Origin of the sequence: Xanthomonas bonasiae (assembly GCF_014836395.1) — a bacterium.
Classification (GTDB): Bacteria; Pseudomonadota; Gammaproteobacteria; order Xanthomonadales; family Xanthomonadaceae; genus Xanthomonas_A; species Xanthomonas_A bonasiae.
The window spans coordinates 71,181-128,123 of the sequence record NZ_JACSQX010000006.1 but is presented as its reverse complement, the minus strand read 5'-3'; the positions used below and the strand labels follow the sequence as shown (position 1 = coordinate 128,123).

The 56,943-nt window shown below is 67.2% G+C and carries 51 protein-coding genes and 3 pseudogenes (1 of these 54 cut by a window edge); 28 read left to right on the top strand and 26 right to left on the bottom strand.

All coding sequences use genetic code 11. From position 1 onward, the window contains the following. From H9658_RS11230 to H9658_RS11220, 3 genes are all read left to right on the top strand, one after another. A protein-coding gene (locus H9658_RS11230) for a sugar ABC transporter (RefSeq protein ID WP_191825410.1) crosses the window boundary here: on the top strand, window positions 1-104 show its final stretch. Its footprint begins 442 nt before the window's first position; only the last 104 of its 546 coding nucleotides appear in the window; its start codon lies off the left edge, out of view; the stop codon is at window positions 102-104. Between the two features lie 8 nt (window positions 105-112). Continuing rightward, window positions 113-439, top strand: coding sequence for a hypothetical protein (locus H9658_RS11225; RefSeq protein ID WP_191825409.1), 327 nt, complete (start codon window positions 113-115; stop codon window positions 437-439). Between the two features lie 120 nt (window positions 440-559). Beyond that, window positions 560-1,300 (top strand): MBL fold metallo-hydrolase, encoded by a 741-nt coding sequence (locus H9658_RS11220; RefSeq protein WP_318241315.1) that lies wholly within the window; start codon window positions 560-562, stop codon window positions 1,298-1,300. Between the two features lie 150 nt (window positions 1,301-1,450). On the opposite strand, the gene gph is transcribed toward H9658_RS11220, so the two are convergent. Together gph and H9658_RS11210 are read right to left on the bottom strand one after the other, a co-directional pair. Continuing rightward, a complete protein-coding gene (gph, locus tag H9658_RS11215; protein ID WP_191825407.1) occupies window positions 1,451-2,104 on the bottom strand; it encodes a phosphoglycolate phosphatase in 654 nt (217 codons plus the stop codon). A gap of 44 nt (window positions 2,105-2,148) precedes the next feature. Next, on the bottom strand, window positions 2,149-3,051 hold the full coding sequence (locus H9658_RS11210) for a LysR family transcriptional regulator (RefSeq protein ID WP_191825406.1): 903 nt from the start codon (window positions 3,049-3,051) through the stop codon (window positions 2,149-2,151). 103 nt (window positions 3,052-3,154) lie between these two features. Here H9658_RS11210 and H9658_RS11205 point away from each other — a divergent pair, with 103 nt between their 5' ends. Beyond that, complete coding sequence (locus tag H9658_RS11205; RefSeq protein ID WP_191825405.1) at window positions 3,155-3,790, top strand: NAD(P)-dependent oxidoreductase; 636 nt, start codon at window positions 3,155-3,157, stop codon at window positions 3,788-3,790. Window positions 3,791-3,934: 144 nt separating this feature from the next. Then, window positions 3,935-4,882, top strand: coding sequence for an MBL fold metallo-hydrolase (locus tag H9658_RS11200; protein ID WP_191825404.1), 948 nt, complete (start codon window positions 3,935-3,937; stop codon window positions 4,880-4,882). Between the two features lie 52 nt (window positions 4,883-4,934). Here H9658_RS11200 and dinB read toward each other — a convergent pair whose 3' ends face one another. Further along, window positions 4,935-5,996, bottom strand: a complete 1,062-nt coding sequence (dinB, locus tag H9658_RS11195) for a DNA polymerase IV (RefSeq protein ID WP_179568696.1) — start codon at window positions 5,994-5,996, stop codon at window positions 4,935-4,937. A 206-nt stretch (window positions 5,997-6,202) separates the two neighbouring features. Between dinB and fabA the strand changes: the two genes are divergently transcribed. Both fabA and fabB read left to right on the top strand, forming a co-directional pair. After that, the gene (fabA, locus tag H9658_RS11190; protein WP_191825403.1) at window positions 6,203-6,718 is read left to right on the top strand and encodes a 3-hydroxyacyl-[acyl-carrier-protein] dehydratase FabA; all 516 of its coding nucleotides are present in this window, start codon (window positions 6,203-6,205) and stop codon (window positions 6,716-6,718) included. Further along, window positions 6,718-7,926, top strand: a complete 1,209-nt coding sequence (gene fabB / locus H9658_RS11185; protein ID WP_179568700.1) for a beta-ketoacyl-ACP synthase I — start codon at window positions 6,718-6,720, stop codon at window positions 7,924-7,926. The genes fabA and fabB overlap by 1 nt, the downstream gene beginning before the upstream one ends. A 45-nt stretch (window positions 7,927-7,971) precedes the next feature. On the opposite strand, the gene H9658_RS11180 is transcribed toward fabB, so the two are convergent. From H9658_RS11180 to H9658_RS11155, 6 genes are all read right to left on the bottom strand, one after another. Further along, on the bottom strand, window positions 7,972-8,844 hold the full coding sequence (locus H9658_RS11180) for an SH3 domain-containing protein (RefSeq protein ID WP_225209899.1): 873 nt from the start codon (window positions 8,842-8,844) through the stop codon (window positions 7,972-7,974). A 315-nt stretch (window positions 8,845-9,159) separates the two neighbouring features. After that, window positions 9,160-11,184, bottom strand: coding sequence for a M3 family metallopeptidase (locus tag H9658_RS11175; RefSeq protein WP_191825402.1), 2,025 nt, complete (start codon window positions 11,182-11,184; stop codon window positions 9,160-9,162). A gap of 61 nt (window positions 11,185-11,245) precedes the next feature. Further along, entirely contained in the window at window positions 11,246-12,349 is a 1,104-nt protein-coding gene (locus H9658_RS11170; RefSeq protein WP_191825401.1) for a PLP-dependent cysteine synthase family protein, read from the bottom strand. 132 nt (window positions 12,350-12,481) lie between these two features. Continuing rightward, window positions 12,482-12,694, bottom strand: coding sequence for a heavy-metal-associated domain-containing protein (locus H9658_RS11165; protein ID WP_191825400.1), 213 nt, complete (start codon window positions 12,692-12,694; stop codon window positions 12,482-12,484). A gap of 43 nt (window positions 12,695-12,737) precedes the next feature. Then, on the bottom strand, window positions 12,738-15,137 hold the full coding sequence (locus H9658_RS11160) for a heavy metal translocating P-type ATPase (RefSeq protein ID WP_191825538.1): 2,400 nt from the start codon (window positions 15,135-15,137) through the stop codon (window positions 12,738-12,740). A 47-nt stretch (window positions 15,138-15,184) separates the two neighbouring features. Further along, window positions 15,185-15,628: a heavy metal-responsive transcriptional regulator gene (locus H9658_RS11155; RefSeq protein WP_191825399.1), complete on the bottom strand. Its 444-nt coding sequence runs from the start codon at window positions 15,626-15,628 to the stop codon at window positions 15,185-15,187. A gap of 246 nt (window positions 15,629-15,874) precedes the next feature. On the opposite strand from H9658_RS11155, the gene H9658_RS11150 reads away from it, so the two are divergent. From H9658_RS11150 to H9658_RS11140, 3 genes are all read left to right on the top strand, one after another. After that, a complete protein-coding gene (locus H9658_RS11150; protein WP_191825398.1) occupies window positions 15,875-16,333 on the top strand; it encodes a CopL family metal-binding regulatory protein in 459 nt (152 codons plus the stop codon). Window positions 16,334-16,448: 115 nt separating this feature from the next. Continuing rightward, a complete protein-coding gene (locus H9658_RS11145) occupies window positions 16,449-18,278 on the top strand; it encodes a copper resistance system multicopper oxidase (protein ID WP_191825397.1) in 1,830 nt (609 codons plus the stop codon). Window positions 18,279-18,469: 191 nt separating this feature from the next. Then, window positions 18,470-19,603 carry a copper resistance protein B gene (locus H9658_RS11140; protein WP_406848120.1) on the top strand — a complete coding sequence of 378 codons (1,134 nt, stop codon included), beginning with the start codon at window positions 18,470-18,472 and terminating at the stop codon, window positions 19,601-19,603. Window positions 19,604-19,779: 176 nt separating this feature from the next. Here the strand turns inward: H9658_RS11140 and H9658_RS11135 are convergent, their stop codons facing one another. Beyond that, a complete protein-coding gene (locus H9658_RS11135; RefSeq protein WP_191825396.1) occupies window positions 19,780-20,253 on the bottom strand; it encodes a hypothetical protein in 474 nt (157 codons plus the stop codon). Window positions 20,254-20,575: 322 nt separating this feature from the next. Then, window positions 20,576-21,304, bottom strand: coding sequence for a TetR/AcrR family transcriptional regulator (locus H9658_RS11130; RefSeq protein WP_191825395.1), 729 nt, complete (start codon window positions 21,302-21,304; stop codon window positions 20,576-20,578). A 100-nt stretch (window positions 21,305-21,404) separates the two neighbouring features. On the opposite strand from H9658_RS11130, the gene H9658_RS11125 reads away from it, so the two are divergent. After that, window positions 21,405-22,535 (top strand): FAD-dependent oxidoreductase, encoded by a 1,131-nt coding sequence (locus H9658_RS11125; protein ID WP_191825394.1) that lies wholly within the window; start codon window positions 21,405-21,407, stop codon window positions 22,533-22,535. Window positions 22,536-22,705: 170 nt separating this feature from the next. On the opposite strand, the gene glmS is transcribed toward H9658_RS11125, so the two are convergent. After that, window positions 22,706-24,535, bottom strand: coding sequence for a glutamine--fructose-6-phosphate transaminase (isomerizing) (gene glmS, locus H9658_RS11120; protein ID WP_179568721.1), 1,830 nt, complete (start codon window positions 24,533-24,535; stop codon window positions 22,706-22,708). Between the two features lie 286 nt (window positions 24,536-24,821). On the opposite strand from glmS, the gene H9658_RS11115 reads away from it, so the two are divergent. The 15 genes and pseudogenes from H9658_RS11115 (at window position 24,822) to H9658_RS11055 (ending at window position 41,428) form a co-directional block, all read left to right on the top strand. Then, window positions 24,822-26,093: an efflux RND transporter periplasmic adaptor subunit gene (locus H9658_RS11115; protein ID WP_191825393.1), complete on the top strand. Its 1,272-nt coding sequence runs from the start codon at window positions 24,822-24,824 to the stop codon at window positions 26,091-26,093. 120 nt (window positions 26,094-26,213) lie between these two features. Continuing rightward, complete coding sequence (locus H9658_RS11110) at window positions 26,214-26,930, top strand: ABC transporter ATP-binding protein (RefSeq protein WP_191825392.1); 717 nt, start codon at window positions 26,214-26,216, stop codon at window positions 26,928-26,930. Window positions 26,931-26,958: 28 nt separating this feature from the next. Next, window positions 26,959-28,281, top strand: coding sequence for an ABC transporter permease (locus H9658_RS11105; protein WP_191825391.1), 1,323 nt, complete (start codon window positions 26,959-26,961; stop codon window positions 28,279-28,281). Window positions 28,282-28,297: 16 nt separating this feature from the next. Then, window positions 28,298-29,512: an ABC transporter permease gene (locus H9658_RS11100; RefSeq protein ID WP_191825390.1), complete on the top strand. Its 1,215-nt coding sequence runs from the start codon at window positions 28,298-28,300 to the stop codon at window positions 29,510-29,512. Window positions 29,513-29,524: 12 nt separating this feature from the next. Next, window positions 29,525-30,816 (top strand): annotated as a pseudogene (locus H9658_RS11095) (ABC transporter permease). Continuing rightward, on the top strand, window positions 30,813-31,532 hold the full coding sequence (locus H9658_RS22945) for an ABC transporter permease (protein WP_225209898.1): 720 nt from the start codon (window positions 30,813-30,815) through the stop codon (window positions 31,530-31,532). Before H9658_RS11095 ends, H9658_RS22945 begins: the two are co-directional and overlap by 4 nt. 53 nt (window positions 31,533-31,585) lie before the next feature. Beyond that, window positions 31,586-31,768, top strand: a pseudogene (locus H9658_RS23190) (ABC transporter permease); the annotation flags it as partial. 79 nt (window positions 31,769-31,847) lie between these two features. Further along, window positions 31,848-32,054, top strand: a complete 207-nt coding sequence (locus H9658_RS22940; protein WP_225209897.1) for a hypothetical protein — start codon at window positions 31,848-31,850, stop codon at window positions 32,052-32,054. Between the two features lie 382 nt (window positions 32,055-32,436). Continuing rightward, entirely contained in the window at window positions 32,437-32,583 is a 147-nt protein-coding gene (locus H9658_RS11085) for a hypothetical protein (protein WP_191825389.1), read from the top strand. Between the two features lie 59 nt (window positions 32,584-32,642). Further along, window positions 32,643-33,815, top strand: coding sequence for a radical SAM protein (locus H9658_RS11080; RefSeq protein WP_191825388.1), 1,173 nt, complete (start codon window positions 32,643-32,645; stop codon window positions 33,813-33,815). Beyond that, entirely contained in the window at window positions 33,812-34,987 is a 1,176-nt protein-coding gene (locus tag H9658_RS11075; protein ID WP_191825387.1) for an aKG-HExxH-type peptide beta-hydroxylase, read from the top strand. The genes H9658_RS11080 and H9658_RS11075 overlap by 4 nt, the downstream gene beginning before the upstream one ends. 88 nt (window positions 34,988-35,075) lie before the next feature. After that, window positions 35,076-37,271 carry a peptidase domain-containing ABC transporter gene (locus H9658_RS11070; protein WP_191825386.1) on the top strand — a complete coding sequence of 732 codons (2,196 nt, stop codon included), beginning with the start codon at window positions 35,076-35,078 and terminating at the stop codon, window positions 37,269-37,271. Between the two features lie 69 nt (window positions 37,272-37,340). Further along, window positions 37,341-38,500, top strand: a pseudogene (locus tag H9658_RS11065) (IS3 family transposase). A 241-nt stretch (window positions 38,501-38,741) separates the two neighbouring features. After that, the gene (locus tag H9658_RS11060) at window positions 38,742-40,079 is read left to right on the top strand and encodes a sigma-54-dependent transcriptional regulator (RefSeq protein ID WP_191825385.1); all 1,338 of its coding nucleotides are present in this window, start codon (window positions 38,742-38,744) and stop codon (window positions 40,077-40,079) included. Beyond that, the gene (locus H9658_RS11055) at window positions 40,076-41,428 is read left to right on the top strand and encodes a sensor histidine kinase (RefSeq protein ID WP_191825384.1); all 1,353 of its coding nucleotides are present in this window, start codon (window positions 40,076-40,078) and stop codon (window positions 41,426-41,428) included. The genes H9658_RS11060 and H9658_RS11055 overlap by 4 nt, the downstream gene beginning before the upstream one ends. Window positions 41,429-41,799: 371 nt before the next feature. Here H9658_RS11055 and H9658_RS11050 read toward each other — a convergent pair whose 3' ends face one another. Continuing rightward, window positions 41,800-42,756: a right-handed parallel beta-helix repeat-containing protein gene (locus tag H9658_RS11050; RefSeq protein ID WP_191825383.1), complete on the bottom strand. Its 957-nt coding sequence runs from the start codon at window positions 42,754-42,756 to the stop codon at window positions 41,800-41,802. Between the two features lie 120 nt (window positions 42,757-42,876). Beyond that, window positions 42,877-44,241 (bottom strand): bifunctional UDP-N-acetylglucosamine diphosphorylase/glucosamine-1-phosphate N-acetyltransferase GlmU, encoded by a 1,365-nt coding sequence (gene glmU, locus H9658_RS11045; protein WP_191825382.1) that lies wholly within the window; start codon window positions 44,239-44,241, stop codon window positions 42,877-42,879. Window positions 44,242-44,376: 135 nt separating this feature from the next. Here glmU and H9658_RS11040 point away from each other — a divergent pair, with 135 nt between their 5' ends. Beyond that, the gene (locus H9658_RS11040) at window positions 44,377-44,760 is read left to right on the top strand and encodes a GtrA family protein (RefSeq protein ID WP_191825381.1); all 384 of its coding nucleotides are present in this window, start codon (window positions 44,377-44,379) and stop codon (window positions 44,758-44,760) included. 144 nt (window positions 44,761-44,904) lie between these two features. On the opposite strand, the gene H9658_RS11035 is transcribed toward H9658_RS11040, so the two are convergent. The 10 genes from H9658_RS11035 to H9658_RS10990 all read right to left on the bottom strand — a co-directional run bounded on the left by H9658_RS11035 (window position 44,905) and on the right by H9658_RS10990 (window position 53,255). Continuing rightward, on the bottom strand, window positions 44,905-45,477 hold the full coding sequence (locus tag H9658_RS11035; RefSeq protein WP_191825380.1) for a chorismate mutase: 573 nt from the start codon (window positions 45,475-45,477) through the stop codon (window positions 44,905-44,907). Between the two features lie 321 nt (window positions 45,478-45,798). Beyond that, a complete protein-coding gene (locus H9658_RS11030; protein ID WP_179568760.1) occupies window positions 45,799-46,221 on the bottom strand; it encodes a F0F1 ATP synthase subunit epsilon in 423 nt (140 codons plus the stop codon). A gap of 146 nt (window positions 46,222-46,367) precedes the next feature. Further along, window positions 46,368-47,774 (bottom strand): F0F1 ATP synthase subunit beta, encoded by a 1,407-nt coding sequence (gene atpD, locus H9658_RS11025; RefSeq protein WP_179568762.1) that lies wholly within the window; start codon window positions 47,772-47,774, stop codon window positions 46,368-46,370. A gap of 122 nt (window positions 47,775-47,896) precedes the next feature. Then, complete coding sequence (gene atpG / locus H9658_RS11020; protein ID WP_145705144.1) at window positions 47,897-48,760, bottom strand: F0F1 ATP synthase subunit gamma; 864 nt, start codon at window positions 48,758-48,760, stop codon at window positions 47,897-47,899. Window positions 48,761-48,877: 117 nt separating this feature from the next. Next, complete coding sequence (gene atpA, locus H9658_RS11015) at window positions 48,878-50,425, bottom strand: F0F1 ATP synthase subunit alpha (RefSeq protein ID WP_179568766.1); 1,548 nt, start codon at window positions 50,423-50,425, stop codon at window positions 48,878-48,880. A 147-nt stretch (window positions 50,426-50,572) separates the two neighbouring features. Continuing rightward, window positions 50,573-51,100, bottom strand: a complete 528-nt coding sequence (locus H9658_RS11010) for a F0F1 ATP synthase subunit delta (protein WP_179568768.1) — start codon at window positions 51,098-51,100, stop codon at window positions 50,573-50,575. 1 nt (window position 51,101) lies between these two features. Continuing rightward, complete coding sequence (locus H9658_RS11005; protein WP_179568770.1) at window positions 51,102-51,572, bottom strand: F0F1 ATP synthase subunit B; 471 nt, start codon at window positions 51,570-51,572, stop codon at window positions 51,102-51,104. A gap of 117 nt (window positions 51,573-51,689) precedes the next feature. Further along, complete coding sequence (gene atpE / locus H9658_RS11000; RefSeq protein WP_046978353.1) at window positions 51,690-51,989, bottom strand: F0F1 ATP synthase subunit C; 300 nt, start codon at window positions 51,987-51,989, stop codon at window positions 51,690-51,692. A 78-nt stretch (window positions 51,990-52,067) separates the two neighbouring features. Beyond that, window positions 52,068-52,862 (bottom strand): F0F1 ATP synthase subunit A, encoded by a 795-nt coding sequence (gene atpB, locus H9658_RS10995; RefSeq protein WP_179568772.1) that lies wholly within the window; start codon window positions 52,860-52,862, stop codon window positions 52,068-52,070. Between the two features lie 27 nt (window positions 52,863-52,889). Beyond that, window positions 52,890-53,255, bottom strand: coding sequence for an ATP synthase subunit I (locus tag H9658_RS10990; RefSeq protein WP_179568774.1), 366 nt, complete (start codon window positions 53,253-53,255; stop codon window positions 52,890-52,892). A 433-nt stretch (window positions 53,256-53,688) separates the two neighbouring features. Here H9658_RS10990 and H9658_RS10985 point away from each other — a divergent pair, with 433 nt between their 5' ends. Further along, window positions 53,689-54,516 carry a hypothetical protein gene (locus H9658_RS10985; protein WP_179568776.1) on the top strand — a complete coding sequence of 276 codons (828 nt, stop codon included), beginning with the start codon at window positions 53,689-53,691 and terminating at the stop codon, window positions 54,514-54,516. A 153-nt stretch (window positions 54,517-54,669) separates the two neighbouring features. Here H9658_RS10985 and H9658_RS10980 read toward each other — a convergent pair whose 3' ends face one another. Then, entirely contained in the window at window positions 54,670-54,945 is a 276-nt protein-coding gene (locus H9658_RS10980) for a hypothetical protein (protein WP_191825379.1), read from the bottom strand. Window positions 54,946-55,035: 90 nt separating this feature from the next. Beyond that, the gene (gene lpdA / locus H9658_RS10975; protein WP_191825378.1) at window positions 55,036-56,841 is read right to left on the bottom strand and encodes a dihydrolipoyl dehydrogenase; all 1,806 of its coding nucleotides are present in this window, start codon (window positions 56,839-56,841) and stop codon (window positions 55,036-55,038) included. Between the last annotated feature and the right edge of the window lie 102 nt (window positions 56,842-56,943).

Here is a 56,943-nt window from a genome sequence, read left to right as displayed (position 1 = left end):
GGCTGCCTGCGATGGATCGGCTGCCGGAGGACGTGCACGTCTACGCGCCGATGACCGCGCAATTGACCAGCGGCCACGGCAGCGCCTCCGACGTGGCGCGCTAGGACGACCGATGCCGAACGTCACCCTCTTCCTGCCGGCGCACACGATGCCGCCGGACACGGCGCTCTCGGACCTGACCGAGCAATGCACCGAACTGTGCACAGGCCTGCTTCTCGCCGCTGTGGAGAACGTGCATGTCATCTACGTCCCCGTCCTGCATGGTCGCGGCCGACCGATCTTCGCGGAGGTCCGCTACCGGCTCGCCGCAGCGCGTACGCCGACGACAATGGCGCAGTTCATGGAAGGACTCGACGACGCCATCCGGCAAGCGACCGGGTTCGAGGCCCGCATCCGTTGTTTCGGCTACGCGGCGCACTGCATCCATGCACGCAACTGATCGGCGATCCGGAGAAATGCGATGACGAAGGACGTTTTCCCGAGCCAGCGGATCGGCGATTTCACCATCACCGCCATCAGCGACGGCTATCTGCGCGTCGGCCTGGACGCGCTCTTGCACGTGGACCCGGCCGACGCCCTGCAACTGCAGAACGATGGGCGGGTGGAGGACGCTTGCGCAGTCAATATCAACTGTTACGTGGTGCGTGGTCGCGACCGCACGATCCTGATCGATGCCGGTGCCGGCGGCTTCAAGCAATGGGGCGGCCGGCTGTTGGACAACCTGTCGCTGGCAGGTCTGCGCCCCGCACAGATCGATGCGATCCTGCTGACCCATGCCCATCCCGATCATGTCGGGGGACTGATCGACGCCTCGGGAGACGTCGCCTTCCCGAACGCCGAACTGGTCGTGCAACAGCGGGAGGTCGCGTTCTGGCAGGACGACGGCAACCTGAGCCGCGCTGCCGCGCGCGCCCGCGGCAATTTCCTGCTCGCGCGCCAGGTGTTCGACGCCTATCGCGACAGGCTGCGCATCTTCGATGCAGGCGAGGTGTTTCCTGGCATCGCCGCCCTGCCGCTGCCAGGGCACACGCCCGGGCACACGGGCTATCGGCTCGACGCCGGCGATCGCAGCCTGCTGGTCTGGGGCGACATCGTGCATTTCCCGCAGATCCAGGTGCCGCATCCGGAGGTGGCGATCGTCTTCGATCAGGACCCGGCTGTTGCGGCCGCGACACGGTCGCGGCTATTGGACCTGGTCAGCGCGGAGCGGCTCCTGATCGCCGGCATGCACTTGGGCCAACTCGGCTTCGCACGCATCGAGCGAACCAACGCGGCCTATGCGATGACCTATGCGGCATGAGGAGTGCGTCTTCCGCGTGGATCGGGCAGTCACGGCAAATCAGTGATGGCCGCGTCGACGACTGCCGGCCACGCCCCGACCCGGCGAAACCGCTGCGGTTGCCTTGCAGGCGGCGAAAAATGGCCGGCCAGGCGCAATGGCCGACCCGCGTCAGCCCAGCGCCAGCAACTCGCGCATGTCGTCCATCAGCAGCGCCACATCGGCCGTGGCCAGGTCCAGGTCGCGCGGATAGCCGTAGCGCACCAGTGCGGCCGGCATGCCGGCGGCGTGCGCGGCCTGCAGGTCGGTGCCGGAATCGCCGACCATCAGGCAGTGCGCCGGCGGCTGCGCGAACTGCTGCGCCAGATGCAGCAGCGGCAGCGGGCTGGGCTTGCGCTCGGGCAGGCTGTCGCCGCCGAGCGCCGCGGCGAACGCATCGGCCACGCCGAGATGGCGCAGCAGCGGCTGCACGAACGCCGAGGGTTTGTTGGTGCACAGCGCCAGCGTGACGCCGCGCGCGCGCAACTGCGCCAGCGCCTCGGCCACGCCCGGATACAGGCGCGGGCTGCGCAACAGGCATTCTTCGTAGTGGCGCATGAAAGCCGGCATTACCGCGTCGATCGGGGTGGCGTCGTGCGCATGCCGCCATGCGGTCTCGACCAGTTTGCGCACGCCCTCGCCGATCCAGCCGAGCACGGTGGCTTCGGGCACGCGCGCCAGGCCGAAGTCGGCCAGGGTGCGATTGAGCGCTTCGGCGATATCGGCGCCGCTGTCCACCAGGGTGCCGTCCAGATCGAACACCACCAGCGCGTACGGAAATGTCATGTCGTTCCCGGGTGCGAAAGCAGCGCCCATTGTAGGCGCCGCGCTCAGTCGCGATCCCAGTACGGCACCTCGCCGAAACGCGCGACCAGGAAATCCAGGAACGCGCGCACGATCGCCGGCTGCTGCCGGCGCGAGGCGTACACGCCGAAGATGTCCATCGTGTCCAGTTCGTGGTCGGGCAGCACGCGCTGCAATTCGCCGCTGCGCAGCAGCGCCGCGGCCTGGTAGGTCGGCAGCATGGCGATGCCGGCGCCGGCGCGCACCGCCTCCAGCAGCACGGTGGCTTCGTTGGCGGTGAAGTTGCCGCTGACCGCCACCGACACCGGTTCGCCGCGGTAGCGCAGCGGCCATTCGTGCCTGCCCACGTAGTGATGGCCCAGGCAGTTGTGCGCGGCCAGGTCGGCGGCGCTGTGCGGCGCGCCATGCCGCTGCAGATAGGTCGGCGCGGCGCACAGCACCGAGCGGCACACGCTCAGGCGCCGTGCGATCAGCCCAGGGTCGACGCGGTGGGAAATGCGTACCGCCAGGTCGATGCGCTCCTCGACCAGGTTGACCGTGCGGTCGGCCAGCAGCATGTCCACCCGCGCCTGCGGGTAGCGGGCCACGAACTCGGCCGCCGCCGCGGCCAGATGCGCCTGGCCGAACGAGGCCGAGGCGGTGACGCGCAGCTGTCCGTGCGGCTCCGGGTCGTCGCTGGCCAGCTCGTCGCGCAGCGAGGCGCCGATCGCCAGCATCGGCCGGAACCGCGCCAGCGCGGTCTCGCCGGCGCCGGTCAGGGTCACCCGCCGCGTGGTCCGGTGCAGCAGGCGCGCGCCGAGCCAGCGCTCCAGTTCGGCCAGATGGCGCGAGACCATGGGCCGCGACAGGTCCAGCGCCTCGGCGGCCGCGGTGAGACTGCCGCGCTCGGCGACTTCGACGAACACCGCGATCGCGGTCAGACGGTCCATTTGATCGTTCCATGCAACAAATTGGCGACTTATACGCTGTTTATCGCGCTAATTGCCAGGACTAGGCTGTGCGCATCCCGTCCACCCTCCCCGGAGAACCTCGATGCACATCGCCCTGTTCGGCGCCACCGGCAACATCGGCCGCCATATCGCCCAGGAAGCCCTGCGCCGCGGCCACGCGGTCACCGCGCTGGTCCGCCGCACGCAACCGCTGCCGCCGGAACTGGACAGCGCCAGCATCGTGCTCGCGTCGCTGGACGACCGCGCCGCCCTCGCCGCCGCGGTGCGCGGCCACGACGTGCTGGCCAGCGCCTACGGCCCCAGCGCCGCGGCCGCCGATACCATTCCGGCCGTCGCCCAGGCGCTGATCGAGGTCGCCCGCGACGCCGGCGTGCAGCGCCTGCTGGTGGTCGGCGGCGCCGGCAGCCTGGAGGTGGCGCCGGGCGTGCAGTTGGTGGACACGCCGAACTTCCCCGACGCCTACAAGCCCTACGCGCTGGCGCACCGTGCCTCCCTGCAGCATCTGCAGGCCGCTACCGATCTGGAGTGGACCTTCTTCGCGCCAGCCGCCGAGATCGGCCCCGGCGACCAGCGCGGCGGCGTGCGCACCCAGGCCACCGCGCTGCTCAGCGATGCGCAGGGCCGTAGCGCGATCAGCTATGCCGACTACGCCAGCGCGTTCGTCGACGAGATCGAGCGCCCGCAGTACCTGCGCCAGATCGCCACCGCCGCGTACTGAGCGCAACGCCGGGCAGGCGGCTGCGCGCGTGCCGATGGCGCCACGCAGTCGCCCCCCCCTCCCGCCGCGGCCGCAGCTCGGTCGCGGCCCGCTTCCCGCACGCCATGCCGACGCGTGGCGTCGCCTTCTCCGATGGAGTTCCGCATGCCGTCCCTTTCGTTGTCGCGCCTGAGCGCTACGCTGATCCTTGCCCTCGGTCTCGCCGGCGCCGCCGCCGCGCACGCCGCCACCGGCACCGCCGCCCACGCCGCGACTACCGCCGCCAGCGCCGCACAGCCGGCCGCCGCACCGCTGCAGGTGCAGGTCTACCACCCGGACGCGAACGCGATCTTCGGCGTCGCCTCGGTGCTGGTCAGCGGCGCCAGGGACGCGGTACTGGTCGATGCGCAGTTCTCCGCGGCCGATGCGCGCGCCCTGGTCGCGCAAATCCGCGCCTCCGGCAAGCGCCTGACCACGATCTACGTCAGCCACGGCGATCCGGACTACTACTTCGGCCTGGACGTGCTGACCCAGGCATTCCCGCAGGCCAAGCTGCTGGCCAGCCCGGCGACCGTCGCGCATATCCGCCAGACCCAGGCGCAGAAGCTGCAGGTGTGGGCGCCGAAGCTGGGTGCCGACGCGCCGCAGCGCATCGTGCTGCCGCAGCCGCTGCACGGCGACCGCCTGCTGCTGGAAGGCCGCGACCTGCAGATCGTCGGCCTGGACGGCGCGAGCCCGGACCGGACCTTCGTGTGGATTCCGTCGATCAAGACCGTGCTCGGCGGGATCCCGGTGGTGGCCGGCGAACACGTGTGGATGGCCGATACGCAGACTCCGGCATCGCATGCGCAGTGGCTGGCCACGCTGCAACGGATCCAGGCGCTGCAGCCGCAGCGGGTGATTCCCGGACATTTCGTGCCGGGCGCGGCGCAGGACCTGGCCGCGGTGCGCTTCACCGCCGACTACATCCGCGCCTTCGACCAGGAAACCGCCAAGGCCAAGGATGCGGCCGCGCTGGTCGCGGCGATGCGGCAGCGCTATCCGCAGCTGGGCGGCGTGGAGACGCTGCAGCTCAGCGCGAAGGTGGCCAAGGGCGAACTGCGCTGGCCATGAACGAACTGCCGGCGCGCAGCGGCGCACACGACCGCCGGCGCCGGCGCGCAGCTCAACGGAACAGCCGCCCCTGCGCCTGCCCCGGCTCGCGCTCGTGGAAGCCAGCCAGGCCCACGCCGACCAGGCGGTAGCGCGTGGACGCGGGCAAGTCGACGCGCTGGCGCAAGGCCAGCGCGATATCGGTCAGCGCCTGCAGCGATTCCGGCGGTTGCTCCGGGGTGAAGCTGCGGGTCAGGATGCGGAACTGCGCGGTCTTCAGCTTCAGCACCACGGTGCGCGCGACGCGCTCGGTGCGGCGGGTCGCGTTCCAGGTCTTTTCCGCCAGTTGCCGGATCGCCGGCTCCAGCGCATCCAGCGCCAGGTCTTCGGCGAAGGTGTCTTCCGAGGAAATCGACTGCACCTGCTGGTCCGATTCCACCGGACGCTCGTCGATGCCGCGCGCACGCTGATACAGGCGCAGCCCGAAGCTGCCGAAATGCGCTTCCAGCTCCGCTTCGCCGTGCGTGCGCAGATCGCCGACGGTGACGATGCCCAGCGCCGCCAGCTTGGCCTGCATCACCTTGCCCACGCCGTGCACCTTGCCGACCGGCAATGGCGTCAGGAACGCCTCCACCTGGTGCGGGCGGATCACGAACTGACCGTCGGGCTTGCGCCAGTCCGAGGCGATCTTGGCCAGGAACTTGTTCGGCGCGATGCCGGCCGAAGCGGTCAGTTGGGTTTCCTCGCGGATCTGCGCGCGGATGGTCTGCGCGATCTCGGTCGCGGTGGTCAGCTCGCCCTTCGGCGCGGTGACGTCGAGATAGGCCTCGTCCAGCGACAGCGGCTCGATCATGTCGGTGTGGCGCTGGAAGATCTCGCGCACCTGCCGCGACACGGCCTTGTAACGCGCGAAATCCGGCGGCACGAAGATCGCGTCCGGGCACAAGCGCTCGGCGCGCAACGCCGGCATCGCCGAGCGGATGCCGAACACGCGCGCCTCGTAGGACGCGGCGCACACCACCGAACGCATGCCGCGCCAGGCCACCACCACCGGCTTGCCGCGCAATGCGGGATCGTCACGCTGCTCCACGGACGCGTAGAACGCATCCATGTCGACGTGAATGATCTTGCGCATCGGCCCTGCACCCTACGCCAGCGAACGGTAGCCGCATGATAAGCCAGGCCTGCGCATGCGCTGCGAACGCATGCCTTGATTTCGCTCAGCGCGCCGCATTGCAGCACTGCCTACGCTACGCGTGCGTACGGATAAAACGTTTGATTGAAAGCGCGAGCGTCGTGCACGCTTGCGCGCCTCGACTGTCTGCCCTGGGAAATTCGCTCATGAGCCGCCTCACTTCGTATTCACGCGAACACCTTCTCGCCAGCGCGCGCGGCGAACTGTTCGGCGCCGAGGCCGCACGCCTGCCCAACGATCCGATGCTGATGTTCGACCGCATCACCTACATCGACGACAACGGCGGCGCGCACGGCAAGGGCATGGTCCGCGCCGAACTCGACGTGCGCCCGGACCTGTGGTTCTTCGGTTGCCATTTCATCGACGATCCGGTGATGCCCGGCTGCCTGGGCCTGGATGCGCTGTGGCAACTGACCGGCTTCTTCCTGACCTGGATCGGCGCGCCCGGCCGCGGCCGCGCGCTGGGCGTGGGCGAAGTGAAGTTCAGCGGACAGGTGCTGCCGACCGCCAAGCAGGTGGTCTACGAACTGGACATCAGCCGGGTCATCAACCGCAAGCTGGTGATGGCGGTGGCCGACGGCCGCATGTCGGTGGACGGCCGCGAGATCTACACCGCCAAGGATCTGCGCGTGGGCCTGTTCACCTCGACGGAGGCGTTCTGATGCGCCGCGTCGCGATTACAGGCATGGGCATCACCTCATGCCTGGGCAACGACCTGGACACGGTGTCGCGCGCGCTGCGCGACAGCCGCGCCGGCATCCGCGCCAACCCCGAGGCGGCCGAACACGGCCTGCGCAGCCAGGTCGCCGGCGACGTGCAGCTGGACCTGGAGGCCTTGATCGATCGCAAGCTCAAGCGCTTCATGGGCGATGCGTCCGCGTACGCGTATCTGGCGCTGCGCGATGCGATCGCCGACGCCGGCCTGGACGAGGCCGTGGTCAGCGACGTGCGCACCGGCCTGATCGCCGGGTCCGGCGGCGGTTCCAGCCACTGGCAGGTGGAAGCGGCGGACCTGCTGCGCAACCGCGGCGTGCGCAAGGTCGGCCCGTACATGGTGCCGCGCACGATGTGTTCGGCGGTCTCGGCCAGCCTGGCCACCGCGTTCAAGATCAAGGGCGTGAGCTACTCGCTGTCGGCGGCGTGCGCGACGTCGGCGCACTGCATCGGCGCGGCCGCGGACCTGATCCGCCACGGCCAGCAGGACGTGATGTTCGCCGGCGGCGGCGAAGAGCTGGACTGGACCATGAGCCTGATGTTCGACGCGATGGGCGCGCTGTCCAGCGGCTTCAACGACCGCCCGGCGGTGGCCTCGCGTCCGTACGACGCCGAGCGCGACGGTTTCGTCATCGCCGGCGGCGGCGGCATGCTGGTGCTGGAGGACTACGAACGCGCGGTGGCGCGCGGCGCGCGCATCCATGCCGAACTGCTCGGCTACGGCGTGACCTCCGACGGCGCCGACATGGTCGCCCCGTCCGGCGAAGGCGCGGTGCGCTGCATGCAGATGGCGATGCAGGGCGTGGACGCGCCGATCGACTACCTCAACACGCACGGCACCTCGACGCCGCTGGGCGACGTGACCGAGCTGGGCGCGGTACGCGAAGTGTTCGGCGATGCGGTGCCGCCGCTGTCCTCGACCAAGGCGTTGTCCGGGCATTCGCTGGGCGCGGCCAGCGTGCACGAGGCGATCTACTGCCTGCTGATGATGCGCGACGGCTTCATCGCCGGCTCGGCCAACATCGACGCGCTGGACCCGCGCGCCGAGGGCTTCCCGATCGTGCGCGAGAGCCGCGAGGCGACCTTGCGCACGGTGATGTCCAACAGCTTCGGCTTCGGCGGCACCAACGCCGCGCTGGTGTTCGGCAAGCGCTGATCGGACCCGTGCGCGCCGGCGACGCGCTGCGCCGGTTGCGCCGGTTCAGCGCTCCAGTTCCTTCACGCCACGGTGGCTGGCCTTGTCGTCCTTGCTCCGTTCCGGTTTGGCCGGTACCTGCGCGGGCGGTGGCGGTGATGCCTTGGGCGGTGGCGTAGGCGGCGGCGAAGCCGCGGCCGGTTTCGGCGGATGCTGCGTGACCCACTCGACGGCGGCCGGTGACGGGGGCCACCACGCTTCGTTCGACGACGAAGGCGCGGGCGGTGGAGGCACCTTGCCCAGCGGCGGGGTGATGCCCCTCGCCTCGTCTTCCTCGGCCACGCGCCGTTGTCGCTCCAACTCGCGCGCCAGCTCCTTGTTGCGCTTGGGGTTGAGCGCATCCGGCGGCGGCGCCTGGTACATGCGCTCGCCCGGCGGCACCCATTGCGACTGCACCGGCGCTTCCACGGCGGGCGGCGCCGGCGGGTAGCCGCGCGTGTCGGCGATGCGTTGCGGGATCAGCTGGCGCTTGAGCGCCTCGGGCATCGGCGCCGGCGCAGATGGCGAGGCCTGCGCTTGCTGCCGCCAGCGTGCGCGGTCGCGGGCCCATGGCCGGCCACGGTAATGCGCGTCCCAATAGGGATCGATGGCGAATCCGATGGCTGGAGCGAAGACACCGTCGCGCGCGTCGAACTCGATCACGCCGGCCGGCAACCATCCGCGCGCCTCGCGCCAGCGCACGTCGCACCACGAAAAATCGTTGACGCACCCGTAGACGGTGAGGCTGTCGCCGCCCACCACCGTGGCGACGCGCGGATAGTCGTTGGCCGGGCCTGCGCGCAGATTGGCGCCGCTGCGGGCGAACCCGCCATTGCTCTGCGCCAGTACCGGCGCGGCGGCGGCCAGCAGCAACGGCGCGATCCAGATGCAGCGTTTCATGCCCAACCTCCTGTGTCTGACCGGCCCTGTGGCCGGCGCTTCTTCCATGGGCTCGTGCGAGCCATCGTGTTCGGCAATGTTCTAGCACGCCGATGCGCTAAGGACCTGTTAACCCGATCGGGCCCGCCATGCCTGGCCGCATGTGAGGCCGGAAGAGATGCAATGAACCGACGACATGCGCGAAAGTGCGCTCACGCCGCCGTGAACGCGCCCAAGCGCATCGTCGGATTGCAAGCCGCAACAAGCGGATGTGTGCGCTATCGCCCCTGCTTGCGCCTCGCCGCGCCGCATGCACTGCGGCGCGGCGCATGTGGATCAGCCGGCCATGCCGCTGTGCCGCAGCAAGGCGTCCAGTTCCGGCGCGCGGCCACGGAAGGCGGTGAAGTTCTCCAGCGCCGGACGGCTGCCGCCGCGCGCCAGGATTTCCCGCAGGAAGCGCGCGCCGGTGGCGGCCAGTTGGTCTGGCGCTTCCTCGAACGCGGCGTAGGCGTCGGCGCTGAGCACTTCGGCCCACTTGTAGCTGTAGTAACCGGCGCCGTAGCCGCCGGCGAAGATGTGGCTGAACTGGTGCGGGAAGCGGTTCCATGCCGGCGGCCGGTTCACCGCGACTTCGTCGCGCACGCGTTCGAGCAGCTGCAGCATGCTGTCGCCGGCGGCGTCGAAGCTGTGATGCAGCTGCATGTCGAACAGCGCGAACTCCAGCTGGCGCACGGTGAACATGCCGCTCTGGTAGTTCTTCGCCGCGAGCATCTTGTCGAACAGCGCGCGCGGCAGCGGCTGCCCGCTGTCCACGTGCGCAGTCATCGCCTGCAGCCGCGGCCATTCCCAGCAGAAGTTCTCCATGAACTGGCTGGGCAGCTCCACCGCGTCCCATTCCACGCCGTTGATGCCGGCCACGCCGAGTTCGCCGACCTGGGTCAGCAACTGGTGCAGGCCGTGGCCCATCTCGTGGAACAGGGTGGTGACTTCGTTGTGGGTGAAGGTGGCCGGCTTGCCGTCGCCGCCGCGGCCGAAGTTGCACACCAGGTATACCAGCGGCGTCTGCACGCCGTCGGCGCGGTCGCGGCGATTGCGGCAGTCGTCCATCCAGGCGCCGCCGCGCTTGCCCTCGCGCGCGTACAGGTCGAGGTAGAACTGCCCGACCAGGCGGCCGCGCGCATCGCTGACGCGGAAGAAGCGCACGTCCGGATGCCACACCGGGGCGCTGTCGGCCTGCACCTGCAGGCCGTACAGGTCATTGATGACGCCGAACAGGCCGTCCAACACCTTCGGCTCGGTGAAATACTGCTTCACTTCCTGCTCGGAGAAGCTGTAGCGCGCCTGCTTGAGCTTTTCGCTGGCGTAGGCGATATCCCAGGCCTGCAGTTCGTCCAGGCCCAGATGCTCGCGGGCGTACGCTTCCAGTTCGGCGCGGTCGCGCTGCGCGTACGGCTTGGCGCGCGCGGCCAGATCGCGCAGGAAGCCCAGCACCTCGTCGGGGCTCTGCGCCATCTTGGTCGCCAGCGAATATTCGGCGTAGCTGGCGAAACCGAGCAGGCCGGCCAGTTCGCCGCGTAGCGCCAGGATGCGCTCGATCGCCGCGCTGTTGTCCAGCGTCGCGTCGCCGAACTCCGAGGCGCGGATCGCATTGGTGCGGTACAGGGTCTCGCGCAGCGCGCGGTCGTCGGCGTACATCTGCACCGGCAGGTAGCACGGCATCTGCAGGGTCAGCTTCCAGCCGGCCTGGCCGTCCTTTTCCGCCGCCGCGCGCGCCGCGGCGATCACGTCGTCTGGCAGGCCTGCCAGACGCGCCTGGTCGTCGATCGGCAGCGACCACGCATCGGTGGCATCGAGCACGTTCTGCGAGAACTTCGCCGACAGCGCCGACAGTTCTTCCTGGATCGCGGCGAAACGCTGCTTGTCGGCATCGCCCAGTTCGGCGCCGCCCAGGCGGAAATCGCGCAGCGCGTTGTCCAGCACCTTGCGCCGCGCTGCGTCGTAGCCGGCGGCCTCGGGCGTGGCGGCCAGCGCGCGGTATTGCGCGAACAGCGCCAGGTTCTGCCCCAGCGCGCTGGAGAAGCGCGTCACCTTGGGCAGGTTGGCGTTGTAGGCCTCGCGCAGCGCCGGGGTGTTGACCACGCCCTGCAGGTGGTTGACCTGGCCCCAGGCGCGCCACAGGCGCTCGGTGGCGTCGTCCAGCGGCACCAAGAAGCTGTCCCAGCTCACCGGCGCGACCTGCTCGGCGTGCGCGACCGCGGCTTCGGCGGCGGCCAGCAGCGCATCGATCGCCGGGCCGATGTGCTCGGGCTGGATCGCATCGAAGCGCGGCAGGCCGGAAAAATCGAGCAGGGGATTGGTCATCGCGGGAATCTCGGTAGCGGGGGAAGGGCCGGCGGCGCCGGCCATGGTCGGGATATGGCGGTCAGGACAACGCGGCACAAGCCAGCGGCGGCAGCCCGGCGCCGGCCACCGCCGCGGCCAGCTGCGCGTCGGCCTGCTCCACGTCGATGCCGTGCTCGCGGTACCAGTCCGGCCGGTAGTAGCTGTGCCCGTAGCGCTCGCCGCTGTCGCACAGGATGGTGACGATGGAACCGCTGCGGCGGTGCTCGCGCATCCGCGTCGCCGCCTGCAGCACGCCGACGAAGTTGGTGCCGGTGGAGCCGCCGACGCGCCGGCCCAGGCGCGCGCTCACGTAGCGCATCGCCGCCAGGCTCAGCGCATCGGGCACCTTGACCATCGCATCGACGCAGCTGGGGATGAAGCTCGATTCCACCCGCGGCCGGCCGATGCCCTCGATGCGCGAACCGCCGGTGCTGGCCAGGCCGGCGTAGTCGCGCCCGGCCAGCGCTTCGCAATAGCCTTCGAAGAACACCGACACTTCCGGATCCGCGCACAGGATGCGGGTGGCGTGGCGACGGTAGCGCACGTAGCGGCCCAGTGTGGCGGCGGTGCCGCCGGTGCCGGGGCTGCACACGATCCATTCCGGCACCGGGTGCGGTTCTTCCTGCATCTGCCGGAAGATGGACTCGGCGATGTTGTTGTTGGCGCGCCAGTCGGTGGCACGTTCGGCGTACAGGAACTGGTCCATGAAGTGGCCGCCGCTCTCGCGGGCCAGCTGCACCGAATCGGCGTGCAGGTCGCAGGCGCGCTCGACCAGGTGGCAGCGCCCGCCCTGGAACTCGATCGCGGCGATCTTCTCCGGCGAGGTCGCGGCCGGCATCACCGCGATGAACGGCAATCCCAGCAGGCGCGCGAAATAGGCTTCGGACACCGCGGTGGAGCCGCTGGAGGCCTCGATCACCGGGCGCCCCTCGCGCAGCCAGCCGTTGGCCAGCGCGTACAGGAACAGCGAGCGCGCCAGGCGGTGCTTGAGGCTGCCGGTGGGATGGCTGGACTCGTCCTTGAAATACAGGTCGATGCCGGGGAAACCGGGCAGGTCCAGCGGAATCAGGTGGGTGTCGGCCGAACGGTTGAAATCGGCTTCGATCTTCTGGATGGCGTTGGCCACCCAATCGCGAGGGGTCATGGCGGTGCGCAGGACGGAAAAATCGCGTCCACGATACACGCCCGTCCCATGCCCCGGGGCTGCGCCGGGCGCCGGGGCGTGGCGACGTTCACCTGGCGGCTGCGGCTTTGCCCCCGGGTGGCGCGGCGCCGCTCAGCGGGCCGCGACGCCGAAACCGGCATCGACGATGGCGCGCTCGATCGCCGCGGCGTCGGTGCGGGCCTCATCGTAATCGACGCCGACGCGCCCGCCGTCAAGCACCACCTCGGCCGCGGCGACCCCGGCGCTGGCGTCCAGCACCCGTTTCAGCCGCGCCGAGCAGCCGCCGCAGCTCATGCCCTGAACGGTCAATTCGAGATGGCGCATTGCAGTGTCCTCGTGTGGAAAGAGTGTTGCCGCCGCACCGCGCTCAGCGCGGCCGCCAGCGGTTCAGCAGCAGGGAATTGGCCAGCACCGAGACCGAACTCAGCGCCATCGCCGCACCGGCGAGCACCGGATTGAGCAGGCCGAACGCGGCCAGCGGGATGCCGAGCACGTTGTAGAAAAAGGCGAAGAACAGGTTCTGGCGGATCTTGCGCAAGGTCGCCGCGGACAGGTCGATGGCGGTGGCCACGCCGTCCAGGTCGCCATGCACCAGCACCACGTCGGCCGCCTCCACGGCGATGTCCGAGCCGGCGCCGATGGCGAAGCTGACGTCGGCCGCGGCCAGCGCCGGCGCGTCGTTGATGCCGTCGCCGACCATGCCGACGTGCGCGCCGGGTTCGGCCCGCAGGCGCTGCACCTCCTCGGCCTTGTGCTGCGGCAACACCTCGGCCAGCACCCGCGCGATGCCGACCTGCGCGGCCACGGCCTGTGCGACATGGCGGTTGTCGCCGCTGAGCATGACCACGTCGATGCCGCGCGCCTTGAGCCGCGCCACCGCCTCGAGGGCACCGTCGCGCAGCGGATCGGCGATGGCGATGTAACCGGCGAGGCGGCCGTCCAGCGCGACCGCGACCACGCTCTGGCCCTTCGCCTGCGCCGCCTCGGCCCGCTGCAGCAGCGCCGCGTCGGGCACCTGCACGGACAGCTCGCGCAGCCACGCCAGCGACCCCAGCGCCACCTCGCGGGTAGCGACGCGGCCGCGCACGCCCTTGCCGGGCAGCGTCTCGACCGCGGCCACCGGCAGAGGCGGCGTCCCGCGCACGCCGTCGTCGGCGGCGCGCCGCACGATCGCATCGGCCAGCGGATGCGCCGACCCGACCTCCAGCGCAGCGGCCAGGCGCAGCAGCGCCGTCGCATCGCCACCGTCCGCCACGCCGATCGCGGTCACCTGCGGCCGGCCCTCGGTCAGGGTGCCGGTCTTGTCCAGCACCAGCGTGGTCAACGCACGCGCGCGCTCCAGCACCTCGGCGTTGCGGATCAGGATGCCGGACCGCGCGCCCACGCCGGTGCCGACCATGATCGCGGTCGGCGTGGCCAGGCCCAGCGCACACGGACAGGCGATCACCAGCACCGCCACCGCATGCACCAGCGCGGTGGCGAAACTGCCGCTGAGCCACCAGGTCGCGGCCAGGGTGAGCATGGCGATGGCGATCACCACCGGCACGAACACGCCGGCGATGCGATCGACCAGATGCTGGATCGGCGCCTTGGAGCCCTGCGCCGCATCGACCATGCGAATGATCTGCGCCAGCAGCGTGTCGGCGCCGACCCCGGTGGCGCGCGCGCGCAACATACCGAACTGGTTCACGGTGGCGGCGAACAGGCGGCTGCCCGGCTCCTTGGCCACCGGCATCGCCTCGCCCGACAGCATCGCCTCGTCCACGCTGGAACGGCCGTCGAGCACCTCGCCGTCCACCGGCACGCGCTCGCCGGCGGCGACCACGAACACGTCGCCGACGATCAGCTCGGCGGCATCGACTTCCACGATCGCGCCGTCGCGCTCCACCTTGGCGGTCTTGGGCTTGAGGTCGAGCAGCGCGCGGATCGCCGAGGAGGTCCTGCGCCTGGCGCGCGCTTCCAGCAAGCGCCCGAGCAGGATCAGGGTGACGATCGAGGCGCTTGCCTCGAAATACACATGCTGGCCGGCCAGGCCGAACACGGTGACCGCGGCGCTGTACAGGTAGGCCATGCTGGTGCCGAGCGCGACCAGCACGTCCATGTTGGCGCGGCCGTTGCGCAAGGCCGCGAACCCGGCCCGGTAGAAGCGCGCGCCGAGCCAGAACTGCACCGGCGTGGCCAGCAGCAGCTGCAGCCAGCGCGGCAGCGGCTCGGCGTGCTGGCCGCCGAGCGCATGCGCGATGGCGGAGATGTCCAGCATGCCGAACATCTGCACGAACAACGGCAGGGTCAGCAGCACCGCGGCAGCGAAGCGGCCCAGCTCGCGATGCCAGGCGCGGCGCTCGGCCTGTTCGCGCGCTTGCAACTGGGCCTGATCCATCTCGCGCACGACGCTGGCGCCGAAGCCGGCGCTGGCGATCCGCGCGACGATCCCGGCCGGCGCCACCAGTTCCGCCACGTACTCCACACGCGCCCTGGCCGAGGCCAGGTTGACGCTGCCGGCGATCACCCCGGGCGTGTTCGCCAGCACCGTTTCGATCGCGGCGGCGCAGGACGCGCAGCTCATGCCGCTGAGGTCCAGCGTCAGCATCTGCGTCGGCACCGTGTAGCCGGCCTGGCCGATGCGTTGCAGCAGCGCCTGCGCATCCACCTGCTGCGGGTCGTAGTCCAGGCGCACGCGCGCGGCGGCGTAATTGGCCTGGGCATCGACCCCGGGCAGCTGCTTGAGTGCCTGCTCCAGGCCGACGGCGCAGGACGCACAGCTCATGCCCTGCACCGGCAGGCTCACCGTGGCGGTGTTGGCGGCCGGCGCGTTCACGGCTGCGGCTTGCCCGGCGCGGCGTCGCCGCGGATGTCGCCGAGGATCGGGCAGCCGGCGGGTTCGCCGCTGCCCGGGCATTCGGCGACCAATACGGCCAGCGCATCGCGCATCTCGGTCAGCTGCGCGATGCGCCGATCCAGTTCGTGCAGGCGCTTGCTCGCCCGCTGCTTGATGCCTTCCACACCATGCTGGCGGTCGTCCTGCAGCGCGAGCAGGTCGCCGATCTCCTCCAGCGAGAAGCCCAGGTCCTTGGCGCGGCGGATGAAACGCACCCGCTCCACCGCGGCCGCATCGTAGTCGCGGTAGCCGGACGCGCGCCGCGGCGGCGCCGGCAGCAGGCCCTGGCGCTCGTAGTAGCGGACCGTGTCGATGGCGACGTCGGCCTGGCGCGCGAGCGCGCCGATGGTGAAGCGGGACGGAGGGACGACCGGATTCATGCGTGCAAGCTACTCCCTGGACGCCGGTCCAGGGTCAAGCCATTGTCGCCGTTGCGCGCGACTTGTTCATTGGCGGCTCACGTTGACTCGAAACCCTTGCCCTTCAGGCCATCGCCGGGCGTGGATGCGCGCCCTGGACCCGGCTCCAGGGTGCGCCGATGGCGAGCCGCCACGCCGTCCCGGCGCTTGCCCGCAGCCATCACTGCAGTATTCTCCGCGTATCCCCTCGCGTGCCTTGCGTGTTCCATGCCGATCTTCGCCTTGCTGACCCGCCTGCTGTTGTGCCTGAGCCTGCTGCTCAATGGCGCCGGCACGGCTGTGGCGATGCCGGGCATGCACGGCATGGCCGACGCAGCGCCAGGCACGGGCCATGCCATGGCCGAGGGCCATGCCATGGCCGAGGGCCATGCTGGCAAGCACCTGCATGCCGCGCAGGTCGCCAGCGCGGCGATGCCCTGTCATGAGGCCACGCCGGCGCAGGTGCACGAGCACGACGGCGACGGCGACGGCCACAGCAAGGGCGGCAAGCACGGCTGCTGCGGCACCGCGGCCGGTTGCCAGTGCCCGCATGCGCAGCCGCTGCCGGCACTGATCGCGCTGCCGCTGGCGTTGCCGGCCGCGGCGCAACAGCTGTTTCCGCGCGGCCGTCAGGATGGCCGCGGCGCGCCCGGCCTGCCGCGGCTGGAGCGACCTCCCAGCGCCTGATCGCGACGCCGCCGCCCGCTCGGGCGGCGCCACGGCGACCGCGCATCAGCGCGCCGTCGCTTCTGCGCACGCACCGCCCACGCGGTCGCGCATCGCATCGCATCGAGGCTCGCTCATGAAACCACCTTCCTCCGGCCTGCCGGCCCTGCCGTCGCGGCGCCGCTTCGTCACCGGACTGGCGCTGGGCGCCGCCGCCGGCATCGGCGGCCTGTCGCTGCGGCAAGCCCAGGCCGCAACGCTGGCGCGCAATGGCGCCGTGCCGTATCAGCTGCACGGCACCGACTTCGACCTCGGCATCGGCAGCGCGCGGGTCAACTTCACCGGGCGCGAGCGCCCGGCCATCACCGTCAACGGCAGCGTGCCGGCACCGATCCTGCGCTGGCGCGAAGGCGACACCGTCGAGGTGCGAGTCGCCAACCGCCTGCCGGGGCACACGCAAACCTCCGTGCACTGGCACGGCATCCTGCTGCCGGCGAACATGGACGGCGTGCCGGGCATGAGCTTCGACGGCATCTACCCGGGCGAGACTTACCGCTACCGCTTCGCCCTGCGCCAGTCGGGCACCTACTGGTACCACAGCCACTCGCTGCACCAGGAACAGGCCGGCCTGTACGGCGCGATCGTGATCGATCCGCTGCAGCCGCCGCCCTACCACTACGACCGCGAACACGTGCTGCTGCTGTCGGACTGGACCGATCTGGACCCGGCGGCGCTGTTCCGGCGACTGAAGAAGATGCCGTCGTACGACAACACCTACCAGCGCACCGTCGGCGACTTCCTGCGCGACGCGCGCGAAGACGGCCTGCGCGCCACCCTCGCCGACCGCGGCATGTGGGGACGCATGCGGATGACGCCCAGCGACCTGTCCGACGTCAACGCCAACACCTACACCTACCTGCTCAACGGCGTCGCCCCCGGCGGCAACTGGACCGGCGAGTTCCGTCCCGGCGAGAAGCTGCTGTTGCGCCTGATCAACGCCTCCAGCATGACCTACTTCGACCTGCGCATTCCCGGGCTGAAGATGACCGTGGTCGCCGCCGACGGGCAATACGTGCACCCGGTGAGCGTGGACGAACTGCGCATCGCCGCGGCCGAGACCTACGACGTGCTGGTCGAACCCGGCGGCCAGGACGCCTACACCGTGTTCGCCCAGGACATGGGCCGCACCGGCTACGCGCGCGGCACCCTGGCCGTGCGCCAGGGACTGCAGGCGCCGGTGCCGGCGAACGATCCGCGCCCGCTGCTGCGCATGCAGGACATGGGTCACGACATGGCGGGGCATTCCGGCATGGACCATGGCAGTGGCGCGCCGATGAAAGGCATGGAAGGCGGCTGCGGCGCCGGCATGGGCATGGGCATGGCCGGCATGGACCATGCCGCGATGGACCACAGCGCGCATGCGGCTGGCGACGCCGGCGCGGCGCCCACGCATCCGTCCAGCGAGCGCGGCAATCCGCTGGTGGACATGCAATCCTCCGCCACCGCGCCGAAGCTGGACGATCCGGGCATCGGCCTGCGCGGCAACGGCCGCCGGGTGCTGACCTACGCCGACCTGCACAGCCTGTTCGACGATCCCGACGGCCGCGAACCCGGGCGCGATATCGAGTTGCATCTGACCGGCAACATGGAAAAGTTCGCCTGGTCCTTCGACGGCATCCCGTTCGCCAGCGCCGAGCCGCTGCGGCTCAACTACGGCGAGCGCCTGCGCATCGTGCTGGTCAACGACACGATGATGCAGCACCCGATCCACCTGCACGGCATGTGGAGCGACGTGGAGAACGCCGCCGGCCAGTTCCAGGTGCGCAAGCACACCGTGGACATGCCGCCGGGCACGCGCCGCAGCTACCGCGTGCGCGCCGACGCGCTGGGCCGCTGGGCCTACCACTGCCACCTGCTGTACCACATGGACGGCGGCATGATGCGCGAAGTGCGGGTGGACGCATGAACGCCACGCCGCTCGCCACGCTGGCGCAGGCCATCGGCCTGGCGCTGCTGTTCGCGCACGGGGCCGCAGGAGCGCAGCATGTGCATGCGCCTGGAGTCGCCGATGCCGATATCGCAGCATCGGCCAGCGGACCTGCGTCCACATCCGCAGCTGCGGCATGCGCGTGTCCGCCGCCCGACGATGGAACGCATATGCACACCCCGTCATCGCCGCCCGCCGTCGCCAACGACGATGAGGCAGCGATGGCGCATGCCGGCATGGATCACGCTGCGATGGGTCACGCCGCACAGGCCGCCAATGCTCCGGCCGCGCCCACGGAGGGCAGCGGGAGCATGGACATGGACATGGATCGCGAAGCCCATGCCGACCATGCCATGCCGGACCATGCAGACATGCAGCACATGGACATGCACCCGGCCACGATGAAGCACGGCACGCCGACCGCAGCGCAGGCGGACAACGCCATGCACGACCACGCCGGGATGCAGCCGGGGACTGCGAAGCCGGGAGCAGGCACCGGGGAGCGGGAACCCGCAAAAGCCGACGCGCGCCATACTCACTCCAGTACGGCGGCGACGTGTGCCTGCGCCAGTGCGCCCGCGTCGGCACTACCGCGCGAGCCGATCCCTGCGCTCACCGACGCCGACCGCGCCGCCGCGTTCCCGGTCCTGCGTACGCACGCGATGCTGCATGCGCCGTCGCGCACCGGCTACTTGCTGTTCGACCGGCTGGAGGGCTGGGACAACGACCGCGGCAGCGGCCAGGCCTGGGAAGCCAGCGCCTGGTACGGCGGCGACATCGACCGGCTGTGGCTGCGCAGCGAAGGCGAGCGCAGCGGCGGCCGCACCGAAGCGGCGGACCTGGAAGCGCTGTACGGCCACGCGGTGTCGCCTTGGTGGGACTTGCTGGTCGGCGTGAAACAGGACTTCGCCCCCGGCGATGCACGCACCTCGGCCGCATTCGGCGTGCAGGGCCTGGCGCCATACAAGTTTGAGGTCGCGGCCACGCTGTACGTCGGCGAAGGCGGCAGCGCCAGTGCGCGCCTGGAAGGCGAGTACGACGTGCTGCTGACCAACCGCTGGATCCTGCAGCCGCGGCTGGAAGCGGAGGCGGCGTTCGCCGACGATCGCGCGCACGGCATCGGCAGCGGCCTGTCCACGGTCGAGGCCGGGCTGCGTTTGCGTTATGAGATCAGCCGCCGCTTCGCGCCGTATCTGGGCGTGGTCCACGAGCGCGCGTTCGGCACGACCGCCGACTATCGCCACGACGCGGGAGAAGCCGCACGCGAGACGCGCGTCGTCGCCGGCGTACGCGTCTGGTTCTGAGCGGCCGTTCGAGCGCCTGAACCCTGTAGGAGCGGCTTCAGCCGCGACAGGCCTTCCCGATGGATCCTGTCGCGACTGAAGCCGCTCCTACAACACCGCCTCCACTGTATTGGCATCAATTGCAGCACGCGACGCCGCGGCGACCCACGAACACTTCGTCGTGGGGTTTCCGCCGCTCAAGCGCGCAACGAACCATCCTCCCCGATCTGCCAAGCACGCGGCGGACGCAGCGCGCCCAGCGTGCGCACCAGTTCCTGGTAACTACGCGCCAGCTGCCCGAACAGGCCCGCGTCGCTGGCGCGGGTCTCGGCCACTTCGTAATAGGCGCCGCGGCCCAGATCGATGAAGTAGTCCACGCTGACCCGGCGCCGCGCGGCCACACCGGGAAACAGGCCGGCGATCAGCAGGCAGCCGTCGCCGACCTCGCGCAGCGCGTCGGCGCGGGCGCGCCCGACCTGCTCCTGCGCATGCAGCCAGGCCAGCGCCTGGGTACGCGACAACAGGTGTCCGTCGGCCTGGTAGCGCAACAACACGAACACCAGATAGCTCTCGCGCGATTCGTCCAGCGGCCGGCCCAGCCGCTGCCCTGCCTCGTGCACCAGCGCCTGCCACAGCTCGGCCGGCGCCCCCTGTCTGAAAGACTCGTACATGCGTCCTCCTGCGTGGTGGGAACCCTCGCCAGGAGCTTATGCATAACCCGGGCCACTGCGTTGGCAGCCGACCGCGGCGGCTGCCAATCCGGCCTGCGTGCACGGCGAACGCCGCGGAAGCCCGGCGGATACGCGGATGCCGTGCGGCGCCGCAATCACCGAACATCCGCGCCTGCAAGCGGTGCGGCATGCACGACGACCAGCGGCGGTCCGGCAACTAGAGAGGCTCGCGACCGTGACGACGTCGCATGGCGCCAGCATGTTGACCAGCACCGGTCCGCTGCGCGCGCCGCGCCGGCACCGCGACGCGACCGCAACCCCGCTACTTCTTCTTGGTGGCAATCCTGCGGGCCGCTGCGATGGCCGGCTGCGCCTGGGCGCGCCGTGCCGCCAGACCGTGCAGGATCAGGTCGATGCCGGCCAGGAAGTCCATCCGGTCGTCATGCGTGCGCAGCTGTCCGGCCATGCCGCGCACGAACGGGTACGCGTCCGCATCCAGCCGCGACCACGCGGTCGCCACCGCATCCAGGAAATCGGACCTGACGATGCCGCGCGTGCGCGCGAGCTGCGTGTTGGCCGCGTTCTGCCCGGCAACGCCGAGGATGTAGCTCAACAATGCGGAGACCGCGGCCCACTGCTCGTGGTCCGGCACGCCGAGCGCGCGCAGCTGCTGGCCGATGCGCTCGACGATGCGCACGATCGGCAACTCGCCGGGCGCGCGGTTGAGCGCCGACCCCATCCACGGGTGCGCATCGATCGCGTCGAACATGCCCAGCGCCAGCGCGCGTATCGCCGCCTCCGGCGTGGCATCGGCGGAGGGCGCATGCAAGGTGCGCGCGACGATGGCGTCGCAGGCGGCGGTCAGCAGATCGCGCTTGTCGGCGACATGCCAATAGAGCGCACCGGGGCCGGTGGCGAGCCGTTCGGACAGCGCGCGGAAGGTCAGGCCGCCCTCGCCGCCACTGTCCAGCAGCGCGATCGACGCTTCCACGATCTGTTCGCGCGAGAGCGATGCCTCGCGTCGCGGGGTGCCGCGCGTTGTCTTGACCATGCCCCATCTTGACATGGATGGAACGCCATTCCAACATGTGGAACGACGTTCCATCGGTACTTGCGCCCGTCCCGGCGCATCCACTCGACCAAGGATTCAGATGCACACCCCCATCGCGATCATCGGCGCCGGGCTCGGCGGGCTCATGCTCGCCCGCGTGCTGCACGTGCACGGCATCGCCGCAACGCTCTACGAAGCCGAGGTCTCGGCGGATGCCCGCCCGCAGGGAGGCTTGCTCGATATCCACACCTACAACGGCCAGCGCGCGCTCAAGGCCGCGGGCCTCTACGACGCGTTCCTCGGCCTGGTGCTTCCCGGTGCGGACGCAAAGCGGATCGTCGACAGCCAAGGCGCCATCCTGATCGACAGACCCGACGTGGGCAGCGGCGCCAGACCCGAGGTGGATCGCGGAAACCTGCGCCGGCTCCTGCTCGACGCGCTTCCCGCGGGCACCGTCCGCTGGGGATGCAAGCTGGCCACGGCGACCCCGCTCGCCGACGGGCGGCATCTGCTGCGCTTCGCCGACGGCGCGACCGCGACCACCGATCTGCTCGTGGGTGCGGACGGCGCCTGGTCGCGCGTACGCCCATTGCTGTCCGCCGCAGTACCCGTCTACGCCGGCACCTCGTTCATCGAGACCTGCCTGTTCGACGGCGACACCCGCCACCCCGCCAGCGCGCAGGTGATCGGCGGCGGCACGCTGATGGCGGTCGCGCCCGGCAAGGGCATCCTCGCCCATCGCCATGCCGATGGCACCCTGCAGACCTACGTGTCGCTGAACCGGCCGCAGGACTGGTTCGCCCGCCTCGACTTCGCCAACCCGGCGGCCGCACTGGCCCGCGTCGCCGCGGAATTCGCTGGCTGGGCCCCGGCGTTGACGGCCCTCGTCACCGACGGCGACACCGCCCCCGTGCTTCGCCCGATCCATGCGTTGCCGATCGAGCACCGCTGGGCGCGCACGCCCGGCGTGACCTTGCTCGGCGATGCGGCGCACCTGATGTCGCCGTTCGCCGGCGAAGGCGCCAATCTCGCGCTCTACGACGGCGCCGAACTCGGCAAGGCCATCGTCGCCAATCCCGGCGCGATCGACGCCGCGCTGGCCGCGTACGAAAAGGACCTCTTCCCCCGAAGCGCGGCCTTTGCCGAAGAGTCGGCGCAGAATCTGACGATGTTCTTCGACGCCGATGCGCCGCAGGGCCTGGTCGCGTTCTTCGACAGCGTTGCCGGGTAGCCGAATCGGTTACGCAGAAGCCGCCGTGCCGCATCGCGCCGACCCGGCCGTGCCTGCCGCGGCCATTGGCTGCGGCCGGCACGAACCAGCGCTGTACCGGCGATCTGCATGCGCGGTGCGGGCTGGCCTGCGAAGGCACACAGGCCGGCCCGGGCGACGCCCGCCCGCACCTACTCCACCGTCACCGACTTGGCCAGGTTGCGCGGCTTGTCCACGTCGGTGCCGCGCGCCAGCGCGGTGTGGTAGGCGAGCAGCTGCACCGGGATGGTGTGCACCACCGGGCTGAGCAGGCCGGCATTGCGCGGGGTGCGGATCACGTGCACGCCTTCGGATTCGCTGAAGTGGCTGTCCTGGTCGGCGAACACGAACAGTTCGCCGCCGCGCGCGCGCACTTCCTGCATGTTGGATTTCACCTTCTCCAGCAGCGCATCGTTGGGCGCGATCACCACCACCGGCATGTTCGCATCCACCAGCGCCAGCGGGCCGTGCTTGAGCTCGCCGGCCGGGTAGCCTTCGGCGTGGATGTAGGTGATTTCCTTGAGCTTGAGCGCACCTTCCAGCGCGATCGGATAGTGCAGGCCGCGGCCCAGGAACAGCGCGTTGTGCTTGTCGGCGAAACGCTCGGCCCACACCGCGATCTGCGGCTCCAGGTTCAACGCGTGTTGCACGCTGCCCGGCAGGTAGCGCAGCTGTTCCAGGTACTCGGCTTCCTGCGCTTCGCTCAGGCGCCCGCGCAGCTTGGCCAGCACGCAGGTCAGCTGGAACAGCGCCGCCAACTGGGTGGTGAAGGCCTTGGTGGAGGCCACGCCGATCTCGGCGCCGGCACGCGTGTACAGCACCAGCGCGCTGGCGCGCGGGATCGCGCTTTCCGGCACGTTGCAGATCGACAGGGTCTTGGCGTGGCCCAGCGACTTGGCGTACTTCAGCGCCTCCATCGTGTCCAGAGTCTCGCCGGACTGGGAAATGGTGACGATCAGCTGGCGCGGGTTGGCGTAGGCGGCGCGGTAGCGGTATTCGCTGGCGATCTCCACGCTGCACGGCAGGCCGGCGATCGCCTCGATCCAGTAGCGTGCGGTCAGCCCGGCGTAGTAGCTGGTGCCGCAAGCGAGGATCTGCACGCCGTCGATGTCGGCCAACGCATGTGCGTTGCGGCCGAACAGCGTGGTGTCGAAACCGCCGGCGTCGAACAGCGCTTCCAGCGTGTCGGCCAGCGCGCGCGGCTGCTCGTGGATCTCCTTCTGCATGAAGTGGCGGTACGGGCCCAGTTCCAGCGAGGCCAGCGAGACCTCGGACATGTGCACCTCGCGCTGCGCCGGCCGGTCCTCGGCGTCGTAGACCTGCACGCCGGTCCGGCTCAACTCGGCGGTGTCGCCCTCTTCCAGGAAGATCACCCGGCGCGTGGCCTGGATCACCGCCGACACGTCGGAGGCGATGAAGTTCTCGCCCTCGCCCAGGCCGACCAGCAGCGGGCAGCCCATGCGCGCGCACACCAGCACGTCCGGGCGCGACTTGCTGACCGCGGCCAGCGCATAGGCGCCGGTCAGTTCCTTCACCGCAGCCTGCAGCGCCGCCAGCAGCGAAAGCCCCTGCGCGGCGTGGTGGTGGATCAGGTGCGCGATGACCTCGGTGTCGGTCTGCGACTCGAACACGTAGCCCAGCGCGCGCAGCCGCTCGCGCTGCTGCTCGTGGTTCTCGATGATGCCGTTGTGCACCAGCGCCAGGTCGCCGTGGCTGACGTGCGGATGCGCGTTGGCCTCGGTGACGCCGCCATGGGTGGCCCAGCGGGTGTGGCCGATGCCGAGCGTGGCGTGCAGGTCCTCGGCCAGCGCGGCGCTTTCCATCTCCGCCACGCGCCCGGTGCGGCGCACCCGGCGCACGCCGTCGCCGGCGACCACGGCGATGCCGGAGGAGTCGTAGCCGCGGTACTCCAGCCGCTTCAGGCCTTCGATCAGCACCGGCACCACGTCCCGTTCCGCAATCGCACCCACGATCCCGCACATAGCCGCACCCTGCATCGAAAGATCGCCATTCTAGCTTGTCCGCTGAATGTCCTATAGAGCCTGTCAGTGCGACTCGGACGGGCCATGAGCGGCCTCGGCACAGTCGCCGGGATTGCCACGAGCGCCGCCAGGCGCGAGCCAGTCGATCCGGACACGGTGTCCGCGAACGTGTCCGCGGACACACGGACAGCCATCCGCCCGAACCAAACTCTAGTCATTTCAGGCACTTGCGATTGGCACGCGACGTGCTTTGGATTCGTTCATTCTCACTGCGCCGACCCGACCGATGATCCGCGACACTTCCGCCCAGGACCAGGTTCTCGCCCGCCCCCGCTCCGCCGCCGCCTGGCGCCGCTGGTTCTGGCCCGCACTGATCGCGTTGGCGGTGCTGCTCGGCATCGCCTTCGCCGCGCGCGGCTGGATCGCCGGCAGCCGTTCGTTCGACGCGCAGCGCGTGCGCATCGCCACGGTCAGCCGCGGCGACCTGGTCCGCGACATCTCCGCCGACGGGCGCCTGATCGCCGCCAACAGCCCCACCCTGTACGCGATCTCCGGCGGCACCGTGACCTTGAAGGTGGTCGCCGGCGACGTGGTCAAGCAAGGCCAGGAGCTGGCCGAGATCGACAGCCCCGAACTGCGCAGCAAGCTCGCCCAGGAAGAGGCCACGCTGGCCGGCCTGGAAGCCGAAGCCGGCCGCGCCGACCTGGATGCGGTGCTGGCGCGCGCCAACGCCAGCAAGCTGGTGGACCAGGCGCAGATCGAACGGCAGGCGGCCAGCCGCGACCTGGAGCGCTACCAGCGCGGCTACGACGGCGGCGCGGTGCCGGCGGTCGAACTGGCAAAGGCGCAGGACTCGCTGAAGAAGGCCGACATCGCGATGAGCCACGCGCAGAAGGACTCCGGCCTGCAGACCCAGGGCGCCGGCCTGGACGCGCGCAACAAGCGCCTGCTCGCCGAGCGCCAGCGCGCGGTGGTCACCGAGGTGAAGCGCCAGGTCGATCTGCTCACCCTGCGCTCGCCGTTCGACGGCCAGGTCGGCCAGGTGCAGGTGTCGCAGCACACCAACGTCGCCGCCAATGCGCCGGTGCTGAGCGTGGTCGACCTGTCCAAGTTCGAACTGGAGATCAAGGTGCCGGAGAGCTTCGCCCGCGACCTGGCGATCGGCATGCCGGCGCAGCTGACCAGCGGTGCCGGCGAACCGTTCGCCGGCGCGATCTCGGCGGTGTCGCCGGAAGTGGTCAACGGCGAGGTCAACGCGCGCATCCGCTTCACCGACAAGCAGCCGCCGGGCCTGCGCCAGAGCCAGCGCATGAGCGCGCGGGTGCTGCTGGATACCCGCAAGAACGTGCTCAAGCTCGAGCGCGGCCCGTTCGTCGAACAATCCGGCGGCCGCTACGCCTACGTGATGGACGGCAACTCGGCGATCCGCCGCCCGGTGGAGCTCGGCGTCACCAGCCTGGGCGAAGTCGAGGTGCGCTCGGGCCTGCAACCGGGCGACCGCGTCGTGGTCTCCGGCAGCGACCTGTTCGGCGAGGCGCCGCAGGTGACGGTGCATTAGAAGCTGGGATTGGGGATTCGGGAGTGGGGATTCGTAGGCCCCTGCCGTTTTCCTTTTCCGCCCGCTGATTCCGAATCTCGATCTCTCCCATTCCCCGCTCAACCACCAAGGAACCACGTCATGCTCGAAATGCGCTCCGTCTCCAAGGTCTTCCGTACCGAACAGGTCGAGACGCACGCGTTGCGTTCGCTGGATCTGCATGTGCGCGAAGGCGAATTCGTCGCCGTCACCGGGCCGTCCGGCTCCGGCAAGACCACCTTCCTCAACATCGCCGGCCTGCTGGAGACCTTCACCAGCGGCCAGTACCTGCTCGACGGCCAGGACGTCAGCAACCTCAACGACGACGCGCGCTCGCGCATGCGCAACCAGAAGATCGGTTTCATCTTCCAGGGCTTCAACCTGATTCCCGACCTCAACCTGTTCGACAACGTCGACGTGCCGCTGCGCTACCGCGGCATGGCCGCGGCCGAGCGCAAGCAGCGCATCGAAGAGGCGCTGGGCCGGGTCGGGCTGGGTTCGCGGATGAAACACTATCCGTCCGAGCTGTCCGGCGGCCAGCAACAGCGCGCGGCGATCGCGCGCGCGCTGGCCGGCAGCCCGCGCCTGCTGCTGGCCGACGAACCGACCGGCAACCTGGACTCGCAGATGGCGCGCGGGGTGATGGAACTGCTGGAAGAGATCAACGCGCAGGGCTCGACCATCGTCATGGTCACCCACGATCCGGAACTGGCCGCGCGCGCGCAGCGCAACGTGCACATCGTCGATGGCCAGGCCACCGACCTGCAGCGCGAGCCGGTGCTGGGGCATGTCGGCCACGGCGCCGCGGCCAACGGCTGACGGTCCGGCGACGGCAAACGGAGACGGCATGTTCGGCTACTACCTTCAACTTGCGCTACGCAGCCTGCGCCGCAGTCCGGTGTTGAGCGCGTTGATGGTGCTGTCCATCGCCGTCGGCATCGGCGCGGCGATGACCACGCTGACGGTGATGCGGCTGCTGTCCGGCGATCCGTTGCCCGGGCGCAGCCAGCGGATCTTCTACCCGCAGCTCGATCCGCGCCCTGCCGGCAGCACCGGCCAGCAGCCGTTCGACAAGCTCGACTATCCCAGCGCGATGGACCTGTGGAAGACCGGGCGCGCCGATCGCCAGGCCATCGTGGCCGAAAGCCAGATCAAGCTGCGCGCGCCCGAACGCGACGGTCCGGCGTTCATGGCACAGATGCTGTCCACCCAGGCCGATTTCTTTCCGATGTTCCAGGTGCCGTTCGCCTACGGCAGCGGCTGGCGTGCGCGCGACGACCAGGACCACGCCCGGGTGGCGGTGATCTCGGCCGATCTCAACAATAAATTGTTCGAGGGTCGCAATAGCGTCGGACGCAGCCTGCTGGTGCGCGGCAATGCGGTCCGCATCGTCGGCGTACTGGCCCCCTGGCGGCCGTCGCCGCAGTTCTACACGCTGGCCGGCGGCAGCTTTTCCCATGGCGATACCGGCAGCTTCTATGGCAAGCCGCAGGACGTGTTCGCGCCGCTGTCCACCAGCCTGGAGATCAACGACGGCCACATCGAGCCGTGGACCTGCTTCGGCACGCCAGCCCAGCCGCTGGACCTGCGCATCGCACCGTGCGTGTGGGTGCAGTTGTGGGTGCAGTTGGATACGCCGGCCAAGGTGGCCGACTACCGCCGCCTGCTGGCCGATTACGCCGCCCAGCAGCAGGCGGCCGGCCGCATCGGCCGCAAGGACACGGCGCGCCTGCTGTCCTTGCCGCAGTGGCTGGACCACAACCGGGTCGTGCCTGGCGACGTGCGGCTGCAGAGCTGGCTGGCGCTGGCGTTCCTGGGCCTGTGCCTGTTCAACAGCGTCGGCCTGCTGCTGGCTAAGTTCCTGCGCCGCGGCGGCGAGATCGGCGTGCGCCGCGCTCTGGGCGCGTCCAGGCGCGCGATCTTCGCCCAGTGCCTGACCGAAGCCAGCGTCATCGGGCTGATCGGCGGCATCGGCGGCTGGCTGCTGACCCTGCTCGGCCTGTGGAGCGTGCGCCAGCAGCCCGCCGCCTACGCCGATCTGGCGCGCCTGGACCTGCCGGCATTCGCCGGCACCTTCGTGCTGGCCGTCGGCTGCAGCGTGGCGGCCGGCCTGTTCCCGGCCTTGCGCGCCAGCCGGATCGCGCCGGCGCTGCAGCTCAAGAGCCTGTGACCGGGACCCCTCCATGATGCAGATCGCCCCCATCCTGCGCGCCCTGTCGCGCCACCGCATCGCCGCGACGCTGATCGCGCTGGAGGTCGCGCTGGCCTGCGCGGTGCTGTGCAACGCGTTCTTCCTGATCGGCAACCGGCTGGATCTGATGCACCTGAACAGCGGCGTCGACGAAGCCGCGCTGGGGCTGGTGTCCTTGTCCGGCTGCGACGGCTGCAACAATGCCGATCTCAATGCGCGCGTGCTCGATGCCGTGCGCCGCATTCCCGGGGTGCGCGCGGCAGGCACCATCAACACCGTTCCGTTCGCTCCGGCCGCAGGCAACAGCGGCATTTGCCTGGACCGGGCCTGCACCGAGGTCGGCGGCGTGCCGCATTTCTATACGGCCAGCCCCGGCGCCGTTGCCGCCCTGGGCCTCAAGCCGGACAGCGGCCGCGCGTTCACCGACGCCGACTACCAGCCGTTCGAGCACTTCGCCCCGGACACGGCCGACGTGTGGATCACCCGCACCCTGGCCGACCACCTGTGGCGTGGCCAGGATCCGCTGGGCCGGGAATTCTGGGCCGGCGGCCACTACCGCGTGGTCGGCACCCTGCCGCACCTGGCCCGGCCCGATCCCGGCCGCAGCGAGGATGGCGCGATCGGCAGCGACTGGTCGGTGCTCATCCCGGTGCGCGAGGCGTCGCAATCCGGCGTCTACGTGCTGCGCGCCGATCCGCGCGAACTGCCGCGCGTGGTCGAACAGGCACGCACCGCGGTAGCGCGCGCGGTGCCCGACGCGGTCCTGGATGGCGAGTACAGCAGGCCGTTGAACGACCTGCGCCAACGCTACTTCCAGAGCGACCGGGCCATGGCCAAGCTGCTGGTGGCGGTCATCGCCGCGATGCTGCTGGTGACCGCGCTGGGCATCGTCGGCCTGGCCAGTTTCTGGGTGCAGCAGCGCACCCGGCAGATCGGCATCCGCCGCGCGCAGGGCGCCACCCGCCACGACATCCTGCAGCACTTCCATACCGAGAACCTGCTCATCGTCGGCGCCGGCGTGGCGCTGGGCATGCTGCTGGCCTACGCCGGCAACGTCCTGCTGATGCGCTTCTTCGAACTGGAACGGCTGCCGGCCATCTACCTGCCGGCCGGTGCGGCGCTGCTGTGCGCGCTCGGCCAGCTCGCCGTCCTCGGCCCGGCGTTGCGCGCCGCCGCCGTCCCACCCGCCACCGCCACCCGTAGCGCCTGACCCGGAGCCCGCATGTTCGCTTATTACCTCCGCCTGGCGCTGCGCAGCTTTAGCCGCAACCGCATCCTCACCGCGCTGATGGTACTGGCCGTGGCGCTGGGCATCGGCGCGTCGATGACCATGCTGACGGTGCTGCGTACGCTCTCCGGTGATCCGCTGCCGGGGCGCAGCGCCACGCTGTTCCATCCGCAGTTGGACCCGCGTCCGCGCAATCTGCCCAGCGCCGATCGCGAGCCGCCGGACGAGCTGACCTGGCAGGACGCGACCGTGCTGTATAGGGCACAGGCGGCACCGGCGCAGACCATGACCACCGCGAACTGGTTGCCGGTGCGCCAGACCGTGCCCACCACCCGCGCCGCGACGGCCGACCTGTTCGCGATGTTCGGCATGCGCTTCCTCTACGGCAGCGGCTGGAGCCAGCGCGACGACACGCAGCGCGCGCCGGTGGTGGTGCTGAGCCGCAAGCTCAACGACGCGCTGTTCGGTGGCGCGGACAGCGTCGGCAAGACCCTGACCATCGCCACCCGCCCGTTCCGGGTGATCGGGGTGATCGACGCCTGGGATGCGCAGCCGCGCTTCTACGACCTCAACTCCGGCGCGTACACGTCGCCGGAAGCGCTGTACATGCCGTTCGAGACATGGCTGGACCTGCCGCAGGACTACGGCTACGGGCCGATGCAGTGCTGGGGCAAGGACGGCGAGGCCGGCCTTCACGACCCCAAGGCCGCGCAATGCACCTGGGTGCAGTACTGGGTGCGGTCTGGATACGCCGGAACAGGTGCGGCGTTACCGCGCAGCGCTGGACGCCTACAGCGCGCAGCAGCGACAGCTCGGCCGCTTCGAACGTGACCCCAACACCCGCCTACGCAGCCTGGTCAACTGGCTGGACTACAAACGGGTGGTGCCGGCCACGGTGCGCATGCAAACCTGGATCGCCTTCGGCGTGCTGCTGGTGTGCCTGCTCAATGCGGTCGGCCTGCTGGTCGCCAAGTTCATGCGCAAGGCCGGCGAGATCGGCGTGCGCCGCGCGCTCTGCACCAGCCGTCGCGCAGTGTTCGCGCAATGCCTGGCCAAATCGGCGCTGATCGGCTGCCTGGGCGGTGTGCTCGGCATTCCGCTGACCTGGATCGGCCTGTGGCTGGTGCGCCAGCAAGCCGGTGGCCTATGCGCAGCAGGCGCATGCCGATCCCGCGATCCTGGGCATCGCCCTGGCAGTGGCCACGCTCTCAGCGCTGGCCGCCGGCCTGTGGCCAGCCTGGCGCGCCTCATGCATCGCCCCCGCTCTGCAGGTGAAAGCGCTATGACCTCGCTGCCTCCCGTGCGCCCCATCCTGTCCGCGCTGGGCAGCCATCGCGCCGCGGTGGTACTGATGGCGCTGCAGATCGCCCTGACCCTGGCGGTGCTGTGCAACCTGATGTTCATCATCGCCCGTACCTACCAGCGCGTGCAGACCCCGACCGGGGTGATGGAAAAGGACATCGGCCTGATCCAGAGCATCAGCGTGATCGGCGAGCAGGACAGCGTCAGCAGCGTCGGCCGCAGCGTGGACATCCTGCAGGCGGTGCCCGGCGTGGAAGCGGCCGCGTTCGGCGCGCCGCCGCTGTGGGACCCGGCGCAAGCGCAACTGTTCCTGGAGCCGCAGGCCACGCAACTGGCCGCCCGTGCCAGCCTGTTCCTCGGCAGCCAGGGCCTGAACCGCACCCTGGGCATCCGCATCGTCGCCGGCCGCGACTTGCGCGATGCGGAACTGCCTGGCGCCTCCACGTTGTTCGGTGCGCCCGCCGAGATCGAGCGGCGCCTGCCGGCGCTGATCACCCCGTCGCTGGCCGCCAAGCTGTTCCCCGGCGTCTCGCCGCTAGGGCGCACGCTCTACACCAGCACCTTCAACCAGCCGGTGCGCCTGGACATCGTCGGGCTGATGGCTCCGCTGCGCGGCGAGCTCACCGGCCACGACGACGATGCCGATGCGTTGCTGACTGAGATCCGCATCGACACTGAAGGCGGGGCGGCGGCTACGTGATCCGCAGCAAGCCTGGGCAGCTGGCGCAGGCGCTGCCGCGCGCGTCCGCGGCGATGCAGCGCGCCAACCCCACCTACGTGCAGCAGCAGGTCGCCACCATGCAGGAGCTGCGGACCGATTACTTCAAGAGCGACAACGCGGTGGCGCGGATGCTACTGGCGATCATCCTGATCCTCCTCACCGTCACCGCGCTGGGCATCGGCGGGCTGGCCAGCTTCTGGGTGCAGCAGCGCACCCGGCAGATCGGCATCCGCCACGCGCTCGGTGCCACCCGCGGCGACATCCTTCGCTACTTCACAGCTGGAAAATCTGCTGATGGTCGGCGGCGGCTCTCTGCTCGGCGCCGTGCTCGCCTACGTCATGAACCAGTGGCTGATGCAACGCTTCGAACTGGAGCGGCTGTCCTCGCTCACCGTGCTCACCGGCCTGCTCACGGTATGGCTGCTCGGCCAGTTCGCCGTGCTCGGCCCCGCCCTGCGTACCGCCGCCGTTCCACCCGCCACCGCCACCCGTAGCGCCTGACCCCGGAATGACCCAACTCCAGGGGGAAGCGTTACGCTCAGATTACGGCATCGTAGCGTGCGGCGGCTTTGGTAGGCTTGGGCCGGTTCAGCAGAGGGGGCGCTGATGACGGCGCCGGAGCGCGAAGCGCAGAAACTGCTTTCAGGCCAACAAGATCCAGCGGCTCGCTGCGTCTTGGGTGAAAACAAGCAGCCACATCGACCGCGCTGATCTTCCCAACCGCCACCTAAGCCAGTCAGACATCCAAGCCAACAAAGTTAAAATTTCGTTCGCGAGAGGCCCGCACCTGGATTTGTGCATTCAATCACAAAAATAAGCCAGCCAATAGCTTAAAAAAAGAAGCCGCAGCTGCGGCTAGTCACTACATCAACGGAGGATCACAGTGGAAAATAAAGAACTCAGCGAAAGTGATGATTTTCTTGGCATTCAGGATTTAATAGCAGAGAACATCGAACAGGTTTCAGCCGGCAACGCTGCTTTTTGGCAACATGTCAGCAATGGAAACTGCCCTCCCGATACATGCGTCTAGCTTCTTCAACTCACCCCTTTCCTGCATAGGAAAGGGGTTTTTTAGTGGAGCAATGGAAAGTGCCCCCCATCTTCAGACCCAAAAGCACTCTCGGCATCGTATTCAAAATCAGCGAGCGCTGCAATCTAAAATGTGAATACTGCTACTTTTTCTTTGGTGGTGACGACACCTGGCAGAAGCGCCAACCGCTCGTCTCTGATGACGTGATCCATGCTCTAGCCCGCTTCTCCACTCTCTGCGCAAAGTCATACAACCTTAACCATATCAACATATCCTTTCATGGTGGCGAGCCGTTGTTGATGCCCAAAAGCCGCTTCGATTCTATGTGCAATATTTTGCGCAGCTATGAAGATGGCTTTCAGTTCCAATTTCATCTACAGACAAACGGCGCGCTCGTGGATGATGAGTGGGTAAAACTTCTGGCGCATCATCGTATTGGGGTGGGGATTTCACTTGACGGTACAAAGGCACAGAATGATATTTTCCGACTTGATAAGCGAGGCCGCAGTTCCTATGACAAAACTCTCACTGGCCTACGCCTAATACAACAGGGTGCATCGGACGGGATAGGCATCCAGCCCGGCCTGCTTTGCGTGATAAATCCGACTCAAAACGGCGAAGAGACCTTCTCTCACCTCGCGGATCTTAATGCCTCTCGGATGAACTTTTTAGTTCCAGACTACAGCCACGATAGCGGAAAGCCGAAAGAATATGTTGATGGAGTCGGAGCATATCTTCGCTCAGTCACCAGAGCATGGGCAAGATCGCGACGGCCAGCCGTCAAAATTAGATTTTTACAGCAGTTGATTACGCTGATGGCATCCCGCGAAGATTCGATGCGATCGATGATTCCTCATGATTTCCGGCATCTAATCGTTGTTTCATCAGATGGGAAGATCGGACCGGAAGACACCCTGCATAGTTTGGCGGATCGATTCAGAAACATGCAACTTACGGTGTTCAATGCCGAGCCTGAAGATGTTTTCACTTCGCCTGTGTGGGTAGAGCTTGAAGAAGCGCTCTACGGTCCTACTGCGTGCAAGGCATGCGAATGGCGTCGCGTCTGTCGCGGAGGAAATCCAGCAAATAGGTTCTCAAGCAGCAACGGATTCAACAATCCATCAATATATTGCACGCAATTAAAGCTCCTATACCAAGACGTAAGAGGCATGTTGGAGAAAAACTCTGTCCCCCCCGAAATCATCGACCAAAACCTAGAGTGCACAGCATGACATCAGCTCAGCGTTTCGCACGCGCATTCGCGGGAGCTGGTTTTGATTTGCTTCCGTACATTCTTAGTGAAATTGGACGCGCAAGAGCCATTTATCTTGCGAGGCGGCTTATACTTGATACATCCACGATCGAGTCATTAAATAAGCTTTTAATAAACAATGGCAGTCCTGCGGCATACTCGCCAGAATTGGGAATATCGCAACTATTCTTAAAAAGAAATGATACAATTTGCGCGAAGGGGCAACTGGCATGCTACATGGCAGAACAAGGATGGAAAGAGCCCATAGAGGTCACTATCGAGGCGCCGGGATACCTTTACTTGGGAGGCACCTACATACCGGTCCATGGCGCTATCCGAATTGATGGCACAGCCCATGGCTGGGAGCTTCGCTGTGGACAGAGTCGTTATGTAAGACGCAAGAAGTTTAGCCCTGAGAGGACTGCTGTCTGGCGAACATACGCGCCAGCAAAAGGAATGAATTTCGGACTTACGGAAACGGGAGCCGAAGTGGACGACGGAGTATTTCCTTCTATCTGGGAATACCCGCAATCAAGATCTAGGGATGAGGCTGACACAAGCCTACAGTCTGATATTCAACATTTCTATCTCGCATGTAACGCATTGATAGAAACATGCGCGCAGCATGCCACATGGGTGAACTCACTAGTACGTCAAGTGCTATTCGCGCGACTCAAAGATAATTCGGCGGACACATCCGGAAGTTCAAGCAGCTATCCTGGGTGTATCTATCTCAACCCGCATCCCACCCCATTGCTCACCGCGGAAGCTTTGGTGCACGAGGCGTGCCACATGGCCCTCAATGCGGCGTCGGACTTGGCTCCCATCATCAAACCGGGTTCCAACGAAGTACACTACTCACCCATTAAAGGCGTACCACGGCCCATAGAGATGGTCTATTATGCAGCGCATGCCACAGCAAATACAGCGATTTTCTTGAGCAAAGCCCAGAAAAAACGCAGCCTTTCTGAAATTGAGGAAAAGCAGCTTTCAACGTGGATGCATTGGCACGGAATATACTCTGAAAATTTGCGTTCATCTAAGAGTTTGACGCCTTTTGGACGTTCGATCTGGGACGCCACTACACAGCTCTATCAAGAGCATTTTGATAAATGCCAGACCAATGAAGTGGCCTTATCCCTGGCGACATAAAAAAGTGGGCAATCACTCTGCATCAGCCGCCTGTATACCTTGCCCCATCAGTTAGCGGACACATATGCAACAACCTTTCAGGAGAGCCGTGCGCCTCGCAGCAATCGCTAGAACGCTAGGCAAGCCAGCATCACACCCTTCCCTACTCATTAAAATATTGCAAAAATTTGCTGACGGGAGACGCAAAAATAGAAATAATCGAATTATCCACGTTTATCAATCTTCACCTGCAGATTGTGGTGCAGCATGCTTGACTATGATCGCAGTGTCTTATGGGATAGAACTCACGTTAAGTGATGCTATCAAGCTTTTGGGCGGGACATCTAGCGGTACGTCACTGAGCCAGTTTGTGAGGGCGGCCGATCATATTGGCATGACAGCACGTCCGGTACGCTTAGGCTTGAATCGTTTGGCGGACCTTCGGCTTCCAGCGATGCTGCACTGGGACATGAATCACTTTGTAGTGATGACGAAAATGAAGCCAGGCTCGATCTGTATAGCGGACCCAGCTTACGGCAATTTAGAAGTTACGATGCAAGACGTCGACGAGAAGTTCACTGGTGTTGCCGTCGAGTTCTCGCTCCAGCCCTCCGCCCCCCATTATTTTTTTAAGGCAAAGAATACCCCACCAAGTTTGATTATTTTTGACCGTAGCATGGTTAGAGGCTGCATTGTAGCAGGCGTCCTCTTCCTAGTGTTTCAAGCGTCCGCCCTTGGACAGCCATTTATTTTGCAGAAAGTCGCTGAACGCTTCTCAAGCGGTGCGATGAGCGACGCCCTAATATTATGTGGAGGTTTGGCCACCCTTGTAACCATTCAATTCTTCACAAACTTATTACGCACTCATGCACTGGATTCACTTGGGCGACAGGTATCCGAGAAGTTTTCTATGCGCGTTATGGGCATGATTCTCTCGTTGCCATCCGAATTCGTAAGACAGCGAGCAGAAAGTGCGGTAACAATGCAAATTCAATCGCTCGAAACGATTCGGAGGAATATTGTCGAAGATTTTACGCCCGGAGTAGTTGATGCGTTAATTCTCACCGCCGCGCTTATATGCCTCATGCTCTTCAATTTCATGGCGGGAGCGATTGTTTTTGCCGCAGTTTTAATAGATGTTGTTATTAGAGCTATAGGCGTCAGGAGTGAGGCTCACGCTGCAGCACAAATGCTAAATGCCCAAGCGGCTGAAGCGACATACCTGTATGATGCCGTGCGTGGCTTCCAAACCATTAAACTATGGAATGGAGAATCATTACGATTTTCGCAATGGAAGAGCAGGCTAATCGAATTAGCCGACATTCAAACAGCCTTATCCAAAGGAAGGGCACTGCGGACAGCTCTATCCGGAGTACTGTTGCCGCTGGAGTTCATTGCATTAATTATTGCCTCGCCGGCAGGCTCACATGGTACTGGCGCAATGGCATCACTTTTCGGCATATTTGCCTTCCGCTCAGTGATAAGAGAAAAAACAGCAAGCATAATAAATCTAGCCCCCTCCTACCTTTCTTTTAAAGAAAAAATAAACCGAATCGATTATCTTAGATACGCCCCCCCTGAACGCACCCATCAACACAAGATTGTGCATGCCGGCTTAGAGGCGATTGAGTTAAAGGAAGTATCATTCCGCCACGAGGGCTCAGCCAAGCCAATACTAATTCGTGCCTCACTCAGAATAGAACCTGGTGAGTTCATCGTCATTACGGGTAAGTCGGGCTGCGGGAAATCGACATTGGCGAAGTTGCTACTTGGAATACTAAATGTGGATAGCGGAAAAATCTTCTACGGTTCAAGTGAAATGTCGGAAAGTGACCTTTCAAGCTGGAGAGCCAATTTTTCCGCGTTACTCCAGGAAGACATATTATTCAGTGGTTCGATATCCGAAAATATTGCCCTTTTCGAACCGCTAATTAACATGGAAGCGGTACGTTCCGCAGCGATAACTGCGGAGATAGATGAAGATATTTCTTCAATGCCAATGGGATATTCAACCCCCATAGCAGAGGGAGGATGTTTGTTATCTGCCGGGCAGCGGCAACGGGTACTCATAGCACGTGCGGTCTATCGAAGGAGCCCGGTTATGATTCTCGATGAAGGAACCGCGCATGTAGATTCCGAATGCGAGCGCCGGATCGCAGAGGCATTGTGTGCAGTCAAGGCAACCCGGATAGTAATAGCACACCGTTCAGCACTAACCGAATTTGCTGATCGAGCATATGAACTGGACAATGGTGAATTGAAAGAAATTCATGCTCGTACAGCAGTGAAACCTTGGAATAGCTAAGATCTGTGACCTGCCCCCACTGACCCGTACCAGCTGCAGCTGTAACGTCCGTCACCCAAGAGGACGGACATGAAGAAAAGCAGACTCACCACCGAGCAGATCATCGGATTCATCAAACAAGGCGGCGCGGGCGTGGCCGTTGCCGAGTTATCACGTCAGTACGGCTTCAGCCCGACCAGCTTCTACCAATGGCGGCCAAAATACGGCGGCATGGAGGCCGAAAACGCCAAGCACCTGAAGAACCTGGAGACGGAGAACCAGCGGCTCAAACGACTGCTGGCCGAAGCGCATCTGGACATCGAAGCGCTGAAGGTCGGTTTCGGGGTAAAACGCTAGCAACGCAGCGTAAGCGCGAGGCAATCCGGTGCATGCGTGAGCTGACTGTGATCAGCGAGTGCCGGGCTTGCCGCCTTGCGGGGCTCTCTCGCGATGCTTTCCGCCATGAACCTGAGCCGGCGCCGGCCACGCAAGCGCTGTCGGCCCGTCTGGTCGAACTGGCACAGACCTACCGCCGCTTCGGCTATCGCCGCCTGCACGATCTGCTGCGCCCGGAGTTTCCGCCCTTGAACCAAAAGAAGGTTTACAGCTCGAAACCAAGTTGAAGATACGCAAGCGCCGCAAGGCCAAGCGTCCAGTCAATGAACGCCAGAAAACTTGGGGCGGCCTGCCTGCATGCCAAACGATACCTGGAGCATGGACTTCGTCTTTGATGGATTGGCCAATGGCCGCCACATCAAGTGCCTGACTGTGGTCGATAATTTCACCCGCGAGAGCGTGGAATTGCGGTTGACCACGGTATCAGCGGCGCCTATGTGGTGCGTCTGCTGGACCAGGCGGCCTGCTTTCGCGGCTACCCACGTGCCGGGCGGACCTACAATGGCCCCGAGTTCACCAGCCGCGCCTTCGTCGCCTGCGCGCAACGGCACGGCATTGAACACACCCTGATCAAGCCGGAGGCTCCCACGCAGAACGCCTACATCGAAAGCTTCAACGGCAAGTTCCGCGACGAGTGCCTCAACGAGCATTGGTTCACGTCGTTGCCACAAGCACGAGACGTGGTGACCGACTGGCGACACTACTACTACGAGATCAGGCCACATAGCAGTTGTGGCCGCATCCCGCTGGCACAGTTCGCCACCAACTACCGTGCACAAAAAAGCCAACAACGCAGTACCCTTCTACCTTGGGCTTTGTTAGTAACTACTGGTACGCATCACGGGGGCAGGTAAGTGCCATCTTAATCGCTTGCCCCTCGTTTACCACGGCATATGCAGGGGGAGTCCCTGCTTTAAAGTGGCTCGGTTCCTTGGCGGGTAGGACATTCACTGCCGCACGCGACGCCGCGTTACCACCGATGATGGCCGCGCACTACCTGAGCTAACAGACGATGGGCGCGTACGCAGGCGCCTGCGATGATGCAAGCTTGGCCCGCATTCGCCGTTCCGCCCAAGCCATCCGACAAGGTTCCCGATGCCCTGCATCCTGATCATCGACGACAACCCCGCCGTCGCCACCGCGCTGGAAGTGCTGTTCTCGCTGCACGACATCGAGACGGTGCATGCGGACAGCCCGGATGCCGGGCTGCAGCGCCTGGCCGAGGGCGATATCGACCTGGTGCTGCAGGACATGAACTTCACCGCCGACACCACCTCGGGCGAGGAAGGCGTGGCGCTGTTCGATGCGATCCGCGTGCGCCATCCGGACCTGCCGGTGATCCTGCTGACCGCCTGGACCCAGCTCAGCAGCGCGGTGGAACTGGTCAAGGCCGGCGCCGCCGACTACCTGGCCAAGCCCTGGGACGACCGCAAACTGCTGACCACGGTCAACAACCTGCTGGAGCTGTCCGAAGCGCGGCGCGAACTGGAACGGCGCCGCGACGGCGAACGCCGCCATCGCCAGCAGCTGGCGCAGCGCTACGACCTGCGCGGCGCGGTGTTCGCCGATCCGGCCAGCGAACGCGCCATCGCCCTGGCCTGCCAGGTCGCGCGCTCGGAACTGCCGGTGCTGATCACCGGCCCCAACGGCAGCGGCAAGGAGAAGATCGCCGAGATCGTCCAGGCCAATTCGCCGATGCGGCAGGGCCCGTTCGTGGCGCTGAACTGCGGCGCGATTCCGGCCGAGCTGATCGAAGCGGAATTGTTCGGCGCCGAGGCCGGCGCCTACACCGGCGCCAACAAGGTCCGCGAAGGCAAGTTCGAGGCCGCCGACGGCGGCACCCTGTTCCTGGACGAGATCGGCAACCTGTCGCTGGCCGGGCAGATGAAACTGCTGCGCGTGCTGGAAACCGGGCGCTTCGAACGGCTGGGCTCCAACCGCGAGCGCCAGGTCAAGGTGCGGGTGATCAGCGCCACCAATGCCGACCTGACCACGATGATCCGCGAAGGCAGCTTCCGCGAGGATCTGTACTACCGGCTCAACGCGGTGGAACTGTCGCTGCCGGCGCTGGCCGACCGACCCGGCGACATCCTGCCGCTGGCCGAACACTTCCTGTCCGGCGCCAAGGCGCTGTCGGCCGGTGCCGCGCAGGCGCTGCAGCGGCACGCCTGGCCCGGCAACGTGCGCGAGCTGCGCAACGTCGTCCAGCGCGCCGAACTGCTGGCCGGCGGTCGCGTGATCGAGGCCGCCGACCTCAACCTGCCCAAGCCCGCAGCGCAGCGTCCGGCGCCCGGCGCCGAACCGGACCGCGAGCGCATCGTCGCGGTGCTCGGCCGCGCCAACGGCGTCATCGCCCAGGCCGCGGCCGAATTGGGGATGAGCCGGCAGGCGCTGTACCGGCGCATGGACCGCTACGGAATCCCGCGCGAATGAAACTGCGCCGCTCGTTCACCGTCGGCCTGTTCCTGCGCCTGCTGCCGGTGCTGGCGCTGGCCGCGGCGATGCCGTGGCTGCTGGCGTACTGGATGGACCGCGGCTGGGAAGTGGTGACCTTCTCGGCGCTGTTGCTGCTGGCGCTGATGTGGTGGACGCTGCGCCGCGCCACCGCGCCGATGCGCTCGCTGTTCCGCGCCCTGGCCGGCACCGTCAGCAGCTACCGCGACGGCGAATACAACTTCGGCGTGCACTGGCGCGGCGACGACGAACTGGGCGAGATGGTCGCCGCGCACCGGCAGCTGGGCGAGATCCTGCGCGAGCAACGCCAGGGCCTGGCGCAGCGCGAACTGATGCTCGACACCATGGTGCAGAACACGCCGGTGGCGATGCTGCTGACCTCCAACGGCGGCGACGGCCTGCGCCGCGTGGTGTTCTCCAACCTGGCCGCGCGCAAGCTGCTGCACGGCGGCTGGAAGCTGGAAGGCCAGCGCCTGGACGACCTGCTGCTGGGCATGCCGCCGGCGCTGCGCGAGGCCGTGGCGCGCGGCGGCGACAGCCTGTTCACCATCGACGACGACGAGGATCCGGAAGAGGAGCAGGTCTATCACCTGTCGCGGCGCCGCTTCCGTCTCAACGGCCGCCCGCACGAACTGCTGCTGATCCGCCTGCTCACCGCCGAACTGCGCCGCCAGGAAGTGCATACCTGGAAGAAGGTGATCCGGGTGATCAGCCACGAATTGAACAACTCGCTGGCGCCGATCGCCTCGCTGGCGCACTCCGGCGCCGAGCTGGTGCGGCGGCAGAAGGTGGAGCGGCTGGAGGAAGTCTTCGGCACCATCGAAGAGCGCGCGCGGCACCTGGAAGGCTTCATCCGCGGCTACGCGCGCTTCGCCAAGCTGCCGCAGCCGCAGTTGCAGACCGTGCACTGGGCGCAGTTCCTGAGTGGGCTGCAGCAGCAGATCCCGTTCGCGCTGGAACTGGAAGCGCCCGACCTGCACAGCCGGGTCGACCCGGCGCAGCTGCAGCAGGCGCTGCTGAACCTGGTCAAGAACGCGCACGAGTCCAGTCCCGAGGGCCTGGCGCCGGCCGACAGCGTGCGCATCCGCGTCTCCACCCGCCCCGAATGGCTGCGCATCGAGGTGCTGGACCGCGGCAGCGGCATGAACGAAGCGGTGCTGCACAACGCGCTGATGCCGTTCTATTCGACCAAGCGCAACGGCACCGGCCTGGGCCTGGCGCTGACCCGCGAGATCGTCGAAGCGCACGGCGGCCGCCTGTCGCTGCAGAACCGCGACGAAGGCGGGCTGTGCGTGGCGGTGCAGTTGCCGCTGGCGTCGGCGGGCTGATGACGCCTCACGCATCCCTGTAGGAGCGGCTTCAGCCGCGACAGACATTTCCGGTAGAACCTGTCGCGGCTGAAGCCGCTCCTACAAGGGTGCACACGTGCTCAATCGTGTCCGGTGCCGCTCTCGACGATGCGCGGCGTCGGCGCCGGCCGTGGCGCTGGCGGGAATCGCGCCGGAGTGGCGGTGCCGTTGCCGCTGGCATCGGCGAGCTAGCGCATTTCGATCCAGGCAATGCCACGTGATGTTGCCACTGTAGGAGCGACTTCAGTCGCGACGGGCTCTACCGGTAACGCCCGTCGCGACTGGAGTCGCTCCCACAAATTCCCTCATCGCGCTGCACGCAGCAGATTCGCCGTTGCGTCCCCCCAGTTCTACTCGTGCACGGTGCCGCTCTCGACGATGCGCGGCGTGCCCAGCGCGCCGCAGGCGTCGTCGGCTCCGGTCGTGGCGGTCGCGGGTATCGCGCCGTAATAGCCGGCGCCGACCGTGTTGTCGACGAAGCGCCCGCCCTGCGACGGACATTCGCCCTGCTCCGGATCGAACCAGTCGGAGAACGCGGCGTACTTGCCGGCGCGCACGAAATGGTTGCCGCGCACCTGGGTATCGTCGGACGCATCGCGGGTGCGCACCACGTCGCCGTTGACGTCGGTGAAACTGTTGCCCTCGACGGTATTGCCGGTCGAATGCCGCGCCAGATACAGCGCATGGATGTAGCCGGAGGTTTCCTTGCTGTTCTCGATCGCGCTGAACTGATTGTCGGCGATGACGTTGTCGCGCGAGTTCTGCAAGCGGATCGCCGCATACGAGTACGCCGGATCGCCCTGGCCGTGGATGCCGCCGATGCGGGTGAAGCGCATGCCGCGGATCTCGTTGCCGGCGTTGCCGTCGGCGGCCGCGTTGCTGCTGCCCAGATCCATCGCCATCCAGTAGTCGCTGACCTCCAGGCCGACGAACTGCAGCTGGGTGCGCTGGTTGCCGCCGCCGCGCAGGGTGAACCAGGTGCCGCCGCCGCGTCCGTCGAAGTGCGGCATCGTGCCTGCACCGGAGGCGGCGACGATGCGCAGCGGCGCGCCGTTGCGGAACGTCCAGCGTACCGACTGGCCCAGATAGGTCCCGGGCGCGACCACGATTTCCACCGCGGCCGGCGGCGGCTGCGCCAGCAACCGTTGCTGCGCGGCGCTCAATGTCTTCAAGGCGGTCGCGGCGCTGGTCCCGGCCGCGGCATCGTCGCCGTCGGGCGCCAGGTACAGGCGGAAGGTCTGCGCGTGCACGACGCTCGCCGCCACCAGCAACACCAGGACCCACCAGCGCATGCGTCGTACCGACATCGAACACCTCCATGGAGCGTTGCGACGCTGGCGCCGGATCCGGCCAGCCGCGCCACCTTAGCGCGGCTCCGCGCGTGCGGCTGCGATGCCTGTCACGCGCCGCCCGGCGCGCGCTGGCGGCTATTTCTTCTTCGGCCGCTTCCAGTCTTCATGCGTCGCCTGCCGCGCCCGCGCCACGGTGAGCTGGCCGGCCGGCGCGTCGCGCGTGATCACCGACCCGGCGCCGATGGTCGCGCCGGCACCGATCGTCAGCGGCGCCACCAGCGCGCTGTTGGAGCCGACGAAGACGTCGTCGCCGATCGTGGTCTGCGACTTGTTCACGCCGTCGTAGTTGCAGGTGATGGTGCCGGCGCCGATGTTGACCCCGCTGCCGATCGTCGCATCGCCCAGATAACTCAGATGATTGGCCTTGCTGCCGACGCCGAGCACCGCCTTCTTGGTCTCGACGAAGTTGCCGATGTGCACGCCGTCGGCCAGCACCGTGCCCGGCCGCAGCCGCGCGAACGGGCCGATCATCACCGCGCCCTCGGTGACCACGCCTTCCAGGTCGCAGTGCGCGCGCACTTCGGTACCCGGCCCCAGCACCACGTCCTTAAGCCGCACGAACGGGCCGATGCTGACCCCGTCGCCCAGTTCCACCTCGCCTTCCAGCACCACGTTCACGTCGATGCACACGTCGCGGCCCACGCGCACGCGGCCGCGCTGGTCCAGCCGGTTCGGATCGAGCAGGTGCGCCCCCTGCTCGCACAGCGCACGCGCCGCGCGCAGCTGCCAGGCGCGCTCCAGCTGCGCCAGCTGCCACGGGTCGTTGGCGCCCTCGGCCTCGATCGGATCGGCCACCAGCACCATCTCCGCCGGGGTGAATTCGGCGGCGGCGGCGGCGAACACGTCGGTCAGGTAATACTCGCCCTGCGCGTTGTCGCTGCGCAATTGCGCCAGCCAGCGCTTGAGCGCGGTGGATTCGGCGGTGACGATGCCGGTGTTGATGGCGCGGATGCGGCGTTGATCGTCGTCGGCATCCTTATGCTCCACGATCGCCGCGACCTTGCCTTCCGCGTCGCGCACGATGCGGCCGTAGCCGCTGGGGTCGTCGGGTTCGGCCACCAGCACCGCCAGCCGCCCCGGCGAGTGCAGCAGGCGCAACAAGGTGTCGGCGCGGATCAGCGGCACGTCGCCGTACAGCACCAGCACGGTGGCCGCATCCGGCACCTCGGCCATTGCCTGCTGCACCGCATGTCCGGTGCCCAGCTGCTGCGCCTGCTCGGCCCACAGCAGATCCGGCTGGTCGCCGAAGGCCGCGCGCACCGCGTCGCCGCCATGGCCGTAGACCACATGGATCGCCGCCGGCTGCAACTGGCGCGCGGTGTCGATCACGTGGGCCAGCATCGGCCGGCCGGCGATGGGTTGCAGCACCTTGGGCTTGGCGGACTTCATCCGCTTGCCCGCGCCGGCGGCAAGGATCACGACGTGCAGGGGCAGGCTCATGGGGAAGTTCCATTCCGGGTCAGACGGGGATTTTAGAGGCAGCTGCGGCTGCGTGCCGCAACGTCGCGACGCTGCGGCATTTACATCTGCGTGGCAGACGCTAGCATGCGCGCTTGATCCCAACCCAGGGCTTCCATGAGTCTACTGCGCCAGGGCAGTCAATTCGTCGTGATCGGACTGCTGCAACTGCTGATCGACTGGAGCGTGTTCGTCGCGGCGACCGCCGCCGGCATGCCGCCGATCCCGGCCAACGTGCTCGGCCGCGTGTGCGGCGCCCTGCTTGGCTTCTGGCTCAACGGCCGCATCACCTTCGCCAGCGGCGACGGCGCGCGCCTGGGCTGGCAGCGGTTCGGCCGCTTCATGGCGATGTGGATCCTGATGACCCTGCTCAGCACCTGGCTGGTGGCGCTGTGCGTGGACGCGCTGGGCCTGCGCCTGGCCTGGCTGGCCAAGCTGGTGGTCGAAGGCCTGCTGGCGGTGCTGTCGTTCTTCGTGGGGCGGCACGTGGTGTACCGCTAGGCGCAGCACGCAACACGCCCCTGTAGGAGCGGCTTCAGCCGCCCCTACAAAAAAAAGCCGCTGCGCATGGCGCGGCCCGCGCGCCCTCGACCGCGCAGGCCGCATGCCCGTGCAATCGGGACGACTGCGCCCCGCTCGCCTCGCTCAGTGGCAGAAATCGCCCAGGCTGCGCACCAGCGCGGTGCGATGGACCTGGTCCAGCTGCCAGCGCAGCGCATAGGCCTCGGCCGCGCGCGCGGTCGCCGCGGGACACTCCGGCGCCTGCCGCGCCGCGGCGCTGGCCTGCAGGGCGTCCAGCATTTCGCCCTGCAGCTGGTCCAGCCGCGCACGCAGCGCGGTCAGGTCCGGACGCGGCTGGTCGGGGGCGCGGCCGCGCAGCCGCCAGCGATCCAGCAACTGGTATTGCACCAGCTTGTTGGACTCGATCTGCATGCCGAAGAAGCGCGCCGCATCGTCCGCATCCACGCCGTGCGCCGGCGCCTGCTCGCGCACGCTGGCCAGCACCGCGGCTTCGCGCGTGGCGTCCAGCACCGGCTTGCCGCTGTCCCATTTGCTCAGCGCCACCTGGTCGCCGATCGCGTTGCGCTCGACGATGCGGTCGAGCAGCGGTTCCAGCGGCGTGGCGCTGCGCGCGGGCATCGAGCAGCCCAGCATGGCAGTGCCGGCCAGCAGCGCGCTCAGCACGCGCGGGAGTGTGGCAGCGACGGAAGCGGTCATCGGGTCTCTCCTGAAAAACCGTCTGCGTGGGGGAATGAATCCGCAGATCGGGCGGCCATCTTGCCGAAGCCGGAGGACGTTTTCATTGCATCGCGCCGCGCCTGGCACGCGCCGGCGCCGCCGAGTCAGCGGCGATAAAGCCTGCGCCGTGCGCCGCGTCACTGTTGCGGCGATGCCGGCGCTACGCGCGAGACGGCAGCTGCGCTCCTCGCCGCTGCGAAACGGCACGGCGTACAGCGGACGTGGCCCACAAACGAAAAACGCCGGCAGTCGCCGGCGTCTTCGTCGCATGCCTGCGCCAGACGGCGCGCGCCGCGAGACTCAGTGCTTGAGGTTCTTGCGCAGACGTTCCAGCGCCTGCAGCTGCGCGGTGACTTCCGCCAGCTTGGCCTGCGCCTCGGCCACGTCGATGCCCTCGCCGCGGTTGGCCAGCATGCGCTCGGCGTCTTCCTTGGCCTTGCGCACCGACGCCTCGTCGATGTCCTGCGCGCGGATCGCGGTGTCGGCCAGGATGGTCACCACCTGTGGCTGCACCTCGAGGATGCCGCCGGAAATGGCGAAATCCAGCTGCTCGCCGCTGGCGGTGGTGACCACCACCTTGCCGGGCTTGAGCCGGGTGATCAGCGGCGCGTGCTTGGGCGCGATGCCCAGCTCGCCCAGCTCGCCGGTGGCGACCACCAGGGTCGCTTCACCGTGGTAGATCTCATGCTCGGCGCTGACGATGTCGCAACGGATGGTGCTCATGGTTACCTCGCTGGCGCGAGGCGGGATTGGGGATTGGGGATTCGGGATTGGTCAAAGCGGTGTCACCGCCTTCTCCTCCATTCGAATCCATCAAACCCGACACCCGCCTTTGCGTATCCCTAATCCCGAATGCCGAATCCCGGCTGTTACGCCTTCTCGGCCATCTTCTTGGCCTTCTCGACCGCTTCTTCGATGCTGCCGACCATGTAGAACGCCTGCTCCGGCAGGTGGTCGTACTCGCCTTCGACGATGCCCTTGAAGCCGCGGATGGTGTCCTTCAGCGACACGTACTTGCCCGGCGAGCCGGTGAACACTTCGGCCACGTGGAACGGCTGGCTGAAGAAGCGCTCGATCTTGCGCGCGCGCGACACCGACTGCTTGTCCTCTTCGGACAGCTCGTCCATGCCCAGGATCGCGATGATGTCCTTCAGTTCCTTGTACTTCTGCAGGGTCATCTGCACGCGGCGGGCGGTGTCGTAGTGCTCGTGCCCGATCACGTTCGGATCCATCATGCGCGAGGTCGAATCCAGCGGATCCACCGCCGGGTAGATACCCAGCGAGGCGATGCTGCGCGACAGCGCGACGGTCGAGTCGAGGTGGGCGAAGGTGGTCGCCGGCGACGGGTCGGTGTAGTCGTCCGCGGGCACGTACACGGCCTGGATCGAGGTGATCGAGCCGGTCTTGGTCGAGGTGATGCGCTCCTGCAGCACGCCCATTTCCTCGGCCAGGGTCGGCTGGTAGCCCACCGCCGACGGCATGCGGCCCAGCAGCGCCGACACTTCGGTACCGGCCAGGGTGTAGCGGTAGATGTTGTCGACGAACAGCAGCACGTCCTTGCCCTTGCCGTTCTCGTCCTTCTCGTCGCGGAAGTACTCGGCCATGGTCAGGCCGGTCAGCGCCACGCGCAGACGGTTACCCGGCGGCTCGTTCATCTGGCCGTACACCATCGCGACCTTGTCCAGGACGTTGGAGTCCTTCATCTCGTGGTAGAAGTCGTTGCCCTCGCGGGTACGCTCGCCCACGCCGGCGAACACGGACAGACCCGAGTGCGCCTTGGCGATGTTGTTGATCAGTTCCATCATGTTGACGGTCTTGCCGACGCCGGCGCCGCCGAACAGGCCGACCTTGCCGCCCTTGGCGAACGGGCACATCAGGTCGATGACCTTGATGCCGGTTTCCAGCAGCTCGGTGGCCGAGGACTGGTCTTCGTAGCTCGGCGCGGCGCGGTGGATTTCCCAATGGTCGGTGGCCTGCACGTCGCCGGCCTCGTCGATCGGGCGGCCCAGCACGTCCATGATCCGGCCCAGCGTGCCCGGGCCGACCGGCACCGAGATCGCGCGGCCGGTATTGGTCGCCAGCAGGTTGCGCTTGAGGCCGTCGGTGGAACCGAGCGCGATGGTGCGCACGATGCCGTCGCCCAGCTGCTGCTGGACTTCCAGCGTGATGGCCGTGCCCTCGACCTTCAGTGCGTCGTAAATCTTCGGCACATCGGCACGCGCGAATTCGACGTCGACGACCGCGCCGATGATCTGAACGATCTTGCCCTGACTCATTTGGATAACTCCACTAATGTCTATGCGAATCTGGTGTCGGGAATGGGGAAAGGGGAATCGGGAATGGGAAGATCAAGCGCTGCTGCTTCGACCATTCCCGTTTCTCCATTCCCCATTCCCGGCTACACAGCGGCCGCGCCGCCGACGATCTCGGAAATTTCCTGGGTAATCGCCGCCTGGCGCGCCTTGTTGTAGATCAGCTGCAAGGTGCTGATCAGCTTGTTGGCGTTGTCGCTGGCCGCCTTCATCGCGACCATGCGCGCGGCATGCTCGGAGGCCACGTTCTCCAGCACCGCCTGGTACACCAGCGACTCGATGTAGCGCGTCATCACGTGCTCCAGCACGGTCGCGGCATCGGGTTCGTACAGGTAGTCCCAGTCGTGGTGCGCGACCTGGTTCTCCGCCGCCGGCAGCGGCAGCAGCTGGTCGAAGCTGGCCTTCTGCGTCATCGTGTTCACGAAGCGGTTGTAGACCAGGTAGACGCGGTCGACCTTGCCCTCGGTGAACGCATCCAGCATCACCTTGATCACGCCGATCAGCTGTTCCAGCTGCGGCACGTCGCCGAGGTGGCTGACGCTGCCGACCATGTCGACCTTGAGCCGGCGGAAGAACACCGAGGCCTTCTGGCCGATGGTGACCACGTCGATGCCGGCGCCCTTGTCCTGCCACTGGCGCACTTCGCCCAGCATCTTGCGGAACAGGTTGTTGTTGAGGCCGCCGGCCAGGCCGCGATCGGAGGAGATCACGATGTAGCCGACGCGCTTGACCGCGTCGCGCTGCACCAGGAACGGATGCGTGTAGTCGGTGCTGGCCTGCGCCAGATGCCCGATCACCTGCTTCATCGCCTGCGCGTACGGGCGCGAGGTCTTCATCCGATCCTGCGCCTTGCGGATCTTGGAGGCCGAGACCATCTCGAGCGCGCGCGTCACCTTGCGGGTGTTCTGCACGCTCTTGATCTTGGTTTTGATTTCGCGTCCGCCTGCCATTTCTCGCTCGCTCTGCTCGCTTCGTGGGAATGGGGAATGGAGAATCGGGAATGGGCAAACGCCCGGATCCCGCTCCTACGATTCCCTATTCTCGATTCCCGATTCCCTGCAGCTGGATTACCAGCTGCCCGTGGTCTTGAACTCGCCGATGCCCTTCTTGAACGCCGCTTCGATCTCGCCGTTCCAGTCGCCGCTGTCGTTGACCTTGGCGATCAGCTCGCCGGCGGTGTTGGCGAAGTGCGCGTGCAGGCCTTCCTCGAACGCGCCGATCTTGTTGACCGGCACGTCGTCCAGGAAGCCTTCGTTGACCGCGTAGATCGACAGCGCCTGGTTGGCGATGGACATCGGCAGGTACTGCTTCTGCTTCATCAGCTCGGTGACGCGCTGGCCGCGCTCGAGCTGCTTGCGGGTGGCTTCGTCCAGGTCCGAGGCGAACTGCGCGAACGCTGCCAGCTCGCGGTACTGCGCCAGCGAGATGCGGATGCCGCCGGAGAGCTTCTTGATGATCTTGGTCTGCGCGGCGCCGCCGACGCGCGACACCGAGATGCCGGCGTTCACCGCCGGACGGATGCCGGCGTTGAACAGGTCGGTTTCCAGGAAGATCTGGCCGTCGGTGATCGAGATCACGTTGGTCGGCACGAACGCGGACACGTCGCCGGCCTGGGTTTCGATGATCGGCAGCGCGGTCAGCGAACCGGTCTTGCCCTTCACTTCGCCGTTGGTGAACTTCTCCACGTAGTCCTCGGACACGCGCGCGGCGCGCTCCAGCAGGCGGCTGTGCAGGTAGAACACGTCGCCCGGATACGCTTCGCGGCCCGGCGGGCGCTTCAGCAGCAGCGAGATCTGGCGGTAGGCCACGGCCTGCTTGGACAGATCGTCGTACACGATCAGCGCGTCTTCGCCGCGGTCCATGAAGTACTCGCCCATGGTGCAGCCGGCGTAGGCGCTGATGTACTGCATCGCCGCCGATTCGGAGGCGGTCGCGGCGACCACGATGGTGTGCGCCAGCGCGCCGTTCTCTTCCAGCTTGCGCACGATGTTGGCCACGGTCGAGGCCTTCTGCCCGATCGCCACGTACACGCACTTGATGCCGGTGGTCTTCTGGTTGATCACCGCATCGATCGCCAGCGCGGTCTTGCCGGTCTGGCGGTCGCCGATGACCAGCTCGCGCTGGCCGCGGCCGATCGGGATCATCGCGTCGACCGACTTGTAGCCGGTCTGCACCGGCTGGTCGACCGACTTGCGCCAGATCACGCCCGGCGCCACGCGCTCCACCGGCGCGGTCTGCGAGGTGCCCAGCGGGCCCTTGCCGTCGATCGGCTCGCCCAGCGCGTTGACCACGCGGCCGAGCAGTTCCTTGCCCACCGGCACTTCCAGGATGCGGCCGGTGGTCTTGGCCACGTCGCCTTCGCGCAGGTTCTCGTAGTCGCCGAGCACCACGGCGCCGACCGAGTCGCGCTCCAGGTTCAGCGCCAGGGCGTAGGTCTCGTTCGGCAGTTCGATCATTTCGCCCTGCATCACGTCGGCCAGGCCGAAGATGCGCACGATGCCGTCGGACACGCTGGTGACCGTGCCTTCGTTGCGCGACTCCGCAGTCAGCTTGACCTGCTCGATGCGGTTCTTGATCAGTTCGCTGATTTCGGAGGGATTGAGCGTGGTTGCCATCTTGGTTTCCTTCGGATCGTCCACCGCGCGAAGGCGGATGGCGACGTGTGGTTAGCTTCTTTGAGAATCGGGAATGGGGAATCGGGAATCGCTGGTGGCGTCGCCGCCGGGCCGGGTTCTCTCTTCTCTATTCGCCATTCCCGCTTCTTAGTGGGCCAGTGCGGATTGCAGGCGCGACAGCTTGCCTTTCAGCGAACCGTCGATGACCACGTCGCCGGCGTCGATCACCGCGCCGCCGATCAGCGAAGCGTCCACCGCCGTGGTGATCTCGACCTCGCGGCCGAAGCGCTGCTTCAACGCCACCTTCAACGAGGCCACCTCCGCGTCGCTCAGTTGGGTGGCCGAGGTCACGTTGGCCTTGACCACGCATTCGGCCTCGGCACGCAGCTGATCGTACAGCCCGGCGATCTCGGGCAGCAGCGGCAGCCGCTGCCCTTCGGCCAGCAGGCTGAGGAAGCGCGCGTACTGCTCGTCGGCCACCTGCGGCGCCAGCAGCGCCACCGCCTGCTCGCGCTGCAGCTGCGGGTTGTGCAGCAACGCCGCCACGCGCGGATCGGCGGCGACCTGGGCGGAGAACGCCAAGGCCTGCGACCAGGGCGCGAGCTTGCCGGCATCGCTGGCCGCGGCGAACGCGGCGCGGGCATACGGACGCGCCAGTGTGAGGGCCTGGCTCATCTCAGATCTCCGCCGCCAGCTCGTCGAGCAGCGCCTTGTGGGCGTTGGCGTCGATTTCGCGCTTGAGCAGCTTTTCCGCACCGCTCACCGCCAGCAGCGACACCTGGCGACGCAGGTCCTCGCGCGCACGGTTGGCCGCGGCGTCGATCTCGGCCTGGGCCAGATCCTTCTGCCGGTTGGCCTCGGCGATCGCCTCGTTCTTGGCCGCTTCGACGATCTGGTTGGCGCGCGCGTGGGCCTGATCGATGATCTCGTTGGCCTTGACGCGTGCGTCTTTCAGCGCTTCGTTGACCTTTTCCTGCGCCTGCGCCAGATCCTTCTGGCTGCGATCGGCGGCGGCGAGGCCTTCGGCGATCTTCTGTTGGCGCTCTTCGATGGCCTGCATCAGCGGCGGCCAGATCTTGGTCGCGACGATCCAGATCAGACCGGCAAACGCCAGCGCCTGGGCAAAGAGGGTGAGACCGATATTCATTGGGTACGCTCAGCCAAAGTGACGGGGTGGACGCGCCGCCATCGCGGCGGGCGCGTCCGAACCTTCATCCGCAGCGGGGCGGCCGCATCGCTGCGACCGTCCGCCGGTGCTACTGGATCAGCCGCCCTGCGGCAGGCGCGACACGAACTCGCCGATCATCGGGTTGGCGAACGCGAACAGCAGGCCGACCGCGACGCTGATGATGAACGCGGCGTCGATCAGGCCGGCGGTGATGAACATGCGCACCTGCAGCACCGGGATCAGTTCCGGCTGGCGCGCGGCCGATTCCAGGAACTTGCCGGCCATGATGGCCAGACCGAGGCCGGCACCCAGCGCGGCCAGGCCGATCATGATGCCGACGGCGAGGACGGTGGAGCTCTGGACTTGGGCGAGGTTGGTCAGGACGGCGAAGTACATGGTTTTCTCCGAGAACTAAAGTTGCTTGAGGATGGTGAATCGAACGAAGGGTTGCTTAAAACGCGTGAAGCAGAAACGTCAGTGGCTGTCTTCCGCCAGGCTCAGATACACGATGGACAGCATCATGAAGATGAAGGCCTGCAGCGGGATCACCAGCAGGTGGAACAGCATCCAGCCGAAGCCGAACGCGCCGCCGGCCAGTGCGCCGACGATGCCGGCACCGCCCAGCACCCAGATCAGCAGGAACACGATCTCGCCGCCGAACATGTTGCCGAACAGTCGCATCGCCAGGGAGATCGGCTTGCTCAGCCACTCGACGATATTGAGGATCAGGTTGAACGGCAGCATCCACTTGCCGAACGGGGCGGTCAGGAATTCCTTGGTCATCCCGCCCACGCCCTTGGAGCGCAGCGAGAAGAAGATCATCAGGAAGAACACGCTGATCGACATGCCCAGGGTGGCGTTGACGTCGGCGGTGGGCACCGGCTTCCAGTAGTGCACGCCGGCCCAGCTCAGCGGGATCGCGATGAAGTCCGCCGGGATCATCTTGATGAGGTTCATCATCAGGATCCAGAAGAACAGGGTGATCGCGATCGGGGTCACCAGCTTGCTGGTGCCGTGGTAGGTGTCCTTGGCCTGGCGGTCGACGAACTCCAGCAGGATCTCCACGAACGCCTGCCACTTGCCCGGCACGCCAGCGGTGGCCTTGCGCGTGGCGATCCAGAAGCCGAACACCATCAGCAGGCCGGACAGCACCGACATGACCAGGGTATCGACGTGCACCTGCCAGAACCCGCCCTCCTGCACCTGGAAGGTGAGGTTTTGCAGGTGGTGCTGGATGTAGGAGGTAGGGGTTGCTTCCTCGCCCGCCATGAGTCCTGAGCCTTTATCGTGATTCGATCAACGTCTGGCCAGAGCCAGAACCTGGAACATCAGCCCGGTGGCGATACCCGCCAACAGGGCCAGAGGAGGCAGCCGCCACCAGGCAAAGCCCAGCGCGAGTACCGCGAATACCAACACCCACTTCAGCACCATGGCCACGATCAACCGCGCCATCGCCGCACCAGCCGCCTGCACGCCGCCGCTCAACGCGGTGCGTGCCGCCAGCCATCCTCCCGCCACCGTCGCCAGCCCGGTTGCGGCAGCGCCCATGGCGTACTTCGGCCCCAGCAGCAGGAACGCCAGGGAAACCACGGCCACCGCCACCAGCGGGTAAATCGCTGCGCGCAGCATCAGCCGCCGACCCGCATCAACGGAGTTCAGCACAGAAAATCCTGCAGTTGGTGGTGGGTTGAGGACGTCTTCGCGTCCATCGAGCCGCGGAATTATAGCAATGGGACAATTTGCGAGACAACCGCCAAAGGTCGCGGCCGTCCCCGGATCCAGCCAAGCCGCCAACGATAGCACGTCGCGGACCCGCACCGCGGCCCGCATTGATGCATCGCAACAGGGATTTGCGTGGGAACTTTTCCTCCCGCCTCCGGTCCGATCATGCAGGGACTGCGCCCATCCTCGTCGATTTGCAGCGCGGACCCATGGAGCCCCGGGCGACCGGGGCTCTTCTTTTTGCCTGCGATTCCGTGACCGATGCCACCTCCATACCTTCACGGATGGTGGACACGGTTTTAAGGATAGTTGCGGCACGCGGTGGCGCTCGCCATCGGCGCATCCATCCCCAGATGACGGAGCTTCGCCCCCTATGAAACATTTGCTCGCCCTTGCGTTGCCGTGCGCGCTCGCCGCCGCCTACGCCCTTCCCGCCCACGCCGCCGACACCGACGACCGCTTTACCATCCGCCTCGGCGCGATGAACGTGGACAACGACAACACCCTGCGCGGCAACACCACCATCGCCGGCAACGAGATCTCCGGTTCGCAGGACTTCGACTTCGGCGGCAAGGAATGGGAGCCGCGCGTGGACGGCGTGTTCCGCATCAGCACCCGCCAGCGCCTGATCTTCGACTACTTCAAGTACGACAAGGACCGCCGCGAGGAACTGGGCGAGAACCTCAGCTACGACGGCGTCACCGTGCCGGCCGGCAGCTTCGTCAAGGGCGAGATGAAGTACCAGGTGGCCAGCCTGGTGTACGACTACTCGGTGATCGACACCCCGCAGTTCAGCATGGGCCTGCAGATCGGCGCCGAGTGGGCCAAGGTCCAGGCCAATGCCTACGCCGACCTGGGCGACCTGTATTCGGGCACCTTCATCGACGAGAGCGAAGACGGCGCCGCGCCGGTGGTCGGCCTGCGCTTCACCGCGCAGCCGAACGAGCATTGGCTGTTCAGCGTGCAGGGCCAGTACGTCAACACCAAGTGGGGCGATTTCGGCAAGTACGACGGCGACCTGAGCCGCGCCAATGCCATCGCCGAGTACCGCTTCACCAAGAACTTCGGCATCTTCGCCGGCTACGACTGGTTCAAGCTGGACGTGGACCGCGAGACCGACTCCAACTCCGCCTCGCTGACCAATGTCGGCCTGAAGCAGGAGTTCAAGGGCCCGGTGGCCGGTGTGACCTTCGCGTTCTGATTCCTTCGGGACTCGGACTCGGGACTCGCAAAGAGCTTCAACGCAAACCCCCGCAGCGATGCGGGGGTTTGTCGTTTATGGGGCCGGTTGGCAGGCGGTCGAATCCTGCGGTGGCCTGGACGACGATGCCGGCGCGGGTGCGGCGGACACCGCTCACGGCGGCTTGGCCACGCCCGCCACCAGCAGGTGCCGGTGAATCTCGCAGTAGCACTCGTCGTGCCAACCGTAGTGTGGATCGCGGCACACCGAATGGCGTACCGCCGCGGGCAGGCTGCCCACGGCGCTGCGCAGATCGTGCCGCAAGGCCACGAACACCGAGCCGGGCTCGGGCCAGTCGGTCCGATGCGGCGGCTCCTGCATGCGGTTGCCCTGGCCCAGCTCGCGCTCCAGCAGCGCCTGCAGTTCGGAACACAACGACCGCGTGTGCATCGCATTCTCCGCAATCGCGGCGCGGTGCCGCGCAGACAGGACGACGCCCCGCGAACGGGGCGTCGTCGGCGTCGCGCGTGCGCCAGCCGCTTACTTCTTCTTCGGGATGTACAGGTCGGTGATGGTGCCGTCGTAGACCTCGGCGGCCATGCCGACCGACTCGCTCAGGGTCGGATGCGCGTGGATGGTGTGGCCGATGTCCTCGGCCTCCGCGCCCATCTCGATCGCCAGGCCGATCTCGGCCAGCAGGTCGCCGGCATGCACGCCGACGATGGCGCCGCCGACGATGCGGTGCGTGTCCTCGTCGAAGATCAGCTTGGTGAAGCCCTCGGTGCGGCCGATGCCGATGGCGCGGCCGCTGGCCGCCCACGGGAACTTGGCCACGCCCACCTTCAGGCCCTTGGCCTTGGCCTCGGTCTCGGTGACGCCGACCCAGGCGATTTCCGGGTTGGTGTAGGCCACCGACGGGATCACCCGCGCCACCCACTCCTTCTTCTCGCCCGCCGCCACTTCCGCGGCCAGCTTGCCCTCGTGGGTGGCCTTGTGCGCCAGCATCGGATTGCCGACGATGTCGCCGATGGCGAAGATGTGCGGCACGTTGCTGCGCATCTGCCGGTCGACCGGGATGAAGCCGCGCTCGGTGACGTTCACCCCGGCCTTCTCCGCGCCGATCTTCTTGCCGTTCGGCGAACGGCCCACCGCGACCAGCACGCGGTCGTAGCTGGTCGCGCCCAGCGCCGGCTGCTCGCCTTCGGCCGCGGCCTCGAACGACACGGTGATGCCCTTCTTGTCGGCCTTGACCTCGGTGGCCTTGGTCTTCAGGTAGACCTCCACGCCCTGCTTCTTCAGCCGGTCGGCCAGCGGCTTGACCAGGTCCTTGTCGGCGCCCGGCATCAGCTGGTCCATGAACTCGACCACGGTGACCTTGCTGCCCAGCGCGCTGTACACGGTGGCCATTTCCAGGCCGATGATGCCGCCGCCGACCACCAGTAGGGTCTTGGGGATCTCCTGCAGTTCCAGCGCGTCGGTGGAGTCCATGACCCGCTTGTCGTCCCACGGGAAGTTGGGCAGCTTCACCGCCTGCGAACCGGCGGCGATGATGCACTGCTCGAAACGCAGCAACTGGGTCTTGCCGTCGGCGCCGACGATCTCCAGCTCGTTGGGCGACACGAACGACGCCACGCCGGTGACGGTGCGCACCTTGCGCTGCTTGGCCATGCTGGCCAGGCCGCCGGTGAGCTTGCCGACCACGTTTTCCTTGTACGCGCGCAGCTTGTCCAGGGCGATCTTGGGAGCGCTGAAGGTCACGCCGAAGTCGCCGGCATGGGCCACCTCGTCGATCACCGCGGCCGCGTGCAGCAGCGCCTTGGACGGAATGCAGCCGACGTTGAGGCAGACACCGCCGAGGCTGGCGTAGCGCTCGATCAGCACCGTGTCCAGGCCCAGGTCGGCGGCGCGGAACGCGGCGGTGTAGCCGCCGGGGCCGGCGCCGAGCACCACCATCTTGCATTCGATGTCGGCCGGCTTGCCGCTGGCCAGCGCCGGCTTGGGCGCCGGCGGCTCGGCCGGGGCGCGATGCGACGGCGCCACCGGCGGCTTGCTGGCCGGCGCCTCGGCCTTGGCCGGTGCGGGCGCGGCGGCCGGCGCGGCGCCGGCGTCCTCGGTCTCCAGCAGCGCGATCACCGCGCCCTCGGACAGGACGTCGCCGAGCTTGACCTTCAGCTCCTTGATCACGCCGGCCGCCGCCGACGGCACTTCCAGCGTGGCCTTGTCCGACTCCAGGGTCAGCAAGCCCTGGTCCTTCTTCACCGTGTCGCCGACCGCGACCAGCACTTCGATGACCGGAACCTCGCTGTAGTCGCCGATATCCGGGACCTTGACCTCAATGACCGCCATGCAGCTTCTCCTGTGGCCCGGCCGGCGCGCCGGCGGGCGATTGCAGTTCTACGGCGGCGCCGACGGCAAGACCCAGTTGCTGCGTTTCGAGCAGTGCATCAT

Coding starts and splice junctions, on each gene's coding strand:
- H9658_RS11145 (WP_191825397.1), top strand. CDS start 16,449: ATGAAACCACCTTCCTCCGGCCTGCCGGCCCTGCCGTCGCGGCGCCGC.
- H9658_RS10980 (WP_191825379.1), bottom strand. CDS start 54,945: ATGCACACGCGGTCGTTGTGTTCCGAACTGCAGGCGCTGCTGGAGCGC.
- atpD (WP_179568762.1), bottom strand. CDS start 47,774: ATGAGTCAGGGCAAGATCGTTCAGATCATCGGCGCGGTCGTCGACGTC.
- glmS (WP_179568721.1), bottom strand. CDS start 24,535: ATGTGCGGGATCGTGGGTGCGATTGCGGAACGGGACGTGGTGCCGGTG.
- H9658_RS11125 (WP_191825394.1), top strand. CDS start 21,405: ATGCACACCCCCATCGCGATCATCGGCGCCGGGCTCGGCGGGCTCATG.
- H9658_RS11055 (WP_191825384.1), top strand. CDS start 40,076: ATGAAACTGCGCCGCTCGTTCACCGTCGGCCTGTTCCTGCGCCTGCTG.
- atpG (WP_145705144.1), bottom strand. CDS start 48,760: ATGGCAGGCGGACGCGAAATCAAAACCAAGATCAAGAGCGTGCAGAAC.
- atpB (WP_179568772.1), bottom strand. CDS start 52,862: ATGGCGGGCGAGGAAGCAACCCCTACCTCCTACATCCAGCACCACCTG.
- gph (WP_191825407.1), bottom strand. CDS start 2,104: ATGACATTTCCGTACGCGCTGGTGGTGTTCGATCTGGACGGCACCCTG.
- fabB (WP_179568700.1), top strand. CDS start 6,718: ATGCGCCGCGTCGCGATTACAGGCATGGGCATCACCTCATGCCTGGGC.
- H9658_RS11110 (WP_191825392.1), top strand. CDS start 26,214: ATGCTCGAAATGCGCTCCGTCTCCAAGGTCTTCCGTACCGAACAGGTC.
- H9658_RS11040 (WP_191825381.1), top strand. CDS start 44,377: ATGAGTCTACTGCGCCAGGGCAGTCAATTCGTCGTGATCGGACTGCTG.
- lpdA (WP_191825378.1), bottom strand. CDS start 56,841: ATGGCGGTCATTGAGGTCAAGGTCCCGGATATCGGCGACTACAGCGAG.
- dinB (WP_179568696.1), bottom strand. CDS start 5,996: ATGCGCAAGATCATTCACGTCGACATGGATGCGTTCTACGCGTCCGTG.
- H9658_RS11030 (WP_179568760.1), bottom strand. CDS start 46,221: ATGAGCACCATCCGTTGCGACATCGTCAGCGCCGAGCATGAGATCTAC.
- H9658_RS11210 (WP_191825406.1), bottom strand. CDS start 3,051: ATGGACCGTCTGACCGCGATCGCGGTGTTCGTCGAAGTCGCCGAGCGC.
- H9658_RS11050 (WP_191825383.1), bottom strand. CDS start 42,756: ATGTCGGTACGACGCATGCGCTGGTGGGTCCTGGTGTTGCTGGTGGCG.
- H9658_RS11165 (WP_191825400.1), bottom strand. CDS start 12,694: ATGCGCCATCTCGAATTGACCGTTCAGGGCATGAGCTGCGGCGGCTGC.
- H9658_RS11135 (WP_191825396.1), bottom strand. CDS start 20,253: ATGTACGAGTCTTTCAGACAGGGGGCGCCGGCCGAGCTGTGGCAGGCG.
- H9658_RS11225 (WP_191825409.1), top strand. CDS start 113: ATGCCGAACGTCACCCTCTTCCTGCCGGCGCACACGATGCCGCCGGAC.
- H9658_RS11155 (WP_191825399.1), bottom strand. CDS start 15,628: ATGAATCCGGTCGTCCCTCCGTCCCGCTTCACCATCGGCGCGCTCGCG.
- H9658_RS11105 (WP_191825391.1), top strand. CDS start 26,959: ATGTTCGGCTACTACCTTCAACTTGCGCTACGCAGCCTGCGCCGCAGT.
- H9658_RS22940 (WP_225209897.1), top strand. CDS start 31,848: ATGGTCGGCGGCGGCTCTCTGCTCGGCGCCGTGCTCGCCTACGTCATG.
- H9658_RS11200 (WP_191825404.1), top strand. CDS start 3,935: ATGCCGTCCCTTTCGTTGTCGCGCCTGAGCGCTACGCTGATCCTTGCC.
- H9658_RS11140 (WP_406848120.1), top strand. CDS start 18,470: ATGCACACCCCGTCATCGCCGCCCGCCGTCGCCAACGACGATGAGGCA.
- atpE (WP_046978353.1), bottom strand. CDS start 51,989: ATGTACTTCGCCGTCCTGACCAACCTCGCCCAAGTCCAGAGCTCCACC.
- H9658_RS11130 (WP_191825395.1), bottom strand. CDS start 21,304: ATGGTCAAGACAACGCGCGGCACCCCGCGACGCGAGGCATCGCTCTCG.
- H9658_RS11035 (WP_191825380.1), bottom strand. CDS start 45,477: ATGACCGCTTCCGTCGCTGCCACACTCCCGCGCGTGCTGAGCGCGCTG.
- atpA (WP_179568766.1), bottom strand. CDS start 50,425: ATGGCAACCACGCTCAATCCCTCCGAAATCAGCGAACTGATCAAGAAC.
- H9658_RS11115 (WP_191825393.1), top strand. CDS start 24,822: ATGATCCGCGACACTTCCGCCCAGGACCAGGTTCTCGCCCGCCCCCGC.
- H9658_RS10985 (WP_179568776.1), top strand. CDS start 53,689: ATGAAACATTTGCTCGCCCTTGCGTTGCCGTGCGCGCTCGCCGCCGCC.
- H9658_RS11160 (WP_191825538.1), bottom strand. CDS start 15,137: ATGAGCTGTGCGTCCTGCGCCGTCGGCCTGGAGCAGGCACTCAAGCAG.
- H9658_RS11170 (WP_191825401.1), bottom strand. CDS start 12,349: ATGACCCCTCGCGATTGGGTGGCCAACGCCATCCAGAAGATCGAAGCC.
- fabA (WP_191825403.1), top strand. CDS start 6,203: ATGAGCCGCCTCACTTCGTATTCACGCGAACACCTTCTCGCCAGCGCG.
- H9658_RS11175 (WP_191825402.1), bottom strand. CDS start 11,184: ATGACCAATCCCCTGCTCGATTTTTCCGGCCTGCCGCGCTTCGATGCG.
- H9658_RS11100 (WP_191825390.1), top strand. CDS start 28,298: ATGCAGATCGCCCCCATCCTGCGCGCCCTGTCGCGCCACCGCATCGCC.
- H9658_RS11005 (WP_179568770.1), bottom strand. CDS start 51,572: ATGAATATCGGTCTCACCCTCTTTGCCCAGGCGCTGGCGTTTGCCGGT.
- H9658_RS11010 (WP_179568768.1), bottom strand. CDS start 51,100: ATGAGCCAGGCCCTCACACTGGCGCGTCCGTATGCCCGCGCCGCGTTC.
- H9658_RS11060 (WP_191825385.1), top strand. CDS start 38,742: ATGCCCTGCATCCTGATCATCGACGACAACCCCGCCGTCGCCACCGCG.
- glmU (WP_191825382.1), bottom strand. CDS start 44,241: ATGAGCCTGCCCCTGCACGTCGTGATCCTTGCCGCCGGCGCGGGCAAG.
- H9658_RS22945 (WP_225209898.1), top strand. CDS start 30,813: ATGACCTCGCTGCCTCCCGTGCGCCCCATCCTGTCCGCGCTGGGCAGC.
- H9658_RS11205 (WP_191825405.1), top strand. CDS start 3,155: ATGCACATCGCCCTGTTCGGCGCCACCGGCAACATCGGCCGCCATATC.
- H9658_RS11180 (WP_225209899.1), bottom strand. CDS start 8,844: ATGAAACGCTGCATCTGGATCGCGCCGTTGCTGCTGGCCGCCGCCGCG.
- H9658_RS11150 (WP_191825398.1), top strand. CDS start 15,875: ATGCCGATCTTCGCCTTGCTGACCCGCCTGCTGTTGTGCCTGAGCCTG.
- H9658_RS11075 (WP_191825387.1), top strand. CDS start 33,812: ATGACATCAGCTCAGCGTTTCGCACGCGCATTCGCGGGAGCTGGTTTT.